Here is a 57,671-nt window from a genome sequence, read left to right on the forward strand (position 1 = left end):
GTAGTGCTAACGGTAGCGAAAAATCCGGATGTGTTATAGGGAGTTCCGGAAGAATTGGTCCATACGATCGTTAATCGGCGCAGCCGTTGTGTAGGTTTCAATAGTTTACTGTACTTGGAAACATCAAGTTTCCGGCCCTGACCTCGGAAAGCACGAGTAGGACGTTTTGCCATTGTAATTCACTCCTTTGTTGTGAGAGGTTCCTTTAGATCAATAAGTTTGACTGAGAATAAGTGTTAGGAAATAACTACATAGGCAGCATTATCTTCAGGTACAGTGGTTACAGTATAAAGTAAGCCGCTGCTGGAGTACGTGCGAACGATAAGATTACGAGAGGTAGGTGTGTGGACCCGGGAAAAGACAACAACACCGTAGCTGTCAAATCTGGCAGTCTGGATCAATCTGCCGGAGGTAGTGCTAACGGTAGCGAAAAACCCAGATGTATTATAGGGAGTTCCGGAAGAATTGGTCCATACGATCGTTAATCGGCGCAGTCGTTGTGTAGGCTTCAAAAGTTTGCTGTATTTAGATGCATCAAGCTTCCTTGCCTTTGCATTACGTATAGTTCGAACTGGACGTTTAGCCATTTGAAAGTCACCTCCTCAGTTGCGGTTAATATATTAAATGCGAATGGAAGTGTTTTAGATTGTGCTATATTACTTGTTTCAGAAAAATAGTCTTACCTGAGCATGAATAAGAGACTTTTTTCACATGTATGTAGATGTTGAATAACAAGTGGGGTAGAATATAGACACAAACGATAAGCCGGTGAGCAGGAGTCGGCGGAGGGAGTACATATACTATGAATAATCTCAGTGTTATGCGAAATCCCAAACATCGGAAGCTGCTGTTCAGTGCGGGACTCAGCTGGATGTTCGATGCAATGGATGTTGGAATTCTGTCCTTCATTATCGCAGCATTGAAAGTGGAATGGGACTTGTCACCTGGACAAGTTGGGCTTCTTGGAAGTGTGAATTCAATCGGCATGGTGCTAGGGGCTGCTCTGGCCGGCTATTTTGCTGATCGATATGGACGGAAGAATATCCTGCTGTGGACGCTTCTTATTTTCTCGGCAGCCAGTGGACTGTCTGCACTTGCCGTAAGTTTCACAATGCTATGTGTGCTTAGATTTGTATCCGGAGTAGGTTTGGGCGGTGAACTACCAGTTGCTTCCACATTGGTCTCTGAAACGATGCCGGTTCAAGAGAGGGGAAGGGCGGTAGTATTGCTCGAAAGTTTCTGGGCTGCGGGATGGATACTTTCTGCGCTGATTTCCTATTTTGTGATACCTCACTACGGCTGGCAGGCTGCTTTTGTAATCGGAGCTTTACCTGCTCTTTATGCTATTTATCTTCGTCGGGCAATTGACGATTCGCCACGTTTTGAGAAGATGAAGTCCGAAAGAAGACTCGGATTAAGCGAGAAATTGAAGCTGGTGTGGTCGGCCGGTAACCGTAGATCTACGATCATGCTGTGGATACTGTGGTTCACGGTAGTGCTGTCTTACTATGGCATGTTCCTATGGCTGCCCAATGTGATGATGCTGAAGGGTTTCAGCTTAGTCAAAAGTTTTGAATACGTATTGATCATGACAGTAGCTCAGCTTCCGGGTTATTTCACTGCAGCTTATTTCATCGAGAAATTCGGACGAAAATTTGTCCTTGTAGGTTATTTAGTCTTAACTGCACTAAGTGCGATCTGGTTCGGCTACTCTACGTCGGAGGGTATGCTTATAGCGGCTGGTATCTGTCTGTCTTTCTTCAATCTTGGTGCTTGGGGTGGATTATACGCCTATAGCCCTGAACTCTATCCAACCCGGATCCGCTCTACTGGTGTAGGACTAGCTACCTCGATAGGCCGTATTGGTGGAGTTATCGGGCCGCTGCTAGTAGGCAGCTGGATCGGCGGTGGAGTCGGTATTGACAGTATTTTTGCCTTCTTCTTTGTGACCATTATTGTGGGAGCTGCAGCCGTGTTGTTCCTGGGTAAGGAAACAAAGGGGCTTGAGCTGCAGGATTAAATTAGGACCGTTCGCTTAATAAATCGGGCACTCTGGATCAGAGTTGCTCGGTTTTTCTTTTGCGATGCTAAAATTCCTGGTTGAAAGACTGTGTAGAAAAATAGCGAAAAGTGCCACATTGTGACTTTTGTTGTTGACTTTAGAGCTGAAACTCTCCATCAACTCCGGGAGTAGCAAATTCAAACAATGACAGCGCATCCTACTTCATAGTAAAATATGAAAGACCATGTCTACATATTAATTTTTCGAGAAAAACAAAAAAAATGTCGGAGAGGAAATTGGATCATGTCAGAACATGAAGAACCCAAACAATCATCCCATGACCAGGTGAATACCGGAGAGTTGTTAAATGCTTTGATGGCTTTAAAAAAGGGAGATTTCTCATACCGAATGCCTTATGATCACACAGGCATCGCCGGCAAAGTGGCAGATACATTCAATGAAATTATGGATATGCAGGAAAGCCTCGTCACAGAGGTTCAGACTGTAGCCAAGGTAGTGGGTAAGGAAGGTAAGTCAACACGGCGGTTCTCGCATAAGAATACAGGCGGCCAGTGGGAAATTGTATCTGAATCGATCAATGGTCTAGTCGCTGATCTAATACAACCAACGAGTGAAATGGTGCGTGTTATCAATGCCGTTGCACAGGGGGATCTTTCCCAGAAAGTGGATCTTGAATTTGAGGGCAGACCGCTCACAGGTGAATTCCAGCGTACAGCTACCAACATCAATATGATGGTGACCCAGCTAAGCACGTTCGCCTCTGAGGTAACCCGTGTTGCCCGCGAAGTAGGTACAGAGGGTATCCTTGGTGGACAAGCGGATGTGAAAGGGGTATCCGGTACTTGGAAAGACCTCACTGACAGCGTGAATAACATGGCGACGAATTTGACGGATCAGGTGCGTAATATCGCAGCTGTGACCACGGCCGTTGCGAAAGGGGATCTGTCGAAACAGATTACCGTTAACGCCAAGGGCGAGATTCTGGAGCTTAAGAATACGATTAATACGATGGTGGATCAGCTGAGTACTTTTGCCTCTGAGGTTACCCGTATGGCCCGTGAGGTAGGAACCGAAGGGAAGCTGGGCGGCCAGGCGAACGTTAAAGATGTCTCAGGAACATGGCGAGATCTTACTGAAAGTGTTAATGATATGGCGTCAAATCTAACCGATCAGGTTCGTAACATCGCTGTAGTAACGACAGCGGTGGCGAACGGGGATTTATCGAAGAAAATTACAGCGGATGTTCAAGGAGAAATTCTGGAGCTCAAAATAACGATTAATACGATGGTGGACCAGCTTTCTACCTTTGCATCTGAAGTAACCCGTATGGCTCGTGAAGTAGGCACCGAGGGGATACTCGGCGGTCAGGCCGAGGTTAGCGGGGTTGCGGGAACATGGCGTGATTTGACGGAAAGCGTTAACTACATGGCGAGCAATCTGACGAACCAGGTCCGTAACATCGCTGAGGTAACAACTGCGGTTGCCCAAGGTAATTTGTCCAAAAAAATTACGGTTGATGCCAAAGGTGAAATCCTTCAGCTGAAGAGCACGATCAACATCATGGTGGATCAGCTGAGCAACTTTGCTTCCGAGGTTACCCGTGTTGCCAGAGAGGTATCGACAGAGGGTAAGCTGGGCGGCCAAGCAGATGTTAAGGATGTCTCGGGAACCTGGAAGGACTTAACGGACAGCGTTAATTTCATGGCGGGTACACTCACGGATCAGGTGCGTAATATCGCGGAAGTAACGACAGCCGTTGCGAAGGGAGATCTGTCCAAGCATATTACCGTCAATGCCAAGGGCGAGATCCTAGAGCTTAAGAACACCATCAATACGATGGTGGACCAGCTGAGCACATTTGCATCCGAGGTAACCCGTGTGGCCCGTGAGGTAGGAACACTCGGCATGCTGGGAGGCCAGGCTCAGGTAAAAGGTGTAGCTGGAACGTGGCGTGATCTTACAGAGAGCGTTAACTATATGGCGAGCAATCTGACGAATCAGGTGCGTAACATCGCGGTTGTTACTACAGCGGTTGCGAACGGGGATTTGTCTAAGAAAATTACAGCCGACGTTCAAGGAGAGATTCTTGAGCTCAAAATTACGATTAACACGATGGTGGATCAACTCTCAACCTTTGCTTCCGAGGTAACACGCGTAGCCAACGAGGTAGGTACGGAAGGGAAGCTAGGCGGACAGGCTCAGGTTAAGGGTGTAGGTGGAACCTGGAAGGACTTGACTGAAGGGGTTAACAGCATGGCCCGCAATCTGACCGATCAGGTGCGTAACATTGCGGATGTGACTACCGCAGTCGCCAAAGGGGATCTTTCTAAGAAGATCACGGTTGATGTTAAGGGAGAAATTCTAGAGCTTAAGAACACCATGAACACGATGGTGGATCAGCTCAGTAATTTTGCCTCGGAGGTAACCCGTGTAGCCCGTGAAGTAGGGACCGAAGGGAAGCTGGGCGCTCAGGCGGAAGTGAAGGATGTATCCGGAACCTGGAAAGACCTCACCGATACGGTTAACTACATGGCGAGCAACTTGACCATTCAGATGCGTAATATTGCCGGTGTAACAACGGCCGTGGCGAATGGTGATCTTTCCAAAAAGATTACTGTAGATGTAAAAGGTGAGCTTCTGGAGCTTAAGAACACGATCAATACGATGGTGGACCAGTTGAACTCATTTGCCTCCGAGGTAACCCGTGTGGCTTCCGAGGTGGGTACAGATGGTAAGCTGGGCGGTCAGGCTCAAGTTCGTGGCGTAGGCGGGATCTGGAAGGATCTGACCGATAACGTTAATATCATGGCGACGAATTTGACCGATCAGGTACGTGGGATCGCCAAAGTCGTTACAGCAGTTGCGAACGGGAATTTGAAGCAGAAGCTAACTGTGGAGGCCAAAGGCGAAATTGCTGAATTGACCGACACGATTAATAATATGATCGATACGCTGGCTACATTTGCCGATCAGGTTACCACTGTGGCAAGAGAGGTAGGAGCTGAGGGTAAGCTGGGCGGACAGGCAAGTGTGCCGGGCGCAGCCGGTACCTGGCGTGATCTTACCGACAACGTTAACTATATGGCGAGTACGCTTACGACCCAGGTTCGTGCGATTACGAACGTAGCAACTGCCGTAACCAAAGGGGATCTATCCCGTACCATTGATGTGGCCGCGGCTGGTGAAGTTGCTGCACTTAAAGATAATGTGAACGAGATGATTCGTAACCTGAAAGAGACTACACGGATTAATACGGAGCAGGATTGGCTGAAGACCAATCTGGCGAAGTTCTCCCGTCTCCTTCAAGGTCAGCGTGATCTATATGCGGTCAGTCGGATGATCCTGTCCGAACTTGCACCTCTGGTCTCCATGCAGCATGGAGTATTCTATATTAATGAACCGGTGAATGGTGAACCTGTGCTTGAGCTGTTCGCAAGTTATGCTTACCAGCAGCGCAAGCATCTGTCTAACGAATTCCGTGCTGGTCAGGGCTTAGTAGGACAATGTCTGATTGAGAAACAGCGGATTCTGCTGACCAATGTCCCGGGCGATTATGTCATGATTTCCTCAGGGCTTGGAGAGGCCACGCCATTGAATATTGTGCTTCTGCCGATTATTTTTGAAGATCAGGTCCTGGCTGTACTTGAGCTTGCTTCATTCCGCCAGTTCAACGAAATTGACCTTGCCTTCCTGGATCAATTAACCGAGTCTATCGGAATCGTAATCAATACCATGCAGGCGAATCAGCGTACGGAAGAGTTGCTTATGCAGTCACAATCTCTCACAGAAGAACTGCAAAAGCAGCAAATGGAGCTTCAGAATACGAATGAGGAGCTGGAAGACAAAGCCAAGCTTCTGGTCATCCAGAAGGCAGAGGTGGAGAGCAAGAATAATGAAGTCGAGGTCGCGAAGCGCTTCCTGGAAGAGAAGGCGGAGCAGCTGGCACTCACTTCTCGTTACAAATCCGAGTTCCTGGCCAATATGTCGCATGAGCTTCGCACGCCGCTGAACTCGCTTCTGCTGCTTGCCGAGCAGCTTGCCGAGAATCCGGATGAGAATCTCTCTGATAATCAGGTGAAATATGCGAAGACGATTCAGGACTCCGGGCTTGATCTTCTGAACCTGATTAATGATATTCTTGACTTGTCCAAAATTGAATCCGGGACAGCTTCAGCCGATCTAAGTGAAGTATCCCTTGGCGATCTGATTGAAGGACTTAACCGTGCTTTCCGCCCATTGATTGGCAGTAAGGAGCTCGAATTCACGCTGAAAACCGATTCAGATGTGCCGGGTAAAATTGTTACGGATCAAAAGAGACTACAGCAAATTCTCAAGAATCTATTGTCGAACGCCTTCAAGTTTACCGAGCGAGGTCAAATTTCACTTCACCTGCGCAAGGCGCTGGATGGGTGGAGCGAAGATAATGAGACGTTAAATGAAGCCAAGATGGTACTGTGCTTCTCGGTGAGTGATACCGGAATCGGGATTGCTGACGACAAGCAAAATATTATCTTCGAAGCCTTCCAGCAAGCTGACGGGAGTACGAACCGTGAATATGGTGGAACCGGACTGGGTCTCGCGATTTCACGTGAAATTGCGGCAATGCTTGGCGGGGAAATTACACTGTACAGCGTGCTGAATAAGGGAAGTATCTTCAATCTATATCTTCCGGTTGATTCAGATGCTCCGGAATCAGACAATATACCGAAGTACATTCCTGAGGTCATTGATGTTGCTCCACCAGAGGTGCACCGCTTCAGCTCGCGAAGTGAAGTAACGGACGACCGGGATAACATTGGCCCGCACGATCGAGTCTTCCTGATTATTGAAGATGATCTCAAGTTCAATGAAATTCTGCTGGATTCCCTTCACCGTAAAGGAATCAAGGCGGTAATTACAACGAAAGGCTCAAATGCGCTCGAGCTCGCACGCAAATATATGCCTGTTGCTATCACTTTGGATTTGCGTCTCAAGGATACGGACGGATGGCTTGTAATTGAACACCTCAAGAATGATATGGATGTCCGGCATATTCCAGTGTGTGTGATCACCGTTGAGGAAGACGAATTTGAGCTTAAGCAGAAGGGCGTTCATGATTATCTGTGCAAACCGGTTACGAACGAAGAGCTGGACAGCACGCTCGATAAGCTCAATGCTTTTGCTGATAAAAAGATTCATACGCTTCTAGTGGTTGTCCACGAAGAACAACGGCGCAAGGAATTCGTGGAGATGATTAACAGCAAAGATCTGAAGATTACGGCCGTCGATACTTCGAGAAAAGCGTTGAATCAACTCAAGACCAAAGAATTTGACTGTGTACTGATCGATAATGACTTGGCCGATATGGGCGCTCTCGCTTTAATTCGGGAAATGTACAAAAACCTACAGAACAAGCATGTTCCGATTGTTCTTCATCGCAGCAAGAAATGGATGATTGAAGAAGAGAACGAATTGGAAGAACTTATTAAGACAGCTGTAATCAAAGAGGTGAAGACCTCGAATCAGGTCATGGATGAGACCAGCCTGTTCCTTCACCGCCGAACGGAAGATCTTCCGACGGGTACAAGGGAGAAGCTAGTTAAGCTGCATCAGTCAGACGAAATGATCAAGTACAAGAAGGTACTTGTTGTTGATGATGATGTTCGGAATATATTTGCGCTAATGACTATTCTGGAACGGCATAATATGAAGGTCATTCCTGCGGAGAACGGTCAGGAGGCTATACGGATCCTGGAGGAAACTCCGGATATCGAGATTGTCCTGATGGATATCATGATGCCGGTCATGGACGGCTATGAGACCACAAGAGCCATTCGCAAGAAGGAAGAATTCAAGGATCTTCCGATTATTGCCCTTACGGCAAAAGCCATGAAGGGAGATCGGGAAGAGTGTATAGAGGCGGGAGCCTCGGACTACATTACAAAGCCGGTAAATAGCGCTCAGCTTCTGTCCATGATTCGCAGTTGGCTTGACGGAGAACAGAATACAGCAAATGAAGCATCCAACAAATAATTAACACATAGGCTCCCTAAAATGGTAATTTGCTATTTTGGGGAGCCTTATTATTTCTGACCTAGGCCAATAGTAATCTGAAAGTGAGGCATATTTTTCCTGAAGTAAGTCTTTGTCCGCTTGTTCTCGAAGGAAGTGGCGAAACATAATGAGATGGATAGACATATTAACTGAAGGAGGAGTAATAATAATGAACAGTAGAACATCCGCAGGTAAAAGGTTTCGGATTGTGATCTATCCGGTTATCGCACTAGCCCTTACGCTCTCAGTCGGGTCCTCCGTTTCGGCAGGCAGTCTAACTAGGGAGGCTCCCCGTATTGTATGGGATAAGGATGTTGAGCTTCCTCTGGAATCGGTTTTTGAGCATGACGAGCATGAAATCCTCGCGGCCTCTCTTCAAAATGACAAGATAACAGTGAACTCCATTAACGCTGGAGGCATTAAGAAGGAGAAGGTATCTTTTCCAAAGTATAATATTGCGTATCTGGTTTCCTTTCATCACAGTCAAGAAGGCGGTTATATTGCCGTTGGAGGAAACGAAATTCTCAAGGTAAATGAGCAAGGGGTAAAGGAATGGGCGTATACTCTCTCTTTGCCTAGCACTTATCTTGTGTCAGTGGATCAACTAGCGGATGGCAGCTATATCGTTGCAGGGACTACGCCGGGCGCCCAGGGACAAGGCTGGGATCCGATTCTGCTCAAGCTGTCGGGCAGCGGGACAGTGATCTGGCAGAAAACCCAGAGTAAGCCTACAGAAGATTCGGTGACTCTGGTTAGACATACGGAGGATGGCGGCTTTGTTCTACTCGGCGAGGAATCCTATGCAGGCAGTGGTGTCAGTAAGATTTCAATGGCCAAATTCACAAGCACCAACAAGCTGGAATGGGAAAAATCCCTGGTACCTTCAGCGGTTAGTGACAATTTGTGGAATACAGCTCTTGTTCAAGATAAGGATGGTGGGTATGTGATTACCGGGTTCTTCAATCACCCGAATCCTGTGAACAGTATCCGAAATTTAACGACCGGATATATTCTAAAAACGGATGCGCAAGGAAGTCTTATGTGGAGTCATCCTCTTGAAAGCACCCTTGATCGAAGTTATGCTAATGATGTTCAGCTTGCTACAGGTGGAGGATATATTATCACAGGGAAAGCAAATGAGGATTGGCATGGGACCATATCCAAAGAATTTGTTCAGCGGCTGAATAACTCCGGTATGGTGCTGTGGACTAAAGTAATCGAGCGTACTACCGAGAATGTAAATAGCGGTATCGTGGTTAACTCGTCCGAAGAGGGTTACCTCGTTATTGGCAGCGCTGATAGTGAAGTTAAAGCCACTAGGTTAAACCCACAGTAATAATATGAAACCAAGCTAGGTTCTCCTTCGTATATATTCAGATATAGTTTTTTACACAGTCAAATTAAGGAGAAGATGTTTGTGGAAAGTGACAGGTATGGCTTGAATTTGGTATTAATTGCGTTATTGATTTTTTTAACAGCTTTCTTTGTGGCGGTGGAATTTGCTGTCGTTCGATTACGGAGCAGCAGAGTGGATCAGTTAATTGCTGAAGGGCGGAAGAATGCTACGGCAGTGAAGAAGGTGCTCGACAATCTGGATGGTTATTTATCGGCTTGCCAGCTCGGCATAACCATCACGGCGCTTGGACTAGGCTGGCTTGGAGAACCCACCATGGAAGCCATCATGCATCCTTTATTCAACAGTCTTAACATTCCAGAAGCTTTGGGCGGTGTAGTGTCTGTAATTATTGCATTTGCTCTAATCACTTACCTTCATGTAGTCGTCGGCGAATTGGCACCCAAAACCCTCGCTATCCGGAAAGCAGAGTCAATTGCTCTGATTACGGCAAGACCTATTATTTGGTTCAGCAAAATTATGTATCCGTTCATTTGGGCCCTTAATGGATCTGCCAATCAGCTTGTGCGATTATTTGGAGTGAAGCCGGCCTCGGAACATGAAGAAGCACACTCTGAAGAGGAGCTTCGGATTATTCTTAGTGAAAGTCTGGAGAGCGGTAAGATCAATCAAGCCGAATTCGGTTATGTGAACCGGATTTTCGCCTTTGATAATCTGATGGCTAAAGATATTATGGTTCCAAGGACAGACATGATCTGTTTATATACAGGAAAGACAAGGCAGGAGAACCTGGAGATTATCAAGGAGCAGCAGTACACCAGGTTTCCTGTCGTTCAGGAGAGTAAGGACAATGTAATTGGTATTATTAACACGAAGCAGTTCTTCCTTGCTTATGAAGACAATCCCGATCTTGATGTATCGACCTTGATACAGCCGGTAATGGCTGTGCCTGAATTCATCCATGTGAATACCCTCTTGAAGCGTCTTCAGAAAGATGGGACCAATATGGCTATTCTAATCGATGAATATGGCGGGACATCAGGCCTTGTAACCATCGAAGACATTCTAGAGCAGATTGTCGGAGAGATCAGGGACGAGTTCGATACAGAAGAAGAGGAAGATGTAAAAGTCTGGTCGCCTGGGCACTTGACCGTTAACGGCAAAGTATCCGTAACGGAAGTAAGCAGTCATCTCACGAGCGAGCTTGACTCTGGTGAATGGGATACTATAGGAGGCTGGCTGTTCGCCCAGAACAGTGAGTTAGCAGTAGGTGAGAGCTTGGTACACGGCGACTATCGTTACACGGTTCGTAAAAGGAAGAAGAACAGGTATTTAATGATTGAGATTATCGATAAAGAAGCTGCGCAAATCGAGTAAGAACAGGACCCGGAAGAAACTTCCGGGTCCTGTTGGCTTTTCATTGAGAATCGTCAGGGTTAGAAGGGTCTGGAGCAGGTTCGGGTACTTGCGGTTGTGTGTCCGGATTTGCTGCTGGTTCTTGATCCAGCTGGGGTTCGGGAGCATTGCTTGGTTCATCCGATGTTACTGACTGCAGTTGTTGCGGCCAGACTAAGGTAGCGGTATGCGGTGTATCGTAAGCAGATGCCCAGTAATAGCCTGGAGCTATAATGCGCTGCGGAGCGAATCCAGCCTGACCCGAGGCAGTAGGAACCGTCTCTGAGTCAGCGGATACGGTCGTACCCGGGACCAGTCGAAGGCTTACATACTTACCCGCCATATAAGTGAACCGCCCATAGACAAGAGCTGCTAATTCTTCATTCGTGTTCAAATCTTTCACCTTAAGCGTAGCTCTAATCTTGCCTGAAGTCAGCGTTACTTTCATAGAACCAATTACCATCGGCTTCAAATGTGTATTACCTGTAGTTGCAGAGGTGATACTGCTATATGGCCCAACATTGCCACTAATATCGACTGCTGCCACTCTGTAGTAATAAGTCGTTTCTGGAAGAAGTCCTTCATCTGTATAATCTAGGTTGTAGGATTTACCGGCATAATTGGATGCGCTAGGCGTGAAATTTGGCGAGGTGCTTCTATAAACGCGATATTCCTCAATATCCGAATTATCTATAGCCCGCCCGTAGGTCAGCTTAATGGTCTGATAATCAAAAGTAACGGCTTCAGGCGCTTTATTAATAGGAGTTGGCGGGGTAGTATCTGCAATTTGCGGTTTCCACAATACCGCATTAGGTCCCCATTCGGAAGGAAGCCATCTAATGGAATCATAGTGATGCATAGCTATACCGCCAAATGCCGGACTACCATTAAATTTCTGATATACTGCGGCCAACTGGCTCTCCATGTAGGTTCTTCCTTCTTCTCGGAAGGTGATGGACTCCGGATCACCGCTGTTCGCGATGTCTAGTGTTTCTACTCCGACGATAACTGAGTTGGGCTTATTAATTGAGTTGGCGTAATCAATCTCACCTTGGGCCCCATCAATAATGCCTTTGCTGCTATCGGTATAATCCATGATGGAAATATAATCTGTAATATCTTGGACGTGCTGGGACATCCACTTGGTCTGCCCATGCCAGGTGATATCGTTAGCCGCATTTGACGTGTCATACCATCTAGGAATAGCAGGACCAACAGGGAGATTCAGACCCGAAAGGTTTCTGCGATCCATCATGGTTTGAAGCAAATCAAGATAATCGATTTGGAGCTGGGGCTTGGAGGAACCAAATTCTCCAAGGATATAAGGCTCCACATCGACATTTACTCCGTCGAAACGCTCACCTGGTTGGGAAGATAGATTGAAGTTAATCACTCTTTCGATCTCATTGATAGCGTATTTGTTATATCTCTTGTAGCTGCCATAATAAGGCGGGATGGTTCCGCCTGCGATGCAGGCTTGAATTTTGAGTCCGTGCTCATGAGCCCATTTCAAAAACTTACGGACTTCTTTTCGCTTATCCTCCAGCATATCCACACCTTCATGGGGGAATACGCCCATATAAATTGTGGTGACTGCGCCGGAATTAAAAGTACTTGTGTCGCTGGTAAACTGTTCAAGCGCGGATTTGGAACCGGGATTCAGGATTAAATTATAGGCAGCCTTTTCCCAAAGCCACATGGCTCGATCCTGCTTCTCTACGATTACCGGCTCGTGTATACCCTTACCAGTATAGACGTATTTGGTTGAGCTTTTGCCCATATTGTTGTGGTCATCTGTAGCTTTAGCTTCAATGCTTAAAGTCTGGTCTCCCTGCAGAACAGGACTGTAAGCGTATTCATAAAGATTGCCTTTTAAAATCGTGTTTTTCCAGCTTCCCCCATTTATTCTGATTTGTACGGAACTGAGAGGGTTGCGACCGGTTGCTTTCACCTTGATCAATTGAATGCCGGTTATCGTACTCCCGTCTTCAGGGCTTACAATTTCAACAACAGGTTTGCTTGCTTCAGGATGGTCGACATTGAATACAACGAAGGGGGTGGAAATTCCATAGCGTGTATCTGGTCGCTGGCCTCCGGCGGCAATCTCAATTGCACCGTCGTAGACTGAGGTGTCCAAATCATAATACCAGGTACCTGACTCGGTTCCGGAGGCATCATCCTCCATGTGAACATCTTCTTTGCGTGTTCCGTTAATTACCAGACTGATGTTGTAGACTTCGGAATAGTGGCCGGTGATTCGGACAACAGTGTCAGAGGGAGTGGAACCATTAGTAGGTGAATCAATTGTGATTGCTGATTCCGCATAGGTCTTAGGAAGATTAGGCAAGTATATTGGGAGAAGGGAAAAGATGAGGGAAAGGACGACAACAAGTTTCGTGAGCTGGGGGACTGACTGCAACTTCCTAAACGTCGGTCTGGCCTGCAGCATTTAAAGCCGCCTCCTTTTTTTTGATATTCAGTTAGGGGTATAGAAGATGTGTACCGCTATCATAGAGCGATCTTCTATCAACAACAATCTCCGTATATCGTCCTTTTAAGCCAAAAAAAAACCGAGTCTTTCACTTGGAAAGATCTCGGTTCCTCAGCCTTATATTATTATAGTCAAAACGATTAATTCACAGAGCTCTCAACTAATGTCTTCCAGCCTAAATAGTCATGAACTGCAACCCCGGCGAACGAAGTATAACTGGAAGTGAGCGTAACAAGGTTATTTAGCTCCTGGTTCATATAGTTGGCACCTTCCTCGTAGAAGGAGATTATATCACCTTCCGAGGTGTTGTTGGTCTCAACGCCTGTGAATACTTTCTTGCCCAGGTCAACACCTTCTTGGAGGATGACTTTAGCAACATTGAAAATACCGTCACTTGTATCACGGTAGGACATAAGAGTTACTGAGTTATACTGCTTGAGCATCCAGCTGCTGAGAGTTGCAGTTCCATCAGGGACTTTAATAGTATGCAGCCAGAAGGGAAGATCTGCAGCAATCGGAAGCTTGATTTCATTCGCTCTTTGGACCATATAAAGGACATTGCTTTGCCACTGGGACACAATAGATTTCTGGTTCGTACTCCAGTCCGGCAGCAGATATGGCTCAATGTCGAAATGAATACCTTTGAACTTCTCATTAGTAGCGGCTGTAGCCTGGTAGTTCTCTATCCATTTAAGCACTGTAGTCAACTGAGTACGCTGAGATGTGAGTGCCCAGGTAGAGTTCCCATCCAGTGCATGCACTTCAATTCCTTGAGCGGTAGCTTGTCGAATAAAGTTCTTGTAATACGAGACATTAAGCTTGCGATTGATCTGTAAATAGATAACGTTTACACCTTGATTCTTATAAAAAGTTAAAACGGTAGAGCCAGATTGTTTGATTAGGGATGTATCCCATAACCACGATGCTTTCTGGGTAGTTGTAGCTGCATTAACTGGTGTCAATGGGGTACCTCCCAATGTGAAGGTCATGAGCATGGCGGCAATGAGCAAATACATAGGGCGGATAAATTTTAATTTCATGATAGCTCTCTCCTTAAGATGTAGTAAATCCTGCCTAAGTGTTATTTTTTGAGTTATTTGCCCACCTTTCAGTTATAATCAATATGATTCTGTTCTCCTACCCCTTAATCCAACTCGGTCGAAATTCTTAAGTCGAATGAAGTGTATAATTAATATTTCGTCACATTTTCTACCCGAATTCATAGGCCTTTGGAATCAATATGTCGTATTGCTTTGTATTTTGATTTAATATATGTCGTATAGTCTAAAAAGTGAGTATAAATATCATAGAAGAGAGGTTATGAATTTTTGAAAAAATCCGTTGCATGGGTAACCGATAGTACCTGCACCCTAGATCCCATTTATGCCAAGGAGAATCATATATATATTGTTCCCATCCGGCTGATGATAGGTGACACTTGTTATAAGGAAACCGTAGATATCACAGCTGAACAATTTTATGAGAAGTTAAGAGATCATGAGAAAGCTGGAAGCTCACAGCCACCGATTGGAGAATTTGTCGAGCTGTATGAATTCCTTAAAGATCAATATGATGAGATTATCGTAATCCACTGTTCTTCAGAGCTAAGCGGAACTATGAACACTTCGCTGCAGGCGGCAGAGATGGCAGAAGTTGAAGTAACGGCAATTGATTCCCAAGCCGGGGCATTCCCGCTTAGAGAAATGATCTTAAACGGAATTAAGTGGCATGAACAGGGGAAGTCAGTTCAGGAGATTAAAGAAGGCATTGAGCAAATGGCTCAGAACCTTGCATTTTACGTGATACCAGCAAGTTTGCAAAGACTGCATCGAAGCGGGCGAGTGTCGGGAACCCAGCTGCTTGTAAGCCAGCTTCTCAAGATTCATCTATTGTTAAAGTTCGAGAAGGGAAAAGTTCTGGTGGAGGACAAGATCAGAACTTTTAAGAAAACGAAGCAGCGCATGATTGAGCACCTGAGAGAAGATATTGGGAAAATGAAAGAAGTCTGCATCATGCATGTTAACAATTTGGCAGAAGCCAAGGAACTCGAACGTGAACTGACGAGTCTTGATCCGGGACTACGAACAGAGATTATGACCTTCATTCCTGTAGTAGGCATACTTGCAGGCGAGGGCACTGTAGCCATGGCGTGGATACGTAATCAGCCGGGGGTTCAGATCTAATCCAATCCCGGACTTTACCTGTGTAAAAGCCTTAGAAATAAGGCTTTTTTGTTTCACATACATAAAATCATGATCTCTCCACATACTTCTAATAACTTCTATGAAAGAATGGAGATTTCATCAACCATGACCAGTCATCACAATAGGATAGTACCGAAGTGGCTCATCATTGGAACTCTAGTTATCCTGGGCACATCCTGCAGTTCAAACAGACCGAACTCAGCAGATCTAAAATCACAAGCTTTACAAAATTCCAAGGCTTCCATCATAAAGAAGAATATGTATAGAGATGCAGGTGGGATGACCTGGATTCCTTTACGCGAAGCAGCAAGTACCCTGGGACTGAATTATAAAGAGCTTGGAGACACTGCCTTAATTGGATTTAGCGATCCGGTTTATGAGGTGCATACCAATCAAAGCACGGCAATTACCCACGGTAAAAAGGTTACTTTAAAAGATAGACCCGTTCGCAGGGAGGGCCAGCTTTGTGTAAGCCTCTCTGATCTTTCCTCGCTGCTTGGGACAGCAACCGTTTGGAATAACCAGACCGGGAGGCTGGAAATCTCCAAGCTGCCGCCTGTTCAGGAGCCTGCTAAGGCTTTGGAACATCGGTCTGACAGAATTACTACCTTAAGCGCTGTGGATACTCAGCAGCTGGTTGCCTATGCGAAGAGATTTCTAGGTGTTAATTACGAGTTCGGTGCGGATGAGTACACGAAATCGAGAACTTTCGACTGTTCGTCTTTCACTCAATATGTTTTTAGGCATTTCAATGTGGATTTGCCCAGATTAGCCAGTTCGCAGGCCAAGGAAGGTACCGCCGTTGGGCGCAGCGATCTTAAAGCCGGGGATCTAATCTTCTTTACAGTTCCTGGCCGATTTAAAGATGATCATATCCCGGGTCACGTGGGAATATATATCGGGGATGGAAAGTTCATTCATACGTGGGGGGGGCCTGGTGTACAGATCAGCCCGCTGGATTCGGGGTACTGGCATGGTGTGATTTTCTCGATGAGAAGAGTTCTTTAATGGACCTAGTCCTTAAATGGTCCTAGTTAAAAATACATCAACTAAGGCGAACCACTCTAACAAAGAGTGGTTTTTTTGTTAGAAATAGGACTCTGATTTTAAAAAATGTTGGGATGTGAGGGCTATGCTCATCCTTGGAAAGTGATTTTTAAGTAGGCCTATTTGATCAAATTTCCGGGAAAAATGTGATTTATCCGTTGTCGAATAGGTTAATATTGGTATATGCTATCCTTTGTTATCCTAAGTTTGCATTATTTATGAAAGGTAAGGTGCAGTGTTGAAGGGAAGAAGAGGGGTTACACAAAGGATGGGAGCAGCCATAACTGCAGTCATCATGCTCATTGGTTTAAGTCTACCGTATCATGTTAGTGCAGAAGAAGCAGGAACCGCACCCAATTTTGATTACACCGCAGGAACAGGCCAGAAGATAGATCTTGGGAGCAATCTGGCAGAACTGAAGTTGAATCAAGGCTTTAATTTCTTGGATAAAGAGAACACGCAAAAATTTGTTACTCAAATTGGAGATCTGATAACAGGCAGGGAGATTGGCTCGATCATCCCGGATGATGAAAGCTGGGTCCTGTATTTCGATTACGAGGAGCCTGGACATGTAGCAGATGATGAGAAGGATGAAATTGATGCAGATAGTCTTCTTCAAAGCTACAAGGATGGGACTGAGGAAGCGAACAAGAAGAAGAGTCCCGAAAATCAGTTATTCGTTGATAAGTGGGAGACTCCGCCGCATTATGATGAAAACTTACATAGCTTGACCTGGTCCCTTCTTATGCATACCCCAAAGAATGAACCTTTGGTCAATCATGAAATTCGACTGCTCACCCGTGAAGGGTACATTTCAGCCATACTAGCTTGTGACCCAAGTGTGCTGTCTGGAGCCAAGTCCTTAGTGGAAAGTCAAATCCTTCCTACACTAACCATGAAACCTGGCAAGCGTTACGAAGATTATGTTGAATCTACGGATAAGACGGCCGAGTATGGTCTTACCGGGCTGGTTCTGGGTGGAGCAGGTATATTTGTTGCCAAGAAGACTGGCCTCCTTGCCTTACTTCTGGTCCTGCTCAAGAAAGGATGGATTATTATTGTGGCCGGTATTGGATTCTTATGGAATCTGATTCGCGGTAAGAGAAAGAAGAAAAAAGACAACAACGAGTCTAATCCTCCGGACCATGGGATGGAAATAAGATAAGGTTAAGGTATCCTGATAACACCCGGCAGCGGCGCAGCCGGGTGTTACGTATGATAAAGGGGCCTGTTCCAATGAGCCAATGCTTGCATATTGTGAGAGAAAGAATTTACATTAGCAAGCATATGGAGGGGTTAGATTGATAGAATCATCTTTAAAAGGCACTTATAATGCAGTATTCAGCCTGGGAGCAAATTGTCAGACTGCCTATCAGCTGAGAAGGCTGGGTCTACGGAGCTATGCCGGTCCTTTTGACTGGTTCATTTCTAGTTATCATTCTGGCCTTATTGCTGTATTAGAGAACCGTTTTGAAGACTTTATGAAACTTGATCAACTTAAGCTCGTAGGACAATTTAAGACTTGTTACTGCATTAAGGACGAGAAGTATGGAATTTACTCCTATCATGATTTCCCGGTCGAACTCCCAGAGGAGCGATGGGCGGACGCTTATCCGGAATTTCACGAAAGACAGATTCGCAGACAGGAGAGATTCTTGCAAGCAGCAACCACCATGGATCGGATTTTGTTTGTCCGCCTTAATTCGTCTTCGGAGGAGGCCTTGCAGCTGCAGCATACTTTATCTGATTTAACACGCCGTCCCTTTACGCTGCTTATTGTAAATACGCGTGAAGATGCAGCTCCAGAGATTTGTCCAGAATCCAGACACGGTATTATCACTGCTGTGCTAAACAAAGGTTCTGATTGGCGCGGAGATAACAAAGGGTGGGAGCAGCTGCTTCAGCATATTACACTACAGAACTAGAGAGGAATGTGATAGCCATCTTATTCACATTGAAATATCAAGAATGGTCTGAAGAAAGCCGGAAAGTCGTTCGTACCGTACATTCCTTGGATGCATCTACAGATGAGATATTCGTTCACAAGCTGGTGGACGCCACATTAATTCATAACAAATTGTGGGCACATATCTCCAATGAGACTGAAGATAACGAGCTTCATTACGTGTATGTAAGCTCGTTCAGCGAGAATTCTCTGGAGAATTATGGGCATGCAGTAGCCCGAAGAGCACTGGAACAGGTGAAAATGACCTCACTGCTTGCTCCCGAATTTGTGTATTGGAACGGACATGAATTCAATCCGCAGGAGGATCATGGCTATCCCTCCTTGATCACAATGGAGATCGCAAGAATGCTTCTGGATCACTATTTAGTGAAGAATGACACTACTTATGAAATTGTCTATTCTGTGCTGGATATGGACCGGAACAAGGTTGTTTTGTATCTAAAGGAAGAGGTGGACTTGTAATGCAGCGGGAGCATCAACCCATACAACCAGAATTGAAGAAGACGGGTCGCTTGGTCTCCAAGACCAAATTGATGGCATTTGCCCTTCTCCTGACTGTACCGGCGGCCCTTTCGGGCTGTGGCCAGCAGGATGAATGTGATCCGGATTACGATACGGGCTGCGAATATGACTCCAGCAGCGGACATTACTACTATGGTGGCGGAGGGTATTATGGAGGGTCATCGCGCAGCTCAGGCAGTACAAGTGATGGCAGCAGTCACAGCGGCTTTGGAAGCGGGAGCTCGCACTCTTCTTTTGGAGGATAGTCAGCATGAGAAGGATTTATACGCCAAAGGTTATCTACGATGAAGTGTTTGACGGGGAGATTGCCAAGGAAATCCCGTACTTCCGGATGTATGGAAAGCAATACTGCCTTCCTTCATTCGTCTTGTATGAGGAACGTGAGATCGAGGAGCTTAGGACCGCTTCTGAGGATGTGCACCGAATTTATGAGAAGGTTCTTCGCTTCACACAACAGTATTTACCTGACAGTTACTTGATTAAGCAGCTTGGGCTGGAACCTGCAATGATCCCTGCCGCCCGTATTCACTTTCCGTGGAGCGGGATTGAACGCCAGGACTGGATCATTGGGGAACAGGGCATGAAATGTATAGAGAATAATACCGAGACTCCAACGGGCATCCCTGAGGCAGCATTTTTGGAGAGAGAGCTTCTTAGCAGGTATATGTATGCCATAGGCCCTTCCTCTAATATGGATGAGACCTTGACCCAGACTTTCAAGGATATTGTTGCTCATTATTCGGCAAAAGGACTAGGTAACCAAGTGACTTTCACATGTGCCGGCGAGATTCTGGAAGACAGCACGAATACGAAATATCTGATGCGCAGATGTGAAAAGGCAGGAATTCGAGTGAATTATGTGCCTCTTGAGGAGCTGCGGATTGTTCCAGGAGTCGGCTTGTATCATGGCAGTGAGAGAATTACAATTTTGTATCGGCTCTACCCCCTTGAATTCTTAATCCATGACCGGGAAGAGATAAGCGGATTCCCTGTAGGGGAAGAACTTATGAAGCTGGCGGCCGAAGGCAAGATTGGGATGATCAATCCCCCGCAAAATATCATTACGCAAAGTAAGGGCTTTATGGCGACTATCTGGTCACTTTATGAAAGAAATGAGCTGACGCAGGAGTACCTCGGCTTCAAGTTGTTTGATTCAGAAGATATTCAGACGATCTCCAAGTATTTGCTGCCTACTTATTTCACTAATGAGCCTTTCTTGCTAAAGGATGAGCCTTACGCCGCTAAAGGGTATTGGGGACGTGAAGGTAAAGGAACGGATTTGTTCGATCCCCTGAGACAGGAAGACAGCATGCTGTCTACTGACGAAGAATCTAAGCTTTCAGAGGAGACAGATCCGGAGGAAGCTGAATACTATGGGTCTATGCCCAAGATCTATCAGCGGCTCTATCCCATGTCACAAGCAGCGGTTCCGACTGAGCTTGGCGAATATCAAGGATATCTCCTAACAGGAGTGTATGTATTTAACGGACAATCTGCAGGCGTACTTTCACGTATTGGAGGAAAAGTAACCGGGGACTTGGCTTATTATTGTCCAGCGGCCATGATTCCACATAAATAAATTGATTACATAACCAGGAGGCGGTACACCCGTGAAGGAGTTTAGTTGGGATTTGCTTGATATCGGTATCGGAATTTTGATACTATTTGTAATTCTGCTTGCAGGCTACGGAATCTTCAGCCTATTGACCAAGTTCAAAGATAATCAGGAAATAGCCAGAGGTAATGAAGCCGCTGGAATGTATATGGGCAGCAAAATGCTGGGTCTTTGTATTATTGTTTCCATGGTCTCCTTCAGCAGTCATTCATGGATTTCCATGTTGATCTGGTCAGCGGTTGGGATTGCCGCTTTATGTATTGTATATATCGTGTTCGATCTGGTAACACCCAAGACGAAGCTTGGAGATGAGATTGCAAAGGGAAACATGGCGGTGGCGCAGCTGCTACGTGGGATTGTGATTGGAGTATCTCTTGTTATCGGCACTTTCTTAATGTAATTTTTTTGGACTGGATGTAAGTTTGGTCTGTATTAAAAAGACCGCCCTATATAAAATAGAGACGGTTCTGAAGAAAAAAGCTTACCTGTTAACTAAATTGGATTAAGAGACGATAAACTGAATAACAATTGGAGTCCCGGGATCTAAAGCATCGCCACCAGGGATGGTTATCGTCGTTGTTGTAACTGAAGAAGCATCAGCCGTTTGCATCAAGCCGTTCACAAAGAGGTTGTAATAATTAAATGTTCCCGGAAATGCAGTGGCAGCTACACCGGCATCATTAGTGAAAGCTGTTGCTGCGATGGCGAAAGTCGCTCCCGTTCCCGTTCCGGCACCAATTGTTGAAGTGAACCTTCTGCTGTTTTGATACGCAGTTACGATCGGCATATTCTTCACCTTCCTTGTTTATTGAAGATCATGCGGATTTCCAAGTAGTATCTTTGGAGACTTGCATGATCTTCTTAATATATTAAATGCAGAAGGGTCAGTAGATGCGAGGGCTAACTATCAAAGATTACTAGACTATAACATTTGCCTTTAAATGTACGGTTTCTAATACAACTGGTGTGCCAGCATAAATCGTGGAGTTTTGCTCCATAATTAATAAATGGGCCAGACTTACGTCATACAGGTTCCTTGGCTGAAGGATCCCGTTGATATATAGACTGTAAAAACTATCGGGGCCGATGCCAGAAAAATCTGTCTCTGAGGTTCCCATATCATTCGTGAATAAATTGGCTGGAATTGTAGCCGAAACAGTTAAATCCAGATCGGTTTCGGGTGCATAAAAATAACGGTATACCGCAGGAGAGACAGTAACTCTTGGTATAACTACTTCTCCAGGAGGCCCTTCGGGTCCCGGCGATCCCGGCAGTCCTTGAGGTCCTTGGGGTCCTTCGGGTCCCGGCAGTCCTTGAGGTCCTTGAAGCCCTTCGGGTCCTTCCAGTCCTTGTGCTCCTGAACTCCCTAGTTGCCCGGGGGGGCCTTGAAGCCCTTGGACTCCTTGAGGACCTTCAGATCCATCCCTCCCTCTTTCACCGTTAGAACCTGGAATACCTTGTATCCCTTGCGGACCCTGAATACCTATACCTTGTATCCCCTGGGCACCCTGAAACCCGCGTATTACCGCCAGCTCGGCCCGAATCTGTGATTTTAGCTTTTGTATTGCAGCTTGTAATGCTTTCTGATTAATTCTAGTTTGAAGTTTATGTTTTCTTCTTAATTTCTTTTTGATTCTTTTTGTATATCGGCATGTTATTTTTGGCTTCAAAAATTTGTGTCTATGTTTTAGTGCATACTTCAATTCCGACACCTTCCCTTAAGTTAATAAAGTGTGTAGACATCATATCTATATGTCAAATGCACACTACGGGAATGGACGAATAACTTGTTCAGGTAAGTAGGAGTCTACAAATTCGGCTTATTTCTGGCCGAGTTCCTTTGTCAGCTTAGCTACAGAATCATCACTTGGATAGATATACGGCGTTTTGGGCTGTTTGATCTTCCGTATTTGTGCGGCGTTGATACTAAGGATTTCTTTGCCTTGATTCTGGGTAACATGGATGTGGCCATCTATTTCTATCCAGGTATCTTTCGGGAAATGCACGGGTTCTTCGGGCTTTATAAATACGCCAAAGGGAGCAGCATCGGCAGTACAGCACAGAACCAGAAAGCGACCCAAGGCAAAGGCATTACGCTTATCAAGAGACGAGTCAGAATACACGAACCCGCTTAGGCGGATGGGTTTGCCCTCGAACTCTTTTTTGAACAAATCAAGGGCTCCAATAGTCTCGTAGTAAATATCCTGATTCACTTGAATCACAGGCTCGGTATACAGCAGTCTTGCCAGTTCAGTAAATTCTTCATTGTAAATATCCGGGGACTTGAATTTCTCCTTCAACGTCTGTTCGGTGCTATACTGGCCGCTAAGTGTCATTCCTTTCTTTAAGGCGGCGGCACTCCCCAGCGCTTGATTAGGAAGCAGAAATCCCAGCAGTAAGGGAACCGTGAATATACCATAGACTGCAGCGTTTCGAACTACAGAAGAAGATAGAGGGTGGTCGCAAGCGCATAAACTGCGTCCCCGTCTAAATACGGTCTGTATAAGCAAACTTAGAGCTATGCACGAGAGTGGTATGGGACAAAGACTTACCCATATTTCCATCTTGGGTGCAATGTAATAATGTAAGGAGTCACTGCGATCTAGAAGGTAAATATATACGGCAAGGGCTAGCAAAATAAATGAACGTGTCAGATAGTGAGCGCGAATGAAGGATTCTTTCATCTTGTTCACCTCCTGCTTAATTTAAATGCTGGATGATCAGATCCCCAAGAAAAGAGAAGACAAATACCAGGGAGACAATAAAGAACATTAAGAAAAGTACAAATTTTACTCTGAAAGCTGACAAGAGCATCATAAAATTCTTGAAATCTAGCATCGGTCCCAGAACCAGGAAGGCAAGCAGGGACCCTGGTGAAAAGGCATGTACGAAAGTTGATGCTACAAAGGCATCTGAAGTAGAGCATAGGGACAGCACAAAGGAAAATCCCATCATGAATGCATAGGCTCCAAGGGGGTGTCCTCCTATGGCGGTCAGGCTTTCTTGGGCGATGAAGGTCTGTATCCCTGCGGTAAAAAGACAGCCCAGAATAAGATATTTTCCCATCCCAAATAATTCATCGGCCGTATGAATAAGCACAGCGGTTAACCTGTTTTTTTGTTGACGATGATCATGTTCATGTTCATGTTCATGTTGGTGTTGGTAGCTGGATGCATTGTGCTTCTTAGAACTAGAGTGCTTAAGGGGTGACTCCTTTAAAATAAGGTATAAAATAAAGCCAATCGAAATGGACACGAGCAGGGCGAGTCCCATTCTGGCGTAGGCGATTTCCGGATGTGTACGGAAAGCCGTGTAGGTCGAGCCAAATACGATTGGATTTAAGATTGGGCCAGCAAGAATGAATACCATAGCCATATAGACTGGCATTCCTTTCTGAATAAGTCGACGTACCAGTGGAATCATTCCGCATTCGCAGATAGGAAAAACAATGCCTATTGAGCACGCCAACAAGATGGCGGCAAGGGGATTCTTCGGAATCCATCGGCTAATCATTTGCTCAGGAATGAAGAGATGGAGTGTGGAGGAGAGTAGCGCGCCTGCCAGAACAAAGGGAATGGCTTCAAGAAATATTCCATTGAAAATATTTTTAAAAGTAGCAGCAGCTTCCGAATTTAATAGGGTGAGACCCGAAGGAGCGGCTATGATCACACTGACGACAAAGAAGGAGAATGGAATTAAGAGAGCTGTAAATTTGGGAAAAGAAGAAGGGCTATTCATTTAAGATCTCCTTGGCTAAGATAGATTCTATCTCTATTAATCTATGTTAGGGCAGGTCGAGGTAGAACAAGATGAAGGATTTCAGTGTAGGATTTGACGATTTAGTAATGGTCTAATTTGGAATGTTTAGTCGGAGGGGAAATAAAGAATACTGTATAAATGAGAAAAAGAGCCGAAGCTACGGCTCTTTTGGTGTTGCACAATTAGAGGGAAAGGCATAAAATAAAAAAATCGACCTGAAGGTCGGGAATTTACAAATAATAGAGTTGAAAAAAAGCAAGTCATTTGGTACAATTAAAGATATGTCATGGCAAATACATTTGGAAAATATGTAATTTTATATTACCATAAATTTTCCGATTTGTCAAACAAGAAGCCCGTAAAATTAGGTGACTAAGACAGCTAAAGCTTCAACTTTCGTCTTACTATTGTAGCTTTGCTGAATTGAAATATCTATAAGTTGTTTTGGTTGAAGGGAGCGGGATGATGGAGAACGGACAGCATACTGAACTAGATACAGATCTTACACTTGAGCAGGTGAAGGATCAATTACTTGCCCAAGGCAAAAAGGATTCCTCGCTAAACTATAAAGAAATTCTAAGCAAGCTCGCTCCGTTCGATCAGGATCAGGATCAAATTGACGAGTTTCTTGAACAGTTAGCCGAGAATGGGATTGATCTCGACAATGACGTTGAAGAGAACAACGGATTTAGTCCTGATGACTCGAAGAGCGATGAGATGACCTTTGAAGATGATCTGTCTTTGCCACCGGGAATCAAGATTGATGACCCTGTGCGGATGTATCTCAAAGAAATTGGGCGCGTACCGCTTCTCTCAGCGACAGAGGAAGTCGAACTCGCCAAGCGTATTGAACAAGGGGATGAAGCAGCCAAACGCAGATTGGCTGAAGCAAATTTGCGGCTGGTTGTCAGTATCGCCCGGCGTTATGTTGGACGTGGAATGCTGTTCCTTGACCTGATCCAGGAAGGGAATATGGGATTGATCAAGGCAGTTGAGAAATTTGACTATAATAAAGGCTTCAAATTCAGTACTTATGCAACTTGGTGGATTCGCCAGGCGATTACACGTGCGATTGCCGACCAGGCAAGAACAATTCGTATTCCTGTTCACATGGTAGAGACCATTAACAAGTTAATCCGGATCTCAAGACAGCTTCTTCAAGACCTGGGACGCGAGCCTTCACCTGAAGAGATTGCGAAGGAAATGGAACTCAGTGTTGAGAAGGTCCGTGAAATTATGAAAGCCGCTCAGGAACCAGTCTCTCTGGAGACTCCGATTGGTGAAGAGAATGACTCCAATCTAGGCGACTTTATTGAAGATCACGACGCTATGGCTCCAGCTGATGCTGCTGCCTATGAACTGCTCAAGGAACAGCTTGAAGAAGTTCTTGATACTTTGACCGAACGTGAAGAGAATGTGCTTCGTCTACGCTTTGGTATTGATGATGGACGGACACGTACGCTTGAGGAAGTAGGCAAGGAGTTCGGGGTAACCCGTGAGCGGATCAGACAGATTGAAGCAAAGGCGCTGCGCAAGCTTAGACATCCGAGCAGAAGCAAGCGGCTTAAAGATTTCCTGGAGTAAAATTACTTAGACAGGGAAGGTGTACCTTATGGAGACAGGTTTTATGATCCGCTGTTTGAAATGCGGACAGGAGCATTCGATCGTTCCAGGTCGCCGCAGTCATCGTAATGAAGTCATCGAATTTGGAACAGACAATTATGGAGCTGATCAGATTTCCTGTCAATGTGGAAATGCACTTGAAGAACACAGCCGTTTTGAAGGTGAAGATTTCGAAGGTGAATTCATTGTGGAGTGGAAGCAAATCCCATAGGAATTCTTGACTGAATAACTATAAATAAGCCATGGAGTCATCTTTTTGATGACTTCATGGCTTATTTGCTCTCCGCAGCTTTTTCATACCTGAGGACCCAAGCGGGCCCAGCTGAGCCAGCCTGGTTGAGATAATGGCAACCTCTTCAGGGGTTTTGGTCATATTCGTCTCGAACCAATGTTGAAGAATCCCCATATTTACCGACAGGACATATTCATTGATGTAATCGGATGGAACGAGGAAGTCGTTATCATCAAGCTCGAACTTGACCCGATTGCCTTCCAAATGATCATGCATAGCTCGCTTCATGCGCAAGGGGAAGGCGGGATCTCCTTTGGGCCCTAAGATTACTTTGAAAAACCATGAGTTTTGTTTGAAATATTCATAGATTTTCACAATCTGAGGATTCGGTACATTTAAATACTTGCTATTCTGAGCCTCGAGTGGATTGAAATCTCTCATTATGCTCAACCAGCCTTCCAACATATAATCCGAACATTTATCCAGTAAATCCTGCAGATCCCGGTAATGCAAATAAAATGTACCTCTGTTGAGACCAGCCTTCTCCGTTAATTGCGTGACACTAATGCCTTCATAACCATTTTGCTCAATTAGCTCCATTAGTGCTTCACGAAGCATTTGCTTGGTTCTTAAGATCCTGCGGTCTACGATTTCTTCCATAATTTCAACTCCATTCCTCCATATATAATCGACACAGAGGGGCTTCGCTGTTCATTAATAACCAGTTCGCAAAAATCTGATTATTGCAAATCAATTTACGACTATCTACAATAACAAAGTGAGCGTTAATGAACATATCGTCTATTATCATAATTACATATTCACACATCAGGAACAATAGATCGCTCAAATAGAAAAAGAGAAACTTTAGGAGACGGAGGTCTGTAAATGAGTTCGACGAATACAGCAGCGCACAAGCCGGTTACGATCAGGCAGCTGATCGCACCGCTTATGGCTGTTATTATCGGGATGTTCATGGTTATTCTGGACAGTACCGTTGTGAATGTGGCTCTGCCTAAACTGGTAACTGATTTCCACACTACAGTGCCTATCATTCAGTGGACAGTAACCGGTTATACGCTGGCCTTATCGGCCGTAATTCCCCTCGCCGGTTGGATGACCGACCGTTTTGGGGCCAAGCAGATCTTCTTAATTACCATTGCTCTGTTCACACTCGGATCCGTGCTTTGTTCGCTGGCAACTACTCCAGAACAGCTCATTCTTTACCGTGTTATCCAAGGTCTTGGAGGCGGTATGGTTGCTCCCATTGGTATGGCTATGGTCTTCAGGCTGGCTCCTCCAGAGAAAATGGGCTCAATCATGGGTGTACTCGGTGTTCCGATGCTGCTTGCACCGGCACTGGGTCCAGTATTGTCAGGTTATCTGGTTGAGTATGTCTCGTGGCACTGGATATTCCTGATTAATCTACCCGTGGGGATACTTGCGATGATCGTAGGTATTAGATTTCTTCCAAGATTCGAGCGCAAAGAGGTTCCTTCACTGGATATTCTAGGGATTATCCTCGCACCGATTGCATTTGCCATGCTCGCTTATGGGGTGAGTGAAGGTGGTAAGAGCTGGTCTTCCACAGAAACATTGACCGGCCTGATTGTTGGTGGCGTGGCCTTGTTGTTATTTATCATTGTAGAGCTGTTCCAAAAGCAGCCACTTCTAGAACTGCGTGTATTTCAATCCAGTGATTTTACAAGAGGGATCTTCATTGCCTGGATCTCCCAAATCGCTCTCTTTGGTGCCATTCTGTTAATGCCGCTTTATCTGCAGCAGGTCAGACAGTATACCCCGCTAGAGAGCGGCCTTACTGTTCTTCCTCAGGCCTTGGCCTCAGGCTTATTTATGCCGATTGGAGGAAGACTATTCGACAAAATCGGAGCAAGGCCTCTGGTACTCGTAGGTCTGTCCGTCATCACCGGAGCCTTATTCATGCTGTCTAACATTGCGGTTGATACGGAATCCTGGTTCATTATTACAGCGCTCATCATGATGGGGGCAGGTATGGGACTCTCCATGATGGCGATCAATACGCACGTGCTTCAGTCTGCGCCAAGAAAGCTGGTTAGCAGGGTTACTCCCCTTACAACTGCTGCACAGCAGGTAATGGTATCCTTTGCGGTAGCCGGGTTAACTGGTTATTTGACTTCAAGAATTACAGAGTATATGCCTGAAGTAAAAGATTTGACTAAGGCTTCAGTTGCTGCTTATGGGGATACTTTCCTTGTGGCAGCCTGCATAGCTGCTGCAGGAGCTGTTTTGGGTATTATTTTACGCAGACCTAAACCTCAATTAGAGGCCCCGGCTGAGGGTACGGATCAATCGAACTCGGCCATGATGATGAATCACTAAAAAAATGATTTATTCATTTTGATAGTCTCAATGTAACTCTTAAACCCTTCTGGCTGTAGGCTAGGAGGGTTTTTGTGATATGGAAAGCTTCTGTTTTCTCATGAATTCTTCATCATACAGACCTGACATAGTTATTGACGTTTAAATTCTACAGGTGTAAACTAGCTAAGTTGAGTTTTGGATGCTAACAGATAGTAACCTTATATACTTTTTATAGTTCATAGAGAGAAATTTCTGGAGGGATAGTCGTGGATGCTATGACATTTGTATTGTTTGGAGCCACTGGAGATTTAGCAAAAAGAAAGATTTATCCTGCGTTATACAATCTGTATATTGATAACAAGCTGCCAGAAGGATTCTCTGTATTTGGACTAGGTAGAAGAGAAATCTCTAATGAGGACTTTCAGGCCAGTGTAAGAGACTCGCTCCACAAGTTCTCCAGACGGCTAGGTATCGGAGACCGGTTGGAGTCTTTTTTGAGTTCATTCCGCTACAGTGCCCTTAACGTTAATAACGTTGAAGATTACAGTACACTGTTATCTGCTGTGCAGGAACGTGAAAATGAATTGAAAATTCCCGAAAATCGGATGTTTTATCTTTCCGTAGCCCCTGAATACTTTGGGACCATTGCACAAAATATAAATCAAAGTGGACTTGGTACGGTTAAAGGTTGGAGACGGCTCATTATCGAGAAGCCATTTGGTCATGATCTGGAGTCTGCACGTGCCCTGCATGAGAGCTTGGAGCAATCTTTTGCTGAGGAAGAGATCTACCGAATTGACCACTATCTTGGCAAGCCGATGGTACAGAATCTGGAGGTTCTAGGTTTTGCGAACCCAGTACTCCAGGCCCTATGGACTAACCGATATATTGCGAATGTTCAGATTACTGCGAATGAGCTTGTGGGAGTAGAGGATCGGGCTGGATATTTCGATACGGCAGGTACGATCCGTGATATGTTCCAGAACCATATGCTGCAAATTCTGATGATGGTGACTATGCACCTGCCTAAACGCAGTACTCCAGAAGAGGTACGCATGAAGAAGCGGGATATCGTAGCGTCTCTGCGGCCCATTGCCAAAGATGAGGTCATTAACCATGTGATTCGTGGGCAGTATAGTGCGGGAGAGCTGAATCAATCACCTGTTCCAGGATATCTGGATGAGAACGGGATTGAGGCTGGTTCCCGTAATGATACCTATGTTGCCGCCAAAGTCTGGATTGATACTCCATTCTGGAGTGAGGTTCCATTCTATATTCGCACAGGTAAAAGAACACATGAGAAATCTACGCGAATTGTCGTTGAGTTTAAGGAGCCTCTGAAAATGTCTTCAGACGCTGAAGAGGAAGCAGCACCTAATCTACTAACCATTGAGATCAATCCGATGGAGAGTATTACGCTTCAGCTGAATACGAAGAGTGCAGGAAGCGACGGTAAGCTTGAGCCGATTCACATGCATTTCTCGTCCAATTCCAAAAATGCACCGGAAGCTTATGAGAATTTGATTCATGACGCTATGCTTGGCGATTCAACCTTCTTCGCACATTGGGACGAAGTTGAATTGTCCTGGAAATGGATACAGCCTGTGCTTGAAGCGTTCAAAGAAGATATCATTCCACTGCATCTCTATCCAGCTGGGACTAACGGCCCAGAGGCAGCTCACCAATTGTTGGCTGAAGATGGAAACCAGTGGTGGTAATAGATAATTTAATAATCAGGAGGACTAACTAGTATGAAAATCGGACTTATTGGTCTAGGTAAAATGGGTCTTAATCTGGGTAAAAATTTGATCGATCATAAGCATGAGGTGGCCGCATTCGACCTGAATGACGCAGCCGTTACTGAAATGAAAGAGTATGGTGCAGATGGCTTCTCGAGCCTGCAGGATATGGTACAATCGCTAAGCGCACCGCGTGTACTCTGGATTATGGTTCCCCATGGCGTGGTAGACACAGTTCTGGGACAAATCAAGCCATTACTTAGCCAGGGTGATATTGTAATTGAGGCAGGTAACTCCCATTACAAAGAATCGATTCGCCGTGCAGATGAGTTGAAAGAAGCCGGCATTTATTACATGGATGCGGGAACTTCCGGCGGTATGGAAGGCGCACGTAACGGCGCTTGTTACATGATTGGTGGAGATCCTGAAGCATGGAGCGTGGTTGAACCCGTGTTCCGCGATACTTCAGTTGATAATGGATACTTGTATGCTGGCCCATCAGGAAGCGGTCACTACCTCAAGATGGTTCATAATGGAATCGAGTACGGCATGATGGCCGCGATCGGTGAAGGCTTTGAAGTGCTTGAGAAGAGCTCCTTCGATTTCGATTATGAGAAAGTAGCCAAGGTATGGAACAATGGTTCGGTTATTCGTTCCTGGCTGATGGAACTTACTGAGAATGCTTTCTCCAAAGATAGCAAGCTCGACGGGATTAAAGGAGTTATGCATTCCTCCGGTGAAGGTAAATGGACCGTTGAGGAAGCTATGGATCTGCAGACTGCAACCCCGGTTATCGCCATGTCGCTTCTAATGCGCTACCGTTCAATGGACAATGATACGTTCACTGGTAAAGTAGTTGCAGCCCTGCGTAATGAATTTGGCGGACATGCCGTCGAAAAGAAATAAATAAAGTTCTGGCCTTATCTCGAACAGCTTGGGATGAGGCCTTTTTACTGCCATACAAGACCCGGCTGTCCTATTCATCAAGAATATTATTAACAAGATATAGACTATTGGCTGTAACCTAATTCACACTTCGCGGAATTGTTACCTTTTTGTTTAATTATGCGTCGATATATAAGATATAATGGAATATATTGCTGGTTGAATTGCAGGGCACCCTGTCGGCTCTTTTTGGCTCGGCAGGGTGTTTTATTTGACTGCGTCCTTTAGTCTGTCGGATTCTGTATTAATTAAGAGATAGGAGATCTGATTAGAATGACACTGAAGAGATACCATTATATTCTTATTATCGGCAGCCTTATTATTCTTCTCTCCATAATCAATCATATTGCTGTACTCCATAGGGAAGCTGTGAGCAAGGAGCAGCAGACACAAGTGATCAAGAAGAATGCGCAGAAAAAGGCAGTCCCTGTGAAGGAGGTTAAATACTCTTTTCGTGAAATCTATGAAGTTAAGACGAAGAAGAAGATGGTGGCGCTCACGTTCGATGACGGACCGGATAACCGATATACTCCTCAGATTCTGGACATACTGAAGGCAAATCAGGTCAAGGCAACTTTCTTTCTCGTAGGACGACAGATCGATAAGGATCCGAACGTAGTTCGGCGTATCCACAGTGAAGGTCACGAGATCGGAAATCACACGGTGAATCATCCTAATCTGAACAAAATGGAAGTTCCGGAGATCTCTGCGGAGATTGAGAATAACAATGCCAAAATCAAAGAGCTGACGGGTTACACGCCGGTATTGTTCCGATCTCCCTACGGCAACGCTTCTGAGCAGGTTAAGGACGTACTCACACAGCATCATCTGATGTTGGTCAACTGGTCTGTGGATACAAGAGACTGGAAGATGACTTCTCCTTCGATGATTATTGACAACCTTAAGAGCGAGGTACGACCGGGAAGTATTGTGCTGCAGCACAGTTTTGGCGGGAAGAAGGTTCATAATACGATTCAGGCTCTACCGGAAGAAATTAAGTGGCTCAAAGAGCAGGGCTATACGATGGTCACCGTCTCAGAATTAATTGAGCAGGAGGATAAATAACTACTTGAGGTTCTTCATTAGATGAAAGTAGGGATAATATGAATGGACAAAAGTGGTTTACAAAAGCTTTTGCCCTGAGTTTGATTTGTGTTCTAGGATTTGTCTACATTGCTTATTGGATCAGTGATCACCAAATTCACAGATTCGATGAGACCGTTATTGCATCCGTTCAGGGACTGGAGTCGCCGGGACTTACGACTATCATGAAAGCTTTTACCTGGATTGGATCAGGCATACCCGTTGCAGTCATCACACTTGCATCGATTGTCATTCTATATTTTGTTCTCAGGCACCGCAGTGAGCTGATCTTCCTGGCTGCACTTGCCATCACATCCTCGCTGCTAAATTCCGTGATCAAGCGGATCTTTAAGCGGGACAGACCCACTCTGCACCGGATTGCTGAAGCGAATGGATTTAGCTTCCCGAGCGGCCATGCTATGGCAACGATAGCCTTGTATGGAGGTCTTGCCTTTCTGCTCTGGAAGCATGCACCTGCCTTGATCGGGCGCATACTGATCCTTACGGCGAGTCTTATTCTAATCCTCATGATTGGAATAAGCCGGATCTACCTGGGCGTACATTACCCGAGTGATGTGCTGGGAGGTTATTTGCTAAGCACAAGCGTGCTGGCGATATTCATATGGTACTATCAAAGGTACCTGGAGCGCAGACAGAGGAAGCTTGAGGGTGTCCGTGCTTGATTTAACGCAGGATTACTGCTTGCTAAGATAAGCTAACTACGCTACTATTTTCTGCATAGATGAAATAAGCATTCTATCATTTAGATAACCTGCAGAGAATTGGAGCTTCTACCCGATGAAAAAATTCAAAAAGTTCTATATTGAAACTACAAGTATTTGTAATTTGGCATGCTCGTTCTGTCCGCCTACGAAGAGGCAGGCGAATTTTATTAAGCTAGAGGATTTCCAGAAGACCCTGGATCAGATAAAGCCGCATACCGACTATATTTACTTTCATGTCAAAGGCGAACCGCTGCTCCATCCCAAGATTGGCGAAATGCTGGATATGGCGCACGAGAAAGGCTTCAAAGTCAACATTACAACTAACGGCACCCTGATTAACAAGAACAGAGACAAGCTGTTGAACAAGCCGGCACTCCGGCAGATGAATTTCTCTCTGCACAGCTTTGACGGCCATGAGGGCTCTACCGACCGGGACGGTTATATCTCAAGTGTCCTGGGTTTCGTGAAGGAAGCCGTGGCACAGTCCAATCTGATAGTGTCTTTGCGGCTGTGGAATCTTAGTGAAGATAATCTCACCAACCTGCAGAAGAATCGCAACCGGGAGACATTAGAGTACATTGAACGCGAATTCAATCTGGATTTCAAAATCATGGAGAAGGTCACACCAGGCAGCGGGGTCAAGATTGCAGACCGGATCTACTTGAATCAGGATTATGAATTCAAGTGGCCCGACCTGAAGGAAGAAGAGGATCACAGTCCGGGGTTCTGTCATGGGCTTCGCAATCAAGCCGGGGTATTGGTAGATGGCACAGTCATTCCCTGCTGCCTGGATGGTGAAGGTGTTATCAATCTGGGGAATATTCATCAGAAGCCATTCTCCGAGATTATTGAAGGTGAGCGAGCGAATAACCTGTATGAGGGATTCTCGAAACGTGAGGTAAAGGAAGAACTGTGCCGCAAATGCGGCTATCGCAAACGGTTTGACCTTGCGCCCGGCGAAGTCGGAGCACTTAGCTCTTAACTTGGAGAACGGTTCAATCAGGAATTATTTTTATCAAATATAAGGATTTCGATGAATCTTTCATTTCAGAAGGCTGTCTCTTGGGTAATAAGAGACAGTCTTTTTTTTACCTGAGAAATTTGTGCTATGATGTCTATTGATAAGTAGATTTATACGGCAGAAGATCAAGCGAGGTAGAATAATGGCGCTAAAAACAACTAAACCGAAACAAAACTATATAGCAGGGATTTCTCTGGGCGTGATGGGAGTTGGGTTCGCTGCAACGCTTCCCTTTCACGAGGGAGCCCTCGGCTTAAGGCTGCTGCAGGGTGGATTCGAAGCTGGCCTTGTTGGAGGTCTTGCCGACTGGTTCGCCGTCACCGCCTTGTTCAGGCATCCTATGGGTATACCAGTACCGCACACGGCACTGCTGCCGAAGAACCGGGAGAAGCTGACGGAAGCCGTGATTGCGATGATAGAGACAGAATTACTGCGTAAGGAGAGCATTGGCGAGAAGATCAGAAGCATTCGAATTGCTGAGCTTGCCCTTAATAAGATCAAGGCGGGAGTAAAAGCGGGTTCTTATAACCGAGCAATCTCATCCGTGCTTCTGTCCGTTATCCAGAATATCCCGGTTAGTCAGTTAACTGGGATCGTAATGCGCGAAATTCAGCAGGTAGTAGACCATCTTGATGAGAAAGCAATCCTGAACCGGGTATGGGACGAGATCGTTACACGCGGGTATGACGAGAAGGTGCTTGACCTGGCTTTGGACCGTGCAGATGCCTGGGCAAGACAGCCTGAGACTCGGGATATGCTGGGTAAAGTCGGCATTGAACAAATCCAGCAGATCAAGCTGGGCGGCTTGATGCAGTTCGCTGTAAATGCGTTTCTCGGGTATCTTAATGAAGATAAGATGGGAGATCTCATTCAGGGATTCATCTTGAAGCAGGTTGAGAATTTCAGGAACCCGGATAATTTGAACCGGTTGAAGCTCCTTGCGATCCTGCATGTCGAGGTAAACCATGCGCTGGAGCGTCCAGAGCTGCTTGAGGAAATAAGAAGCTGGAAGGACAATCTGCTGGATAAGTTCGATCTGGAGAAGAAGATCGAGGGTTATATCCGATCTCTGATGGATCGGCTTCAGCTGTTCTTAGGGAGCGACGAGTTCTATGAGCAATGGTTAACCCCTTTCCTTGGAACTATGCTGAAAAGGCTGGAAGAGAGCCCAGAGCGGCTAGAGCAGGGTGAACAGTGGATTCAGCAGCAGGCCATGCAGCTGATTGAGAAGCACTACTCCAAGATTGGAGCCTTGGTCAGAGAGAACCTGAATAAGCTTAGCAATGCAGAATTGGTCACATTCATCGAGGGCAAAGTCGGCAGGGATCTTCAGTGGATCCGGATTAACGGGGCGATCTGCGGTTTCCTGGTTGGTGTTGGGCTCAGCTTGATAAGAGCCTTAGTGTAAGGGCCAAGGAATGGCACGAGAATGGCAAGAAGAGAGCTAGAGAAGTGCATGAAGAGAGTAAGCGTGTAAGAAGAAAGCAAGAAAAAGAGCAAGAAATAAAGCAAGAAGATGTACGCTCGGCAGCTTCCGGGGTACATCTTTTTTTGTGAATAGACATATCTGGCACCCGAATCATTGTTTTTTGGAGGCAAGCATGTGATAATTAAGCTTTGTCCTTTATGAATCGCACGGTATTACAGATTTTGACGTTGGAGGCAGAGATAGTGGATCGTTATCCTTTTGAATTTAATTCTTCACAGCCCTTCATTCCCCAGCTGGGTGAATGGATTGCGGATGTGTTCTACGATATATTGCCGGAGGCTGGCTTTGAGGTGCGGGATGAGCAGATATATATGGCTTATCAGCTGGAGAGAGCCTTTGCGGAGAAAAAGACCATTTTTGCAGAAGCGGGGGTGGGTACCGGCAAGACTCTGGTCTATCTCCTATACGCTGCGGCCTATGCCCGTTATATGCGGAAGCCCGCCATTATTGCGTGTGCCGACGAATCGCTAATTGAACAGCTCGTTAAGCCCGAAGGCGATATTACGAAGCTGATCAAGCACCTGAATTTTGCGATTGATGCTCGTCTAGGCAAATCGCCGGATCAGTATGTCTGTCTGATTAAGCTGGATGAGGCAAGAGCAAGGGAGATGGAAGGTACACACTATGATGAAATTTATGAAGGGCTGCCAAAGTTCGTGCGAACCCCGGAGACTATGCAGTCGTTCCATGCCTACGGTGACCGGAAGGACTACCCTGATCTGAATGATGAACAGTGGCACAAGATCAGCTGGGATTCATTCCAGGACTGCTTCGTATGTGACCGCAGACATCGCTGCGGACAGACCCTCTCACGTGACCACTACAGGGCTTCTTCAGATCTGATCATATGTTCACATGATTATTACATGGAGCACGTCTGGACCTATGAGGGGCGCAAGCAGGAGGGGCAGCTTCCACTGCTCCCGGACCACTGTGCGGTTGTGTTCGACGAAGGGCATTTGCTCGAAACAGCTGCCCAGAAGGCACTTAGCTATAATTTGAAACATTCGGTGTTCGAGGAGATTATCCTGCGGCTTCTGCAGGGTGAGATCCGGGAAAGCTTGGCCGTACTTATTGACCAGGCCATCCAGCAAAGCGAGATCATGTTCCATGTACTGGAGAGCAGCAGTTCCGAAGTGGTTGGTTCTGACCGAATGAAGGTAGATTTGTCGGGCCGACTTCTGCGTGAAATAGCGGGATTCCGCAGCGTGCTTGACCAGATTGAGGAAGAGCTTGTGTTTGAGGGAGAGCTCTATACGCTAAATGACTACCAGCTGCGAATTGTGGAAGAACATCTGGAAATGATTCAGAAGGCATTAAGTCTGTTCCAGCGTGAGGAGACTCCGATCTGCTGGACAACCCTGCATAAGGAAGGCCTGACTCTTTCGATTATGCCGAAGACGGTGAAAGAAGTTCTTAGGGACCGCGTGTTCAATCTGAGAATCCCGATCGTGTTCTCTTCAGCCACCCTTTCCGTGGATGGTTCATTCGATTATGTGGCGGATAGCCTGGGAACCCAGGATTATCTCTCGTTCTCAGCGGCTTCACCTTACGACTATTCGAATAAAATGAAGATCTATGCTCCTGCTTGGAGAGAAGAAGGTTCATTCGATGAGAAGATGAAACTTGCCATCCAGCTGCTTAAGCAGACCGAGGGTAGAGCTCTAATCTTATTCCGGACGATGGAGGACCTTCAACAGTTCAAGCAGCAATCCAAGATAAGTAGGGAGCTGGCTGAGTTCCAGTTCTATTATGAAGGAGACCAGGAGATCAGTCATCTGATCGCAAGGTTTCAATCCGAAGAGCAGAGTGTCCTATGTGCGATAAGCTTGTGGGAGGGGCTTGATGTGCCTGGACCATCGTTATCCAATGTGATCATATGGTCGCTGCCCTTCCCGCCGCTTGACCCGGTATTCATGGCAAAGCATCAGTCTGCTGAGAACCCATTCATGGAGGTTGATCTCCCTTATATGAAGCTGCGGCTCAGACAAGGATTGGGGCGGCTGATTCGAACATCAACGGATCAAGGCATTGCAGCCATCCTCGGAGGAACGCTTCATCAAGCGGACTCGGAGGTAGCCAGGCACGTCATCTCGGTGCTTCCACCTGGAGTATCGCTCGGCATTCTAAGCGAGTAGGCTGGCTGTGCCTACCGCGTAGACATAGAAAGGCTGTGCCTGCCGTCTTGAGGGCTGAACTTGCTGGAAAGGCGATACCTGCTGTGTTAGAGCTAGTCAGGCTGTACCTTACTGTGTATACAAAGAGCGGGATACCTGTGTGGATACTTAGGAAGGCTATACTTAGTCAGTAGAGCAACATGAAGTCCTATTATCAAGGAACAGGAGTTCCGAGCTTAGGTGAACGAGGGACACTTCCTCTTCGTTCCCCGGCCTTCAACGGTAGTGTCTAGATGATCGAAGTAGAAGTTAGAAGGGCAGCAAAAATAGAAGCAATTAGCCATGCGTAATGGACTAATTGCTTCTTTTCGTTGTTGTCGGGGAGCCTACCTATTCACTCCGGCTTCCAGATCAGCCGTGAAGGGTCGATTCGTGGAACCAAGCCTTCGTCCGCAGCCAGATTCAGCAGGGCACTGACGGCATTATAACCCTCTTCACCGAGCTCTGCGGTGAACTCGTTCACATAGAGATCAATATGGGCCTCTGTCACCTCAGGCGCCATCTCCTGGGCATGACTCGCAATATAGCTGCGAGAGGCTTCAGGATGGTCCCAGGCATAGCGCACAGAGTTCTGAATCCATTCAGCGATTTGCTTCAGATTCAAGGATCTGCGGGCGATAATGGCGCCGAGCGGAATAGGAAGCCCTGTGGTCTCTTCCCACCAGCTGCCAAGGTCGGTCATCATCGCTAATCCGTAATTTGGATAGGTAAAGCGAGCTTCATGGATAACAAGTCCAGCATCGATCTGTCCGTCCCGGACCGCAGGCATGATCTTGTCAAAAGGCATGACAACAATCTCGCCCACGCCGCCCGGTACATTTCTTGCTGCCCACAGCCGGAACAAGAGATAAGCAGTGGAGCGTTCGCTTGGAACGGCAACGCGGCGACCGCTAAGTGCTGCCGGATCCGGCTTGTCCGCGGTTCCACCTTGGGTAAGGACTAACGGACCGCATCCCCGGCCCAGGGCGCCCCCGCAGGGAAGAAGCGCATAGTCTTCCAGCACCCACGGGAGAGCGGCGTAAGAAATTTTGAGAATCTCTGGGCCGGTACGGTCAATAGCCCAGTTATTCGTAATATCAATATCGGCGTAAGTGACGTCGAATTCCGGCGCACCCGGAATAAGTCCGTGCACTAGAGCGTGAAAGACAAACGTGTCATTTGGACACGGAGAGAAAGCAATTTTCATTTGAGTTCCTCCTGAAGTTGAGTGAAAGCGGCCTCGAGCGCAGCAAGAGCATCGCCGATCCGCCAGGCGGACCGGTCGCGCGGGCCAACCGGATTTGAGATTCCGCGAATCTCAAGAACCGGCAGGCCGGCTTGCTCCGCCGCAGTGGCCACGCCGAAGCCCTCCATGGCTTCGGCACAAGCCCCGGGAACACGGCCGGCGATCGCCTCGGCCGTGGCCGCAGTTCCAGTTGCGGTCGTTACCGTGACAATCGGTCCCGATTGGACGGGGACTCCCGCAACCTGAAGGGCGCCGGTCAAGCGGGCAGCCAGCTCCGCTTGGACCGCAATGCTGGACGAGCCGAAGCCGAGCTCGTCCACACTGCTGAAGCCCTCCTGGGTCTCAGCGCCCAGGTCGGCTGCGGTAATGGCGCTCGCCACGACAACCGTGCCGATCTCGGCAAGGCCCGGGAAGCCGCCGCCGATTCCGGCGCTGATGACCAGGTCGTAGCCGTCCGCTGCTGTGGCGAGAATCCTGGCGGTGCTCGCCGCGGCGGCGGCAGAGCCGACTCCGGCCAGCCGAACATCGACCGCCGCCTCGCCCGGGCCGGTAAGCAGCCCGCGCTGCACAGCCTCTTGCTCGGCAGGTACTGCGGTCATGATCAGGACACGCCTAATGACGGGAATGTCCAAATTGTAATAGGGTTTCATATAATAATCTCCTTAGATCGGTTGGATGCTGGTCTATTTAGTGTAAGCCAAATTTAATTAGCCGACAACTCGGATAGGGATATACAGCTTACTCATGTTTACGGATCGTCTGTCATCAAGTAGGATTTGCTGTATATTTTTGATATTGTTTGGATGATCTGTGGGTGTTATGATAGGGCAAATTATGCTGGGGTACCTGAATACATAAGTCACATGTAAGATAGCATGAAATGAAAGGAACAATAGTCATAGCAACTGACAACACTCAGAGCAGGGGGGAGACCATGTCGAACGATACGTCACTCGTTAAAGAAACAACAGATCAAAGAGCAGAATTAATAAAATCCTTTGTGGATTCACCGGAGAAACAGCGTCAGCTGTACAAAAGAACGATGATCATCGTCATTGCTTCGCAGATTTTTGGCGGAGCGGGATTGGCTGCGGGGATCACGGTGGGTGCGCTGCTGGCACACGATATGCTAGGAACAGATAGTTATGCTGGTGTTCCTACCGCACTGTTTACGTTAGGTTCCGCTGCCGCCGCCCTGATCGTCGGCCGTCTGTCTCAACAGTCCGGGCGCCGTGTGGGACTTGCTGCGGGCTTCCTAGCAGGCGGATTGGGTTCCGCAGGTGTTGTCTTTGCAGCTGTCTTCAATAGTATCGCACTACTCTTCGTATCGCTGCTGGTCTATGGAGCAGGGACGGCTACCAACTTGCTGGCCAGATATGCCGGTACCGATCTGGCACTTCCAACACAGCGGGCCAAATCAATTAGTACGGCGATGGTCTTTACGACATTTGGTGCGGTTGCCGGACCGAATCTTGTAGATTTTACAGGCCGGATTGCGACTTCACTCGGAGCACCAGCGTTATCCGGTCCTTTCATGCTGGCATCTGCTGCCTATTTATTGGCTGGATTCGTATTGCTCATCTTCCTACGGCCAGATCCATTACTCGTCGCCAAAGCTATTGCAGACGCGCAGCATCCTCAAGATATTCGGAGTAGCTCACTACAATCTGATCCCCCGGCAGCCTTGGAGAATCGACGCGGGATCTTCGTTGGGGCGTCAGTCATGGTGTTAACCCAGATTGTGATGATAGGCATTATGACCATGACACCGGTTCACATGAAGCAGCACGGTCATGGGCTTGGAGAGGTTGGGATTGTAATCGGAATTCATATTGCTTCCATGTTTCTCCCTTCCCTGCTAACGGGCATTCTTGTCGATAAGTATGGCCGGAAGTCGATGTCCTATGCCTCTGGTGTAACGCTGCTCTTGGCCGGATTAGTCGCAGCATTCGCACCGGGTGACTCCATGGTATTTATGATTCTAGCGCTGGCTCTGCTCGGGTTAGGGTGGAATTTCGGCCTTATTAGCGGAACAGCAACGATTGTTGATGCTACGACCCCGGATACACGTGCCAAAACACAAGGAACGGTGGATGTCCTAATCGCTCTCGCCGGGGCATCGGGAGGTGCGTTATCCGGCATGGTGGTGGCCCATTCCAGCTTTTCAACACTCTCATTGGCTGGAGGACTCTTGTCTTTGCTTCTGATTCCCATTGTCTTGTGGTCGAGAAGGAAAGTATGATGGGGTCCCGCCACAAGAGCGGATATAGCTCCCTTTATTAGGTATAGGTTTTCTGGCAATGGATAAGGCTTAAGATTAAACAGAGTTATTGCGGGAGGTCATCGCTTCTTGAAATTTGAACTGGGACGCTGCTTGCTGAAGGATCGATTGATAGAAACCGGACAATCCGTGGAATGGCTGGCAGCAGAGTTGCTATTCAGACCGGAACGAATTTACGACTTCATCGATAACAAAAGAGTGATGCCGCTTAAAATTGCCATATCCATCGCCGATTCCATCGGTTGTGATGTTCGCGCCTTGTATGAATTGATTCCGGAAGGAAACGAAGGTAAGGGAAATCAAGGACACCACCTTTGATCCGACAAACAGCAACAGTCAGGGACTTTGTTTTCACGTCCAGGGCTGCTGCTGTTTCTTTTTTTGGTAATTCTGTTATTTTACTTTTACAGAAGATATATATGTATTGACATAGGGCTGGGCCTGAGCGTTATAATATCCAAGCTGATGGAAGGAAGTAAAAATGAAGGAGAGTTGATTTGCGATGCTATCTCGTACCCGGACAGCGGTGTACCTAATATTCTTGGTTCTAGTATGGGGAATCAACTGGCCTTTGTCCAAACATGCTTTATTATACTCACCGCCTCTGCTGTTCGCAGGGCTGCGTCTGCTGATTGGGGGCATCCTATTGCTTCTTATTGCCATTCCCAGATACAGGAAGCTGAGGTTCAAGGAGACCTGGCCTCTCTATTTCATCTCAGCCCTCTTCAATATTATTCTGTACTATGGTCTTCAAACGATCGGGCTCGGTTATCTGCCGGCGGGATTGTTCTCCGCCATCGTGTTTCTGCAGCCGGTACTGCTCGGGATTTGTGCCTGGTTATGGCTTGGAGAAAGGATGTATGGACTTAAGATTATAGGTCTGATTCTTGGGTTCCTTGGGGTTGGTGTGATCGGCGGCGGAGGTCTAACCGGAAGCCTCTCTCCGGTTGGCGTTATGCTCGCTCTGGGCAGCGCTGTCAGCTGGACGCTCGGTACCGTATACATGAAAAAAATCACCGGCAAGGTAGACTCTATTTGGATCGCAACCTTGCAAATCCTGATCGGCGGTATCGTTCTGCTGGTCCTGGGAAGCTGTACAGAAAGCTGGTCTGCAATCCAGTGGAACGGATCATTCATGCTGGATACTTTGTTCATCGCCATTTTCGTCATCGCCGTAGGCTGGTTGATCTTCTTCAAACTGGTGGGTTCGGGAGAGGCCAGTACCGTAGGTTCGTACACCTTTCTGATTCCGGTTATCTCCATCATTTGCAGTGTGATCTTCATGGGAGAATCATTGACGATAAATCTGATAATTGGCTTTGTCATGATTGTGGGAAGTATCATCTTGGTCAATGCGACTGGAAGAATTCGCTCGCGTTCACTTGGTTGATGAAGAATTCGTAACTTATTTCGCCCGGGTCCCGTTATTTAGATAACGTGAAGATTAGGGGGAGCAACTTGAAAAGAGGTTTATTTGTGACGGTTGTCGTACTGATGACAGCCATATGGATTGGCGGGTGTACCGGGTATTCATCTAATAACCGTGAGATCCCCCTTGAAATGACTGCTTTTAACAGTCTTAGTGACCAGGAGCAAGCCCGCATTCCAGTGAGCCCAAAGGATTCAGTTGTAGCAAAAGTGAGGGTTCATGAAGAGCTGGCTGCACTTATTGGCGAGCACTTTAATGGAAAAGAAGTGTACTCAATTACCTTTAAGCATACAGGGATTGGTTCCTTAAATGATATTCAAGTATACGTGGATTTAGACAAGCATACAATTCTCGGGAAAGAGTTCCAGGACGAGAAATTACCGGGCCCAGAGCCCGAGCTGTAGTTGCCAAGATTAAATAAAAGGGAGCCTTAGGTCAGACGACCTCGGGACTCCCTTTTTGTTACTATTTTTTATCCCGCTGTCTTCACAGCTCTTGCCGGCCGCTCTCGGAACATGAAGAAATACATTAGCGAGGAGACAATATATAATACACCGGTGATGCTGAATGTAATGGCATAGCCCCAGTAGTTACCGTAGCTGGTCACAAAGTACGATTGAACCGGACCCATGGTTGCCCAGCCGAGCATAAAGGCGGTCTGCATCAGTGAATTGGCAACCCCTCGTCTGCGGTCGGATACTCTGTCAATCATGATGGATGACTGAATCGGGTTGGCCGCATTCATAAGAGCCTGCCTGAAGAGAAAGCTGATTGAGGCAACCATCAAGAAGTGGGTGAAGCCCGTAAGCAGCAGGAATGGAAGGGACAGGATCTGGAAGATTACTACAGCCTTCACGGGGCCTACCCGAGCTGCAAGTGAAGGACCAATTAGCATGGAGACAATAGTCATCACCTGTCCGAGAGAGATCAGAACACTCATGGCACTGAGGGACACCGCGAAGCGATTGGTGAAATATAGATTAAGATAGGGGACAACTAGTCCCGAGCCTAAGCCCACAAGGAGCTGGGCGACGACGAAACGGGAGATAAATTTGTAGTCTCTGGAGGATTCCTTGTCCTTGTTTTTTTCTTTGTCCCTCCGAGGCATCCGATCATCAGCTCCGGTTGTATTAGGGTCGGCTGATACCTTTAAGTTCCTATGTAGTGTACTCGCGGCTTCAGTAAGAAACAGCAGGGGAATCACGGCCACTAGGGTTGTGATACTTCCAGTCAGAAGAACAGCCCGCAGACTCATTAGACGGGTGACGCCAACTTCCTGCAGCAGGTCGGCAATAACACCTCCACCCATACTACCGAAGACTTGCGCAGCCAGAACGACCGACGAGAAGTAGCTGAACATACGGAGACGCTGCGCCTTATCGATATTCTCGGCAAGATAGGGAATAGCCAGCACTTGAAAGATAGAAGCAAACAACCCCGTCAGCACTGCAAGGATAACCAGACTGTTCTCGGATCCGAGGAAGGAACGACCAAGGAAAAGGACCCCGCTGAACAGTCCTCCGATAATGAGGAGACGCTTGCGGCTGGTACGGTCTCCAATTAGACCAATGGGAATGAACATGATGGCGGTAGCCAAAGATTGGATGCTCACTACCCTGCCGTTCATGGTGTCTCCGTAACCCAGTCCTTGAATATACAGATTGTACAGCAGGGAGAAGATGCCCGTTCCGATCTGATAGAATATATTGGCCAGGAAAAATAACTGGATATTGCGTGACCAACTCCGTACTTCTGAGATCATGTTAGCGATAAACTGCACAGCTTGTTCCTCCGTTATTCCAGCTCTCTGCTCGGTACGAAGCCGATACAGAGAATCCTATTCATATTATTGACCAACTGACAATTAATAAGATTAATATACCAGATATGTCTACAGTTTGGGCAACCTTGTGTCAAATCAACTTATTCCAATGACAAGGCTGTTGCCGATGAGGTATGCTTGCTAATAGCACTCAATTATAAGGAAAATGCTTGGAGGTCCTATGCAACTATCGGAAATCATGTCATACATGACAGAAGAGAATCTAAAGAGCTGGATTGAGCAGTTTCGCGCTCTCGGACCTCTTCCGGGTGTGCTGCTGCCCTTTTTGAAATCATTTATTCCACCGCTTCCCACCCTGGTGATTGTTGGAGTGAATGCGGCGGTATATGGGCTGTGGCTGGGCTTCCTTTATTCCTGGGTGGGAATGGTCGCCGGCTGTATGCTTACCTATCTGATTGTTCGAAGAATCGGAGGACATCCCTTGCTTGAGCGGCTTGTGAGCAAGCCCAAAGTGGCCAAGACAAGACATTGGATTCAGAATAATGGCTTTAGCTATGTGTTCCTGTTGAGTCTTTTTCCAGTCGGACCTTTCGTAGTTATCAATATCGCCGCAGCACTTTCAGGCATGAAGCTCCGCTCCTTCCTGCTTGCTGTTCTGGTAGGTAAAGGGATTATGACCTTTGCGGTCTCCTGGATAGGTTCTGATGTAACCAAGTACTTGGAGCGTCCTTTGGAACTGATCTATATCGTGATCTTCGTTGCCTGTTCGTTACTGCTTATGAGACGAATTGAAGCCTGGTTTGCGAGAAAAGATCAGCCTGAGAGAACGGATTCGAATATCGAATCCACCCATAGTCTGGATCAGCTAAGATAGGGGAAGGTGTGCAATATGGCGAAAGATCAGCTCTATACGATCGGCCAAGCGGCGAAGATTTGCAACCTCTCAGTACAGACACTAAGATTTTACGACAAAATAAACCTGGTGAAGCCCGGAGAGACCGATCCTTTGACGGGGTATCGATACTACTCCAATATCAATCTTCTGCATATCAAGATTGTGCAGGATATGAAGCTGCTTCAATTCTCGCTGGAAGAGATCGCTCAGCTTATCGGCTCTAAAAGTCTGGACGAGATCCGCACGATGATGATACAGAAACATGAAGAGACCGTATCGAAGCTGATTTCGCTTAGGCAGGTCGCAGGCTCCCTTGAGCAGAGAATTGGCCAGCTTGATTTCCTGAAGGGGCTTGGGTCTGGAATTCCCGAGACGGATGTCCTGGTTGAACTTAAATATATGCCGCAGCGCACCGTTGCTTCTCAGCGGGGGCGTTCGGGCTGTGGACTGGAGTCCTCGGTGGTTGGATTTACTGAGCTCTATCATTTCATAGAGCAGGCTGGACTTCAGGCTGACGGGTACATCATGACCATATACCATGAAGACCTGCTGACTTTTGACCGGGACGATGTCGACCTCGAGAGATGTATTCCAGTCCGTCTGGAGCAGGGGGAACTGAAAGGGCATGTCCAGCAGTATGCGGATTATCTTCGTACAATTCCTGAGGGGAATTACATCACAGCGCTCTATTGCGGGATTCCCAATGCCGATTCCTGTAAGCAAATTTATCAACGTCTGTTGACCTGGATGGACGCGGGAGGCTATGAAGCTTCTGGACCCGCGATAGAACAGTATCTTGTGGATATGTCCCAAATGATGAAGCCTGAAGAATTTATAGTGGAGCTGCAAGTTCCCGTGAGAAAAAGATTGACCCTATAGCTGCTATAGGGTTTATTTTTATTTCATTAAAAGATTCAGGGAGGAACAAGATATGAACATTGTGCTCGGTACAGGACCACTCGGCTTATCTGTTATGGAGGAGCTACTTAGAAGAGGTGAACCAGTAACCATGGTGAACTCAAGCGGGAAGGGGCCTCAGCTCGAAGTTGTGAAAGTCATTCAGGCAAATTTGATGGATGAAGGGCAGACCCGGCAGGTGATGAAAGGAGCCAAAGTGATCTATCAGTGTGCTTCACCCGCGTATCATAAGTGGGATTCACTATTTGGCAGGATACAGGATCATATAGTTAATGGAGCAGCGGCTTCAGGAGCCAAGCTGATTGTGGCGGAGAATCTCTATATGTATGGCCCTGTGGAGACGGTGATGACGGAGAATCTTCCATTTGCCGCTAGTACAAAGAAAGGAAGAGTTAGAGGTGAAATGTCCGAGCAGCTTCTTCAGGCACACCTTGAAGGCAAAGTTCAGGTGGCGATTGGAAGGGGATCGGACTTCTTCGGACCCCGGGTAGTGAATTCATCTGTAGGGGAAAGGTTCTTCATGCCCATTCTAAAGGGTAAACCCTCCAGCGTATTCGGTGATCCGGATAAGAAACATACATATACTTTTATTGAGGATTTTGGGCGGGCCTTAGTTACGCTTGGGTCACATGAAGAGGCATTAGGTAAAGTGTGGCATGTTCCTAATGCACCGGCGGTTACTACACGTCAGTTCGCTGACCTTGTCGGCAGGGTGGTTGGTGTCTCCAGCAGCATAAAGCCTATGGGCAGAATGATGCTCAGAATCGGCGGACTCTTCATCCCAGCTGCTCGCGAGAGCATTGAGATGCTGTATCAATTTGAGGAAGACTTTATCGTAGACAGCAGCAAGTTTAGCTCGCAATTCGGAATGACGGCGACCCCTTTGGAGGAATCCATAGCAAAGACAGTTGCCTGGTATCGGTCCAAAGCTTAAGAGTCTCACAATGACACTCAGAGGCTTCGCTGAGCGAGGGTTGTAGATGAATCTCGGGAGCGCAGATGGGTAGTAATTCGCAAGCTGAAATGATTGGAGATAGAGCAACAAGCTGCACTTCAGATGAACAGGTAGTGCAGCAACAGAAAGGGTGTCTAAGCTGCCACTTCCACGGCAGCTTAGACACCCTATGGGCTTTTAGGGGATTTGCTGGACTGTAACTTGTTGATCAGATCTAGGGAGGGGTCTCTGTTGATATGCAGAGCCACAATCCCAAAGGATTTTGGCGAGATATATACACAGCACGATGTTCAGGGAGGAAGTGAGAAAGAGCGTCAGCCCGTAGGAACTTCCCCCATTGGTAGAGTTGTAATAGATATAATAGGTATTCACAAATATCGTCAGGCTGAACCCGCCTGCCAACCAGAGCAGCCGTCGATCCTTTAGATACGTGTAAGCAAGCAAAGATAAGGCTGCGGCTGGGAACAAATATCTCTCATGCATACTAGACGAGAAGGTAAATACCATGGCAATCAGCAGGAGCGCACAAGCCGATGCGAAGCGGATGCTGCGTGTCCGAATATACATCCACCATGAGAACAAGGTACTCAATACGATGAAGATAAGTCCCCAGGTGTGATAGCTGAAGATCAGCAGAGTATCCGTATCCGGCTTATAATTAGCCCCAAGGAAAGCGAAGAAATTGAACGCATTTACCGAGGCATACGGGTACTCATTTACAGTTCCCGAATATAGATCATACAACCACAGCGGATCTTGCCCTATTGAGAATGGCAGGATGACAATAAGCAAAGTCAGGACAGCTGATGCTGCGGAAGCAAACCACGATCTCCACTTTCTGGCTGCGACGAGAGCGAAGAAGAGTATCGGCAAATAGATAATTCCCTGCGGCTTCATGAGTACTGACAGTGTCAGGATGACCGTAGACCAGACCAGCTTCCCTTCTGACAGGAGATAGATTGCCGCCGCAATTATCAGGGTGAAGAAGGAATCGACCTGTCCCCATACGGTTGAATTGATAAATACAGCAGGGTTGAATACATAGAAGAGACCGATCAGAAGCCCGGCTTCATAGGTTAAATATCTGCGACCAACCTTATAGAGCAAGTAAGCGGTGGCTGCATCGGCGAGAATGGAAGGCAGCTTAATCAGCAGGGTTGAATAGGAACTTAGTGTGACTGTGTTGGTTAGCTGGCCGATGATATATAGGATATATACATAGAAGGGCGGGTAATCGCTGGAACCGTTCAGATAGAATCCGGTCAGGTCCGAAGCGGCAGAAGCGGCCCAGCTCTTGAACAGATTAATATCAAATGGATGTCCGGCGATCCAGGGGGCAGCAGCAATCCTTAACAGCAGCCCGGTCCCAAGCATACTCCATAGCAGAAGTCTTCGATCTGTTATCCTTACTTCAAATCTTTTTTTCTTTAGAATAAAATAGCCAGCTGCCGCAAGACCGAAGAAGATGACAGCATATATGGCAATCGGCCATGCGAAAGTGGAGGAGCTGCTGTTCTCCCCAAATCTCCCGCCACTGGCTGGCGAGAAGCCGTACCTCTTGAATTCTCCTGGTGGATTCGACGCAGTCCCGGTAGAATCGTGAATGGACATTTGCATTCGTCCGGAACCCCGCTGGCCGCTGGCTGCGGAAGAGCTTCCTTTATAGCTCATCACGGAATACACAGCCAGTCCTAACGAAAGAAGCAGCATAAATATACTGAAAACAGCCATTTTTCTTTGTCTCATCAGCTTCAACCTCGCATTCCTCCTACTAAATGGAATGAATTAAAGAGATATACGTGTGGATCAAGGCAGCTGAATGCTGTGCCAGGTAATCTATTACGCAATCCTTACTTCAATCCATCTAACTAGTCTTTTATGGATCATTATCCACGGACTGGCTGAAGGCCCGCTGAATGCAGGCTGATTGTCTGCTTAATGTTGCAATAAAGCTAAAAAAAGCAGGCTTGACTTAGAGTCAGCTCTAACTGATACGATGGGTAAAATTTGATCCGTTGAGAAGAAGGAGAGAAAACAAATGAAGAATACCAAGGTGGTAGTGAACCGATATGGGGGTCCGGAAGTTCTTGAGATTGTGAATGAACCGCTGCGAATTCCAACTCGTAATGAAGTTCGAATTAAAGTCTCCTGTTCAGGAGTCGCTTTGGCCGATATGATGAGAAGAGAAGGACTTTACCCGAATTCTCCTGAGGTTCCTTTTACCCCGGGTTACGAAGCGGTAGGAGTCATTGATGCATTAGGAGAAGATGTGACCCAATTTGAGATTGGGCAGAAAGCAGCGGTGTTTTTTGACGGAGTTGGAGCATATGCCTCTTATGTATACTGCAAAGCTGAGGAAGCGATCCCCATTCCACCCGGTATTGAAGATGCTGAGGCTGTTACAATAATTCTGAATTATGTAACAGCCTATCAAATGCTGCATCGTATTGCGAAAGTGCAGGAAGGAGACCGGATACTCATTCACGGGGCAAGCGGCGGAGTGGGAACTGCCCTGATGGACCTCGGACGGCTCGCCAAACTTAAGATGTATGGAACCGCGTCAGCTTCCAAGCACATGCCGTTAGAAAGGTTCAGAGCGAGGCTGATCGATTACCGGAAAGACGACTTTGTAGAAGTTATTCGCCAAGAGGCACCTGAAGGGATTGATGCGGTCTTTGATCCTATCGGTGGGGAGAATTGGAGGCGTTCATTTACGACTTTGGGTGAGCACGGGCGTTTTGTGGGATATGGTTATACTTCTGTTTTTCAACAGGGCAGCGGTGAAATATGGGCAAGTGAATGGTCTAATCTTGCTGAGCAGCAGGTCACACCAGCGGGGAATCCCGCCTGTCTTTACAGTATCACTAACCTGCGCCACCAGCATCCGGACTGGTTCATGGAAGATGTATCAGAACTAATGAATCTGCTCGCGGCGGGAGAAATTGCTCCAATGATATATGATCGGCTTCCGCTTAGCGAAGCAGCCAAGGCTCATCAACTGCTGGCGGAATCCGCTGTTATCGGGAAGGTTGTGCTAATTTCATGAGGAGGAGCAATGTAAATGTACACGATTGGGGATGTATCGAGATTAACGGGGATATCGGCATTTACGCTAAGATACTACGAGAAGATAGGAGTTCTTCCTGCCCCTGGGCGTAAGGACGGCAAGCGGCTTTATGAAGAGGAGGATTTAAGATTTATCCGTTTCATACACGGGTTAAAGCAGACGGGGATGAGTCTTGGGGATATTGCTATTTTTGCTGAGGAAGGTTGTATTCTCTCTAGTGACCTGCCAGGCGATATATTGGCAACTCTTCAGAAAAGAACGACGTTACTTGAACAGCACATCGAACATCTTGAACAGCAAGTGAAGCAGCTGGAAGAAGTGAAAAAGGTTGCTCGTACTAAGAAGAATTTCTATGAAACTATGATTCAGGACCTCAAAGATAGGGAGAAAGAACCACTCTTGAATAAATGAACTCCGACTCTACCTTTTTTGAAGTAATTGGTATAAATTTAATAGGTAGATTAATAGAGCTAAATCGGAGGAATCAAGTTCCATGTACAAAAAACTCACTTCTGTCCTTTTGCTGGTCTTCTGTCTGACATTGGCACAGACCGCGGCTGCCGCTGGTTATCATACCGCTATTCTTGGCGTGAATGACAATCTATCAGAAGCTCAGCCTGAATTAATTGAAGGAAATTACTATATGCCGGTCAGAGACCTGGCTGCGGCCCTTCATGTTCAGGTTGCGGGAACTCCGGATGAAATTATTTTGACGGAAGAGAGTAATACCAGCATCACCTTGAAGCCGACTGAAGGGAAACTCATCAAGTCAGATGGTGCTGAGACCGCAGTTAAACTGCTTGTTCAAACCGGGAAGACCCTGGTCCCTGTGGCACCTATAGCAAGAGAGTTCGGATACCTGGTAACCTATCAGGCAGAATCCAAGCTGTTAAGACTTATCAACGCCTCAGGGGTGCTGACAGACGAAATCTTCATTCAGCAGTATCAAGACGCAGTAGTGAAGAATGAAGAGACGAATGCGCAGCTCGACAAAGAGCTGAAGGCGGAGAATGATCGCAAGGCCGAGGAGGCAAGGAAAGAGCAGCTTAGGAAGGAACAAGAGCAGAAGGAGAAGGAGAAGCGGGATCAGGAACAGAAGGATAAGACTGCCGGCACGAACAAGCCGTCTTCAGGAAAGACAACGCCCAAACAACCGATCTATCTTTCTTTCGATGATGGCCCTACGGCACACACGGATCAGCTGCTGGATATCCTGGATAAATACGGCGCCAAGGCGACCTTCTTCATGCTTGGCAATCATATTGATTCCTACTCCGCCTCAGTCAAAAGACTGGTTAAGGAAGGTCACCAACCTGCACTTCATGGGATGACCCATGTAAAGTCCAAATTCTATCTGTCTCCGGCTGCGGCTTTGAAAGAGATGGATGATGACAATGATCATCTCTATAAAGCAGTGAAGATGAAGTCCAAGCTTGTCCGCCCTCCTTATGGCAGCAAGCCTTATTTCCTCCAATCTTTCCGTGACAAGATCTTTACGCACGGGTATCGTTTGTGGGATTGGAATGTGGATTCTGAAGATTGGAAATATAAGAGCAACAGTAAGGCGATTTATAACCGAGTCATGAGTCAGGTCCATGCGCAGCACAAGAACGGAATCGCGCCAGTTATCCTGTTCCATGATCAGGCAGATACGCTTAAGGTGCTTCCGAGTGTCCTAAGCACTCTTAAGCGCGAAGGCTACAGCTTTGAACTGATCACACCGGAGCTGACACCCGTGAATTTCTGGCATGATGAGCGTTAACATGTAACAATCGTTAGTATGGTCAAAAGTTACCATTAGCCACCCTAGCATTATTCCTAGGGTGGCTATCTTTGTATCATCACTCAATTCGAAGCAGCCGAGAGAACAAAACGATTCCGTAGAAGCGACAGCGGTCGCCTTTGCCACCGAATTAAATCCTATCAGGATTAATTCAGATAAATCTGGGGCAACAGCGATAGGAGGAACGTTTCGTCAGAATTGCTGTTCCCCTTTTTGTCCAAATTAGGTGGTACTAATGAAAGAATTGAACTATAATTTCATACTGGAACAATAACAGAGAGTTGGTGAATGAATTGCTCGCGATAGAGGTTGAGGATCTAAGAAAAACATTTAAAGTCCAGCGGAATCGGGAAGGCCTTAAAGGCGCATTCCAGGATTTATTCAAACGACAATATCAGGAAGTAACCGCGGTAAAAGACATTTCATTTCAAATACCACAGGGTGAGATCTGCGGCTATATCGGTGAGAACGGCGCGGGCAAATCAACGACCATCAAGATGCTGACAGGCATTCTTGTACCTACGTCAGGCCATTTGTCTGTAGGCGGGTACGTTCCCTACCAGGAAAGGGAGAAGTTCGTTAAGAATATAGGTGTTGTCTTCGGTCAGCGGAGCCAGCTGTGGTGGGATATTGGCGTAATTGAATCCTTTCAGCTGCTGCGCAAGGTATATCAAGTCCCTGAACAGGACTTCAAGAAGCGGCTGGATGAACTGGTGGAGCGACTACAGCTCCAGGATCTGCTCAGTCGTCCGGTCCGTAAGCTGAGCCTGGGTCAGCGCATGCGTTGTGAGCTTGTGGCAGCTCTGCTTCATAATCCTTCTATTGTGTTTCTGGACGAGCCTACGATCGGTCTTGATATCGTGGTCAAATCTGAAATACGGGATTTCCTACGAGACATGAACCGTGAACATGGTACAACGATTTTGCTGACCACCCATGATTTGCAGGATATTGAAGCCCTCTGCTCCCGGGTCATTATGCTTGATGATGGACGGATTATTTATGATGGAGGACTCGAAGAGCTCAAGAACCGCTGGGGAACCGGCCGTGAGGTGCTGTTCCAATTCGGCCGCAGCACCAAGTTAGCTCAGCTCGAAGCCTGGACTCAGCAGCTTCCTGTAAAGTGGTCTGCCGAGAATGATCTGAATGCCAAAGTCTGGATTCCCCTCGAGATCAATGTCTCAGATGTGCTTGGAAGTGTCGTTGGGCAGGCAGATATTACAGATATCAAAATTATCGAGACGAATACCGACGACATCGTGAGAAGCATCTACCAGTCCGGTTCGGCCGTGAAGATGGACAATCCTGAGACAGAGCCGGAGAAGGATAAGGTGGCTCATGTCTAGATCAAGAAGCAGCGCATATTTGGATTTCATCCGCATCCGATTTCTGACTATGCTGGCGTATCGCGTCAATTATTACTCGGGAATTCTGATCTATACCTTGAACATCGGGGTGTATTACTTCACATGGAAAGCGATATTCGGGAGCGGTGGTGATCTGGGCGGCTTCAATGCCATCCAGATGACAACGTACATTGCCGTGTCATGGATGGCCAGAGCCTTCTACTTCAACAATCTGGACCGTGAGATTTCTACGGATATCCGTGATGGCAGCATCGCCATTCAGTTCATTCGTCCTTATAACTATATGCTTGTGAAGATGATGCAGGGTCTTGGGGAAGGGATGTTCAGGTTCTTTCTTCTCATGATTCCAGGAATGGCGGTGGCACTGCTGCTGTATCCCATTGAGCTGCCGACGGCTTGGTCATCCTGGGTAGGATTCTTGGTCATGCTGTTCTTCAGCTTCCTGATTAATTCACAGATTAATGTCATTACAGGGATTATGGCTTTCTTCGTGGAGAACAACGAGGGAATGATGCGGATGAAGCGGGTTATCGTTGACCTGTTCTCAGGCCTCATTGTACCGATCAGTCTCTTTCCGGGCTGGCTAGCGAAAGTACTGGAATTCCTGCCTTTTCAGGCGATCACCTATCTGCCTGGGTCCGTGTTCACCGGCCGGGTTAAAGGGGTGGGGATATGGAACGTTCTGGGCATACAGATCGTCTGGTTCGCGCTCTTGTTAATTCCGATGATCTGGCTCTACGGATTGGCGCGGCGGCGCTTGTTCGTGCAAGGAGGGTAAGAGTATGTACTATTTAGGATTGATCAGCGAATATCTGAAAAATTATATGAAGACAAGGCTGACCTACCGCGCAGATTTCTGGGTAGAAGTGATCTCGGATCTGCTTTTTCAGGCCACGAATCTGATCTTCATCTTCGTTATATTTATGCATACCAATAGTCTTGGCGGCTGGAGTGAGAACGAAGTTGTATTTGTGTACGGGTTCTTCATGGTTCCATTTGGAATATTCAGCTGCTTTATCAACTTATGGGGATTCAGCGAACGATATATTGTCAAAGGGGAGATGGACCGGATTATGACCCGTCCGGCCCATAATCTGTTCCAGATTTTCCTGGAGAATGTGGACCCGCCTGCTCTGGTCGGTTCCATCATAGGAATTATTATTATGGTGATTAGCGGGAGCAATCTTGGACTTGTTATGGAATGGTGGACCATTCCGGCCATGATCATTCTAACGCTCAGTGCAGTTGCTATTTATACCGGAATCTATACCACACTGACTTCGTTATCCTTTTACTCGGATGCGCCTACAGGGATTCTTCCTTTGATGTATAACATTCAAAGCTATGGGCGTTACCCGGTAACGATCTATAATCGTGCCATTCAGGTGCTGTTGACCTGGATTATGCCGTTTGCTTTTGTAGGCATTTATCCTGCGTCACTGTTCCTCCACCGGGAGGAAATGCAGAGGATGGCTTTCCTGACCCCTGTCATGGGAATCATTTTCTTCAGTATCGGGTTGACCGCCTGGAATTACGGGGTGAAGAAATACAGAGGTGCAGGGTCTTAATTTAGTGGGTTAATAGCTTTATTGCGACAAACAATCTAAAGCTTCGTGCATGAAACCGTTCCTTTCGAGGAGCGGTTTTTTTTGTGCTGCGAAGAAAAAGTTGACGGTGAATATAAAATGACATAGACTATCAAAAGAAAGTTAATGCCAAAATATCTCAAGATTGAAAGGTGGATTACATGAAATGATGGATTTAGGAAAAAGGAAATGGTGGGTGCTCGGAGCTCTTGCGGTTAGTCTGCTCACGGTTGGGCTGGACTTGACCGTGCTGAATTTGGCCCTGCCCACAATAGCGGAGGACCTTCATGCTTCGAACAGTCAACTGCAGTGGTTCGCAGATGCCTATAATCTGGTTCTGGCTGCGGCATTACTTCCAGCGGGTCTCCTTGGTGACCGTCTGGGACGGAAGCGAATGCTAATTATCGCACTCATTCTGTTCGGAGCAGCATCTGCGGCAAGCGCCTATGCTCATACAGCTGGACAGCTAATAGCCGGGCGTGCTGCTCTTGGGCTGGGCGCTGCATTCCTGCTGCCGCTGTCGATGTCTATTATTCCCGTGATATTCACGGAACAGGAACGCTCTAAGGCCATTGGAATCTGGGTGACCGCCAATTCGATTGGAATTCCGCTTGGACCTATTGTGGGCGGATGGTTATTAAATAACTATTCTTGGGGGTCTGTATTCCTCATCGATATTCCCATTATTATCGTTGGGTTATTGGCAGTCTCGATTCTGCTACCTGAGTCGCGGAGTTCAGAGAAACCGCGTGTGGATTTACCCGGAGTGCTTCTGTCCAGTATCGGCTTATCCGGGCTTACGTATGGAGTCATTGAGGTGGGTGAGAAGGGATGGGGAGACCTGTCATCGCTGCTTTTTATCCTGGCTGGAATTGTCTTATTGGCAGTATTTATTTGGTGGGAAAGAAGGACTGCTCACGCCTTAATCGACATTTCATTGTTCCGATCTCCAGAGTTCACATGGGGTTCGGTTCTGGCGACCTTGGTCTCCTTTGCCATGTTCGGAATCTTATTCGTCACGCCGCAGTATTTCCAAGCTGTAGAAGGAGCTGATGCTATGGGGACGGGGCTGCGTCTTCTGCCCATCATAGGAGGGCTCATTGTCGGCGCGAAAGTATCTGATGTCATTACTGCATGGAAGGGCGGGAAATGGAACCTATTATTTGGATTCCTGCTGCTGACAGGTGGAATGAGTCTGGGTGCAACAACGCATATAGGGCATGATTATGGATTCACATCCATCTGGATCTCCATTGTAGGACTTGGAATTGGTTTTGTACTCCCAGTAGCTATGGATACTGCGATCTCTACTCTGTCAGCGGAGAGAAGCGGTGTGGGTTCAGCTCTGATTATGGCTTTGCGGCAAGTCGGCGGCGCGATTGGAGTTGCTCTGCTAGGAACCGTGCTTAGTAACGGATATCATGATAAACTGAATTTAGACGAAATACCGGGTCAAGCCGTAGAGGCAGTGCAGCAGAGTGTATCAGCGGGTGCAGCTGCTGCGGACCAGTTACATTCGGAGAATCTTCTGAATTCCGTACGTATGGCATTTATTCATGGAATGGACATGATGCTGTGGGTATGCGCAGGTATCGCCGTGTTGGGGCTTCTATTTGTCCTGGCATTCCTGCATTCAAGCTCTGAACGGAAGGAGACTGAGGAATTCGGGATTAACTAATCTCGGGGAGTGAGCAAGTTGGCATCAGGTGATCAAAGGGGGATGGGGCTGCGTGAACGAAAGAAGGCCAAGACAATGGCATCGATCCAAATGCACGCCCTGCGTTTGTTTCGGGAAATGGGATATAACTCCACTACAGTTGAACAAATCGCGGAAGCGGCGGAGATATCTCCAAGTACGTTCTTTCGATATTTCTCAACCAAAGAGGACGTGATCATTACGGACAACTATGATCCGATCTTGATTGAAGCCTTTGAGAAGCAGCCGCCGGACCTAAGTCCGCTTCAGGCGATACAGGCAGCCATGTTGTCGGGTGTAGAAGGGATGTCAGACCAGGAGCTAATCGCTATGCGGGAGAGAAATCAGCTGATCATGAGCGTGCCAGAGCTTCGGGCAGCCCTGCTTAACAATATGATGCGGACTATGGAGATGATTACCGGAATGGTAGCCAAGCGTTCGGGCAGAAGCTCGGATGATTTTGCCGTCAGTACTTTGGCAGGTGCTATTATTGGGGTGAATATCTCAGTCATGATGCATCACGCGGAGCATCCAGATCAGAAATTCGCTGATCTGCTTGAGTCCGCGCTGAGCAGCCTGGAATCCGGACTGCCCCTTTGAATAGTCGGCAGGATGTTTTGGTCGAAAGCCGGAGCAGCAGTGTGAAGCGGTGGGTTCGCCGTAACAAGAACCAAGAAGCCTTAACTGGGGAGTGCTCAGTTAGGGCTTCTTCTCGTAAAGAGGTTATTCGTAATCTATTCCATTACACTCCGCCTGTGATGGGATATGGCATAAGCTTCGTGTCGGAAGTTTAATATCGGATCTTCGGACAGTTCAATTCCCGGGGTTAGTAAAGTTGGGTCCATAACTAGACTCTCCGGTTCAGGGATCGGGCCTGTAATCGAGAGCGTTCCCACTTCA

The 57,671-nt window shown here is 46.9% G+C and carries 50 protein-coding genes (1 of these 50 running past the window's edge); 37 read left to right on the forward strand and 13 right to left on the reverse strand.

The features are described from left to right. Positions 1-236 precede the first annotated feature (236 nt). Entirely contained in the window at positions 237-587 is a 351-nt protein-coding gene (locus EJP77_RS00005; RefSeq protein WP_127197155.1) for a hypothetical protein, read from the reverse strand. Positions 588-802: 215 nt separating this feature from the next. Between EJP77_RS00005 and EJP77_RS00010 the strand changes: the two genes are divergently transcribed. The 4 genes from EJP77_RS00010 (at position 803) to EJP77_RS00025 (ending at position 10,787) form a co-directional block, all read left to right on the forward strand. Further along, entirely contained in the window at positions 803-2,020 is a 1,218-nt protein-coding gene (locus tag EJP77_RS00010; protein ID WP_127197156.1) for an MFS transporter, read from the forward strand. Between the two features lie 285 nt (positions 2,021-2,305). Beyond that, entirely contained in the window at positions 2,306-8,035 is a 5,730-nt protein-coding gene (locus tag EJP77_RS00015; RefSeq protein WP_127197157.1) for a HAMP domain-containing protein, read from the forward strand. A 190-nt stretch (positions 8,036-8,225) separates the two neighbouring features. Next, positions 8,226-9,392 carry a PQQ-binding-like beta-propeller repeat protein gene (locus EJP77_RS00020; RefSeq protein WP_127197158.1) on the forward strand — a complete coding sequence of 389 codons (1,167 nt, stop codon included), beginning with the start codon at positions 8,226-8,228 and terminating at the stop codon, positions 9,390-9,392. An 81-nt stretch (positions 9,393-9,473) separates the two neighbouring features. Beyond that, positions 9,474-10,787: a hemolysin family protein gene (locus EJP77_RS00025; RefSeq protein WP_127197159.1), complete on the forward strand. Its 1,314-nt coding sequence runs from the start codon at positions 9,474-9,476 to the stop codon at positions 10,785-10,787. A 40-nt stretch (positions 10,788-10,827) separates the two neighbouring features. Here EJP77_RS00025 and EJP77_RS00030 read toward each other — a convergent pair whose 3' ends face one another. Beyond that, a complete protein-coding gene (locus EJP77_RS00030) occupies positions 10,828-13,254 on the reverse strand; it encodes an Ig-like domain-containing protein (protein WP_127197160.1) in 2,427 nt (808 codons plus the stop codon). Between the two features lie 182 nt (positions 13,255-13,436). Beyond that, the gene (locus EJP77_RS00035; protein WP_246021567.1) at positions 13,437-14,336 is read right to left on the reverse strand and encodes a hypothetical protein; all 900 of its coding nucleotides are present in this window, start codon (positions 14,334-14,336) and stop codon (positions 13,437-13,439) included. A gap of 288 nt (positions 14,337-14,624) precedes the next feature. On the opposite strand from EJP77_RS00035, the gene EJP77_RS00040 reads away from it, so the two are divergent. The 8 genes from EJP77_RS00040 to EJP77_RS00075 all read left to right on the forward strand — a co-directional run bounded on the left by EJP77_RS00040 (position 14,625) and on the right by EJP77_RS00075 (position 21,050). After that, positions 14,625-15,479, forward strand: coding sequence for a DegV family protein (locus EJP77_RS00040; protein WP_127197161.1), 855 nt, complete (start codon positions 14,625-14,627; stop codon positions 15,477-15,479). Positions 15,480-15,758: 279 nt separating this feature from the next. After that, entirely contained in the window at positions 15,759-16,508 is a 750-nt protein-coding gene (locus EJP77_RS00045; protein WP_221885988.1) for a C40 family peptidase, read from the forward strand. Positions 16,509-16,815: 307 nt separating this feature from the next. Further along, a complete protein-coding gene (locus EJP77_RS00050) occupies positions 16,816-17,712 on the forward strand; it encodes a DUF2167 domain-containing protein (RefSeq protein ID WP_127197163.1) in 897 nt (298 codons plus the stop codon). 136 nt (positions 17,713-17,848) lie between these two features. Further along, a complete protein-coding gene (locus tag EJP77_RS00055; RefSeq protein WP_127197164.1) occupies positions 17,849-18,472 on the forward strand; it encodes a DUF1796 family putative cysteine peptidase in 624 nt (207 codons plus the stop codon). 8 nt (positions 18,473-18,480) lie between these two features. After that, positions 18,481-18,975, forward strand: coding sequence for a hypothetical protein (locus EJP77_RS20800; protein ID WP_246021569.1), 495 nt, complete (start codon positions 18,481-18,483; stop codon positions 18,973-18,975). Continuing rightward, on the forward strand, positions 18,975-19,280 hold the full coding sequence (locus EJP77_RS00065) for a hypothetical protein (RefSeq protein ID WP_127197165.1): 306 nt from the start codon (positions 18,975-18,977) through the stop codon (positions 19,278-19,280). Before EJP77_RS20800 ends, EJP77_RS00065 begins: the two co-directional genes overlap by 1 nt. Positions 19,281-19,285: 5 nt before the next feature. Then, positions 19,286-20,614 carry a glutathionylspermidine synthase family protein gene (locus EJP77_RS00070; protein ID WP_127197166.1) on the forward strand — a complete coding sequence of 443 codons (1,329 nt, stop codon included), beginning with the start codon at positions 19,286-19,288 and terminating at the stop codon, positions 20,612-20,614. A 31-nt stretch (positions 20,615-20,645) separates the two neighbouring features. Next, positions 20,646-21,050: a DUF350 domain-containing protein gene (locus EJP77_RS00075; RefSeq protein WP_127197167.1), complete on the forward strand. Its 405-nt coding sequence runs from the start codon at positions 20,646-20,648 to the stop codon at positions 21,048-21,050. 102 nt (positions 21,051-21,152) lie between these two features. Here EJP77_RS00075 and EJP77_RS00080 read toward each other — a convergent pair whose 3' ends face one another. The 4 genes from EJP77_RS00080 to EJP77_RS00095 form a co-directional block, all read right to left on the reverse strand. Beyond that, the gene (locus EJP77_RS00080) at positions 21,153-21,437 is read right to left on the reverse strand and encodes a DUF4183 domain-containing protein (protein ID WP_127197168.1); all 285 of its coding nucleotides are present in this window, start codon (positions 21,435-21,437) and stop codon (positions 21,153-21,155) included. 130 nt (positions 21,438-21,567) lie between these two features. Further along, entirely contained in the window at positions 21,568-22,353 is a 786-nt protein-coding gene (locus EJP77_RS00085) for a DUF4183 domain-containing protein (RefSeq protein ID WP_127197169.1), read from the reverse strand. Between the two features lie 117 nt (positions 22,354-22,470). Then, positions 22,471-23,334 (reverse strand): TIGR03943 family putative permease subunit, encoded by an 864-nt coding sequence (locus EJP77_RS00090; RefSeq protein WP_127197170.1) that lies wholly within the window; start codon positions 23,332-23,334, stop codon positions 22,471-22,473. Positions 23,335-23,350: 16 nt separating this feature from the next. Continuing rightward, on the reverse strand, positions 23,351-24,319 hold the full coding sequence (locus tag EJP77_RS00095) for a permease (protein WP_246021571.1): 969 nt from the start codon (positions 24,317-24,319) through the stop codon (positions 23,351-23,353). A 555-nt stretch (positions 24,320-24,874) separates the two neighbouring features. Between EJP77_RS00095 and rpoD the strand changes: the two genes are divergently transcribed. Both rpoD and EJP77_RS00105 read left to right on the forward strand, forming a co-directional pair. Beyond that, entirely contained in the window at positions 24,875-25,993 is a 1,119-nt protein-coding gene (rpoD, locus tag EJP77_RS00100; protein ID WP_127198227.1) for an RNA polymerase sigma factor RpoD, read from the forward strand. 28 nt (positions 25,994-26,021) lie between these two features. Further along, positions 26,022-26,243 (forward strand): hypothetical protein, encoded by a 222-nt coding sequence (locus EJP77_RS00105; RefSeq protein ID WP_127197172.1) that lies wholly within the window; start codon positions 26,022-26,024, stop codon positions 26,241-26,243. Positions 26,244-26,297: 54 nt separating this feature from the next. Here EJP77_RS00105 and EJP77_RS00110 read toward each other — a convergent pair whose 3' ends face one another. Next, on the reverse strand, positions 26,298-26,924 hold the full coding sequence (locus EJP77_RS00110) for a TetR/AcrR family transcriptional regulator (protein ID WP_127197173.1): 627 nt from the start codon (positions 26,922-26,924) through the stop codon (positions 26,298-26,300). 228 nt (positions 26,925-27,152) lie between these two features. On the opposite strand from EJP77_RS00110, the gene EJP77_RS00115 reads away from it, so the two are divergent. From EJP77_RS00115 to EJP77_RS00150, 8 genes are all read left to right on the forward strand, one after another. Then, positions 27,153-28,625: a DHA2 family efflux MFS transporter permease subunit gene (locus tag EJP77_RS00115; protein WP_127197174.1), complete on the forward strand. Its 1,473-nt coding sequence runs from the start codon at positions 27,153-27,155 to the stop codon at positions 28,623-28,625. A gap of 248 nt (positions 28,626-28,873) precedes the next feature. Next, complete coding sequence (gene zwf / locus EJP77_RS00120) at positions 28,874-30,325, forward strand: glucose-6-phosphate dehydrogenase (RefSeq protein ID WP_127197175.1); 1,452 nt, start codon at positions 28,874-28,876, stop codon at positions 30,323-30,325. A gap of 33 nt (positions 30,326-30,358) precedes the next feature. After that, positions 30,359-31,252, forward strand: a complete 894-nt coding sequence (gnd, locus tag EJP77_RS00125; protein WP_127197176.1) for a phosphogluconate dehydrogenase (NAD(+)-dependent, decarboxylating) — start codon at positions 30,359-30,361, stop codon at positions 31,250-31,252. A 312-nt stretch (positions 31,253-31,564) separates the two neighbouring features. Further along, entirely contained in the window at positions 31,565-32,356 is a 792-nt protein-coding gene (locus tag EJP77_RS00130; protein WP_127197177.1) for a polysaccharide deacetylase family protein, read from the forward strand. A gap of 38 nt (positions 32,357-32,394) precedes the next feature. Further along, positions 32,395-33,057, forward strand: a complete 663-nt coding sequence (locus EJP77_RS00135) for a phosphatase PAP2 family protein (RefSeq protein WP_127197178.1) — start codon at positions 32,395-32,397, stop codon at positions 33,055-33,057. Positions 33,058-33,172: 115 nt separating this feature from the next. Next, positions 33,173-34,081, forward strand: a complete 909-nt coding sequence (locus EJP77_RS00140; RefSeq protein ID WP_127197179.1) for a radical SAM/SPASM domain-containing protein — start codon at positions 33,173-33,175, stop codon at positions 34,079-34,081. 181 nt (positions 34,082-34,262) lie between these two features. Next, positions 34,263-35,528 (forward strand): DUF445 domain-containing protein, encoded by a 1,266-nt coding sequence (locus EJP77_RS00145; RefSeq protein ID WP_127197180.1) that lies wholly within the window; start codon positions 34,263-34,265, stop codon positions 35,526-35,528. Between the two features lie 263 nt (positions 35,529-35,791). Beyond that, positions 35,792-37,747 (forward strand): ATP-dependent DNA helicase, encoded by a 1,956-nt coding sequence (locus EJP77_RS00150; RefSeq protein WP_127197181.1) that lies wholly within the window; start codon positions 35,792-35,794, stop codon positions 37,745-37,747. Positions 37,748-38,120: 373 nt separating this feature from the next. Here the strand turns inward: EJP77_RS00150 and EJP77_RS00155 are convergent, their stop codons facing one another. After that, positions 38,121-38,972: a 1,4-dihydroxy-6-naphtoate synthase gene (locus EJP77_RS00155; protein WP_127197182.1), complete on the reverse strand. Its 852-nt coding sequence runs from the start codon at positions 38,970-38,972 to the stop codon at positions 38,121-38,123. Beyond that, a complete protein-coding gene (locus EJP77_RS00160) occupies positions 38,969-39,661 on the reverse strand; it encodes a futalosine hydrolase (RefSeq protein ID WP_127197183.1) in 693 nt (230 codons plus the stop codon). The genes EJP77_RS00155 and EJP77_RS00160 overlap by 4 nt, the downstream gene beginning before the upstream one ends. Positions 39,662-39,945: 284 nt before the next feature. Between EJP77_RS00160 and EJP77_RS00165 the strand changes: the two genes are divergently transcribed. From EJP77_RS00165 to EJP77_RS00180, 4 genes are all read left to right on the forward strand, one after another. Continuing rightward, the gene (locus tag EJP77_RS00165; RefSeq protein ID WP_127197184.1) at positions 39,946-41,253 is read left to right on the forward strand and encodes an MFS transporter; all 1,308 of its coding nucleotides are present in this window, start codon (positions 39,946-39,948) and stop codon (positions 41,251-41,253) included. Between the two features lie 108 nt (positions 41,254-41,361). Beyond that, entirely contained in the window at positions 41,362-41,610 is a 249-nt protein-coding gene (locus tag EJP77_RS00170) for an XRE family transcriptional regulator (protein ID WP_127197185.1), read from the forward strand. 184 nt (positions 41,611-41,794) lie between these two features. Beyond that, a complete protein-coding gene (locus EJP77_RS00175) occupies positions 41,795-42,682 on the forward strand; it encodes a DMT family transporter (RefSeq protein WP_127197186.1) in 888 nt (295 codons plus the stop codon). A gap of 68 nt (positions 42,683-42,750) precedes the next feature. Further along, on the forward strand, positions 42,751-43,125 hold the full coding sequence (locus EJP77_RS00180) for a hypothetical protein (RefSeq protein ID WP_127197187.1): 375 nt from the start codon (positions 42,751-42,753) through the stop codon (positions 43,123-43,125). A 68-nt stretch (positions 43,126-43,193) separates the two neighbouring features. Here the strand turns inward: EJP77_RS00180 and EJP77_RS00185 are convergent, their stop codons facing one another. Beyond that, positions 43,194-44,501, reverse strand: coding sequence for an MFS transporter (locus tag EJP77_RS00185; protein ID WP_246021574.1), 1,308 nt, complete (start codon positions 44,499-44,501; stop codon positions 43,194-43,196). Positions 44,502-44,724: 223 nt separating this feature from the next. Here EJP77_RS00185 and EJP77_RS00190 point away from each other — a divergent pair, with 223 nt between their 5' ends. Genes EJP77_RS00190 through EJP77_RS00200 form a run of 3 tightly spaced genes read left to right on the forward strand, consistent with a single transcriptional unit; the run spans position 44,725 to position 47,251 of the window. Continuing rightward, positions 44,725-45,378, forward strand: coding sequence for a TVP38/TMEM64 family protein (locus tag EJP77_RS00190; protein ID WP_127197188.1), 654 nt, complete (start codon positions 44,725-44,727; stop codon positions 45,376-45,378). Positions 45,379-45,393: 15 nt separating this feature from the next. Next, positions 45,394-46,278, forward strand: a complete 885-nt coding sequence (locus EJP77_RS00195) for a MerR family transcriptional regulator (protein ID WP_127197189.1) — start codon at positions 45,394-45,396, stop codon at positions 46,276-46,278. A gap of 52 nt (positions 46,279-46,330) precedes the next feature. Then, positions 46,331-47,251, forward strand: coding sequence for an NAD-dependent epimerase/dehydratase family protein (locus EJP77_RS00200; protein ID WP_127197190.1), 921 nt, complete (start codon positions 46,331-46,333; stop codon positions 47,249-47,251). Positions 47,252-47,449: 198 nt separating this feature from the next. Here EJP77_RS00200 and EJP77_RS00205 read toward each other — a convergent pair whose 3' ends face one another. Further along, on the reverse strand, positions 47,450-49,018 hold the full coding sequence (locus EJP77_RS00205; RefSeq protein WP_246021687.1) for a glycosyltransferase family 39 protein: 1,569 nt from the start codon (positions 49,016-49,018) through the stop codon (positions 47,450-47,452). Between the two features lie 292 nt (positions 49,019-49,310). Between EJP77_RS00205 and EJP77_RS00210 the strand changes: the two genes are divergently transcribed. The 8 genes from EJP77_RS00210 to EJP77_RS00245 all read left to right on the forward strand — a co-directional run bounded on the left by EJP77_RS00210 (position 49,311) and on the right by EJP77_RS00245 (position 57,371). Continuing rightward, entirely contained in the window at positions 49,311-50,318 is a 1,008-nt protein-coding gene (locus EJP77_RS00210; RefSeq protein ID WP_127197192.1) for a medium chain dehydrogenase/reductase family protein, read from the forward strand. A gap of 15 nt (positions 50,319-50,333) precedes the next feature. Further along, complete coding sequence (locus EJP77_RS00215; RefSeq protein ID WP_127197193.1) at positions 50,334-50,750, forward strand: MerR family transcriptional regulator; 417 nt, start codon at positions 50,334-50,336, stop codon at positions 50,748-50,750. Between the two features lie 82 nt (positions 50,751-50,832). Continuing rightward, positions 50,833-52,101: a polysaccharide deacetylase family protein gene (locus EJP77_RS00220; RefSeq protein WP_127197194.1), complete on the forward strand. Its 1,269-nt coding sequence runs from the start codon at positions 50,833-50,835 to the stop codon at positions 52,099-52,101. Positions 52,102-52,415: 314 nt separating this feature from the next. Then, complete coding sequence (locus EJP77_RS00225) at positions 52,416-53,468, forward strand: ABC transporter ATP-binding protein (protein WP_127198229.1); 1,053 nt, start codon at positions 52,416-52,418, stop codon at positions 53,466-53,468. After that, on the forward strand, positions 53,461-54,267 hold the full coding sequence (locus EJP77_RS00230; RefSeq protein WP_127197195.1) for an ABC transporter permease: 807 nt from the start codon (positions 53,461-53,463) through the stop codon (positions 54,265-54,267). The genes EJP77_RS00225 and EJP77_RS00230 overlap by 8 nt, the downstream gene beginning before the upstream one ends. A 4-nt stretch (positions 54,268-54,271) precedes the next feature. Further along, positions 54,272-55,057 carry an ABC transporter permease gene (locus tag EJP77_RS00235; protein WP_127197196.1) on the forward strand — a complete coding sequence of 262 codons (786 nt, stop codon included), beginning with the start codon at positions 54,272-54,274 and terminating at the stop codon, positions 55,055-55,057. Positions 55,058-55,241: 184 nt separating this feature from the next. Continuing rightward, positions 55,242-56,753 (forward strand): MFS transporter, encoded by a 1,512-nt coding sequence (locus EJP77_RS00240; RefSeq protein WP_127197197.1) that lies wholly within the window; start codon positions 55,242-55,244, stop codon positions 56,751-56,753. Between the two features lie 9 nt (positions 56,754-56,762). Next, complete coding sequence (locus EJP77_RS00245) at positions 56,763-57,371, forward strand: acyl-CoA-like ligand-binding transcription factor (RefSeq protein ID WP_342772965.1); 609 nt, start codon at positions 56,763-56,765, stop codon at positions 57,369-57,371. Between the two features lie 134 nt (positions 57,372-57,505). Here EJP77_RS00245 and EJP77_RS00250 read toward each other — a convergent pair whose 3' ends face one another. Continuing rightward, a protein-coding gene (locus tag EJP77_RS00250; RefSeq protein ID WP_127197198.1) for a catalase family peroxidase crosses the window boundary here: on the reverse strand, positions 57,506-57,671 show its final stretch. It continues 767 nt past the right edge of the window; the window shows 166 of its 933 coding nt (coding positions 768-933); its start codon lies beyond the right edge, outside the window; the stop codon is at positions 57,506-57,508.

It is taken from the genome of Paenibacillus zeisoli, from assembly GCF_003994465.1.
In the GTDB taxonomy this organism is placed as follows: Bacteria; Bacillota; Bacilli; order Paenibacillales; family Paenibacillaceae; genus Fontibacillus; species Fontibacillus zeisoli.

Coding starts and splice junctions, on each gene's coding strand:
- EJP77_RS00035 (WP_246021567.1), bottom strand. CDS start 14,336: ATGAAATTAAAATTTATCCGCCCTATGTATTTGCTCATTGCCGCCATG.
- EJP77_RS00070 (WP_127197166.1), top strand. CDS start 19,286: ATGAGAAGGATTTATACGCCAAAGGTTATCTACGATGAAGTGTTTGAC.
- EJP77_RS00020 (WP_127197158.1), top strand. CDS start 8,226: ATGAACAGTAGAACATCCGCAGGTAAAAGGTTTCGGATTGTGATCTAT.
- EJP77_RS00240 (WP_127197197.1), top strand. CDS start 55,242: ATGATGGATTTAGGAAAAAGGAAATGGTGGGTGCTCGGAGCTCTTGCG.
- EJP77_RS00200 (WP_127197190.1), top strand. CDS start 46,331: ATGAACATTGTGCTCGGTACAGGACCACTCGGCTTATCTGTTATGGAG.
- EJP77_RS00145 (WP_127197180.1), top strand. CDS start 34,263: ATGGCGCTAAAAACAACTAAACCGAAACAAAACTATATAGCAGGGATT.
- EJP77_RS00195 (WP_127197189.1), top strand. CDS start 45,394: ATGGCGAAAGATCAGCTCTATACGATCGGCCAAGCGGCGAAGATTTGC.
- EJP77_RS00045 (WP_221885988.1), top strand. CDS start 15,759: ATGTATAGAGATGCAGGTGGGATGACCTGGATTCCTTTACGCGAAGCA.
- EJP77_RS00050 (WP_127197163.1), top strand. CDS start 16,816: ATGGGAGCAGCCATAACTGCAGTCATCATGCTCATTGGTTTAAGTCTA.
- EJP77_RS00135 (WP_127197178.1), top strand. CDS start 32,395: ATGAATGGACAAAAGTGGTTTACAAAAGCTTTTGCCCTGAGTTTGATT.
- EJP77_RS00210 (WP_127197192.1), top strand. CDS start 49,311: ATGAAGAATACCAAGGTGGTAGTGAACCGATATGGGGGTCCGGAAGTT.
- EJP77_RS00190 (WP_127197188.1), top strand. CDS start 44,725: ATGCAACTATCGGAAATCATGTCATACATGACAGAAGAGAATCTAAAG.
- EJP77_RS00155 (WP_127197182.1), bottom strand. CDS start 38,972: ATGAAAATTGCTTTCTCTCCGTGTCCAAATGACACGTTTGTCTTTCAC.
- EJP77_RS00080 (WP_127197168.1), bottom strand. CDS start 21,437: ATGCCGATCGTAACTGCGTATCAAAACAGCAGAAGGTTCACTTCAACA.
- EJP77_RS00230 (WP_127197195.1), top strand. CDS start 53,461: ATGTCTAGATCAAGAAGCAGCGCATATTTGGATTTCATCCGCATCCGA.
- EJP77_RS00215 (WP_127197193.1), top strand. CDS start 50,334: ATGTACACGATTGGGGATGTATCGAGATTAACGGGGATATCGGCATTT.
- EJP77_RS00015 (WP_127197157.1), top strand. CDS start 2,306: ATGTCAGAACATGAAGAACCCAAACAATCATCCCATGACCAGGTGAAT.
- EJP77_RS00030 (WP_127197160.1), bottom strand. CDS start 13,254: ATGCTGCAGGCCAGACCGACGTTTAGGAAGTTGCAGTCAGTCCCCCAG.
- EJP77_RS00090 (WP_127197170.1), bottom strand. CDS start 23,334: ATGAAAGAATCCTTCATTCGCGCTCACTATCTGACACGTTCATTTATT.
- EJP77_RS00115 (WP_127197174.1), top strand. CDS start 27,153: ATGAGTTCGACGAATACAGCAGCGCACAAGCCGGTTACGATCAGGCAG.
- EJP77_RS00005 (WP_127197155.1), bottom strand. CDS start 587: ATGGCTAAACGTCCAGTTCGAACTATACGTAATGCAAAGGCAAGGAAG.
- EJP77_RS00220 (WP_127197194.1), top strand. CDS start 50,833: ATGTACAAAAAACTCACTTCTGTCCTTTTGCTGGTCTTCTGTCTGACA.
- EJP77_RS00165 (WP_127197184.1), top strand. CDS start 39,946: ATGTCGAACGATACGTCACTCGTTAAAGAAACAACAGATCAAAGAGCA.
- EJP77_RS00130 (WP_127197177.1), top strand. CDS start 31,565: ATGACACTGAAGAGATACCATTATATTCTTATTATCGGCAGCCTTATT.
- EJP77_RS00105 (WP_127197172.1), top strand. CDS start 26,022: ATGGAGACAGGTTTTATGATCCGCTGTTTGAAATGCGGACAGGAGCAT.
- EJP77_RS00235 (WP_127197196.1), top strand. CDS start 54,272: ATGTACTATTTAGGATTGATCAGCGAATATCTGAAAAATTATATGAAG.
- gnd (WP_127197176.1), top strand. CDS start 30,359: ATGAAAATCGGACTTATTGGTCTAGGTAAAATGGGTCTTAATCTGGGT.
- EJP77_RS00175 (WP_127197186.1), top strand. CDS start 41,795: ATGCTATCTCGTACCCGGACAGCGGTGTACCTAATATTCTTGGTTCTA.
- EJP77_RS00160 (WP_127197183.1), bottom strand. CDS start 39,661: ATGAAACCCTATTACAATTTGGACATTCCCGTCATTAGGCGTGTCCTG.
- EJP77_RS00010 (WP_127197156.1), top strand. CDS start 803: ATGAATAATCTCAGTGTTATGCGAAATCCCAAACATCGGAAGCTGCTG.
- EJP77_RS00065 (WP_127197165.1), top strand. CDS start 18,975: ATGCAGCGGGAGCATCAACCCATACAACCAGAATTGAAGAAGACGGGT.
- EJP77_RS00205 (WP_246021687.1), bottom strand. CDS start 49,018: ATGAGACAAAGAAAAATGGCTGTTTTCAGTATATTTATGCTGCTTCTT.
- EJP77_RS00110 (WP_127197173.1), bottom strand. CDS start 26,924: ATGGAAGAAATCGTAGACCGCAGGATCTTAAGAACCAAGCAAATGCTT.
- rpoD (WP_127198227.1), top strand. CDS start 24,875: ATGGAGAACGGACAGCATACTGAACTAGATACAGATCTTACACTTGAG.
- EJP77_RS00140 (WP_127197179.1), top strand. CDS start 33,173: ATGAAAAAATTCAAAAAGTTCTATATTGAAACTACAAGTATTTGTAAT.